General features: G+C 71.7%; 52 protein-coding genes, 1 tRNA gene and 4 pseudogenes (1 of these 57 only partly in view). 32 read left to right on the top strand and 25 right to left on the bottom strand.

From position 1 onward, the window contains the following. From ACFXI4_RS14350 to ACFXI4_RS14335, 4 genes are all read right to left on the bottom strand, one after another. Positions 1-335, bottom strand: the start of a protein-coding gene (locus ACFXI4_RS14350) for a B12-binding domain-containing protein (protein WP_384990316.1). The gene continues 769 nt to the left of window position 1, outside the view; 335 of the gene's 1,104 nt are visible here — the first part of the coding sequence; the start codon lies at positions 333-335; its stop codon lies beyond the left edge, outside the window. Next, a complete protein-coding gene (locus ACFXI4_RS14345; RefSeq protein WP_384990315.1) occupies positions 332-1,990 on the bottom strand; it encodes a PP2C family protein-serine/threonine phosphatase in 1,659 nt (552 codons plus the stop codon). The genes ACFXI4_RS14350 and ACFXI4_RS14345 overlap by 4 nt, the downstream gene beginning before the upstream one ends. A gap of 175 nt (positions 1,991-2,165) precedes the next feature. Further along, positions 2,166-3,374, bottom strand: coding sequence for a phosphatidylserine/phosphatidylglycerophosphate/cardiolipin synthase family protein (locus ACFXI4_RS14340; RefSeq protein ID WP_384990314.1), 1,209 nt, complete (start codon positions 3,372-3,374; stop codon positions 2,166-2,168). A gap of 206 nt (positions 3,375-3,580) precedes the next feature. Continuing rightward, entirely contained in the window at positions 3,581-4,246 is a 666-nt protein-coding gene (locus ACFXI4_RS14335; protein WP_362726575.1) for a hypothetical protein, read from the bottom strand. A 300-nt stretch (positions 4,247-4,546) separates the two neighbouring features. Here ACFXI4_RS14335 and ACFXI4_RS14330 point away from each other — a divergent pair, with 300 nt between their 5' ends. After that, complete coding sequence (locus ACFXI4_RS14330) at positions 4,547-4,687, top strand: hypothetical protein (RefSeq protein WP_384990312.1); 141 nt, start codon at positions 4,547-4,549, stop codon at positions 4,685-4,687. Continuing rightward, complete coding sequence (locus tag ACFXI4_RS14325; RefSeq protein WP_384990311.1) at positions 4,687-5,769, top strand: glycoside hydrolase family 25 protein; 1,083 nt, start codon at positions 4,687-4,689, stop codon at positions 5,767-5,769. The genes ACFXI4_RS14330 and ACFXI4_RS14325 overlap by 1 nt, the downstream gene beginning before the upstream one ends. Before the next feature lie 315 nt (positions 5,770-6,084). On the opposite strand, the gene ACFXI4_RS14320 is transcribed toward ACFXI4_RS14325, so the two are convergent. Continuing rightward, positions 6,085-6,558 carry an ArsI/CadI family heavy metal resistance metalloenzyme gene (locus ACFXI4_RS14320; RefSeq protein ID WP_384990310.1) on the bottom strand — a complete coding sequence of 158 codons (474 nt, stop codon included), beginning with the start codon at positions 6,556-6,558 and terminating at the stop codon, positions 6,085-6,087. Positions 6,559-7,051: 493 nt separating this feature from the next. Further along, the gene (locus ACFXI4_RS14315) at positions 7,052-7,915 is read right to left on the bottom strand and encodes a helix-turn-helix transcriptional regulator (RefSeq protein WP_362726586.1); all 864 of its coding nucleotides are present in this window, start codon (positions 7,913-7,915) and stop codon (positions 7,052-7,054) included. Positions 7,916-8,046: 131 nt separating this feature from the next. Here ACFXI4_RS14315 and ACFXI4_RS14310 point away from each other — a divergent pair, with 131 nt between their 5' ends. Together ACFXI4_RS14310 and ACFXI4_RS14305 are read left to right on the top strand one after the other, a co-directional pair. Beyond that, positions 8,047-8,970: an SDR family NAD(P)-dependent oxidoreductase gene (locus ACFXI4_RS14310; RefSeq protein WP_384990308.1), complete on the top strand. Its 924-nt coding sequence runs from the start codon at positions 8,047-8,049 to the stop codon at positions 8,968-8,970. A gap of 65 nt (positions 8,971-9,035) precedes the next feature. Further along, positions 9,036-9,926 (top strand): NAD(P)-dependent oxidoreductase, encoded by an 891-nt coding sequence (locus tag ACFXI4_RS14305; RefSeq protein ID WP_384990306.1) that lies wholly within the window; start codon positions 9,036-9,038, stop codon positions 9,924-9,926. A gap of 60 nt (positions 9,927-9,986) precedes the next feature. On the opposite strand, the gene ACFXI4_RS14300 is transcribed toward ACFXI4_RS14305, so the two are convergent. Then, positions 9,987-10,949, bottom strand: a complete 963-nt coding sequence (locus ACFXI4_RS14300) for a zinc-binding dehydrogenase (protein WP_384990304.1) — start codon at positions 10,947-10,949, stop codon at positions 9,987-9,989. 77 nt (positions 10,950-11,026) lie between these two features. On the opposite strand from ACFXI4_RS14300, the gene ACFXI4_RS14295 reads away from it, so the two are divergent. Continuing rightward, the gene (locus tag ACFXI4_RS14295) at positions 11,027-11,671 is read left to right on the top strand and encodes a TetR/AcrR family transcriptional regulator (RefSeq protein ID WP_384990303.1); all 645 of its coding nucleotides are present in this window, start codon (positions 11,027-11,029) and stop codon (positions 11,669-11,671) included. 202 nt (positions 11,672-11,873) lie between these two features. Here the strand turns inward: ACFXI4_RS14295 and ACFXI4_RS14290 are convergent, their stop codons facing one another. Continuing rightward, positions 11,874-12,587 carry a VOC family protein gene (locus ACFXI4_RS14290; protein WP_384990301.1) on the bottom strand — a complete coding sequence of 238 codons (714 nt, stop codon included), beginning with the start codon at positions 12,585-12,587 and terminating at the stop codon, positions 11,874-11,876. A gap of 194 nt (positions 12,588-12,781) precedes the next feature. Continuing rightward, the gene (locus ACFXI4_RS14285; protein WP_384990299.1) at positions 12,782-13,417 is read right to left on the bottom strand and encodes a TetR/AcrR family transcriptional regulator; all 636 of its coding nucleotides are present in this window, start codon (positions 13,415-13,417) and stop codon (positions 12,782-12,784) included. A 134-nt stretch (positions 13,418-13,551) separates the two neighbouring features. On the opposite strand from ACFXI4_RS14285, the gene ACFXI4_RS14280 reads away from it, so the two are divergent. From ACFXI4_RS14280 to ACFXI4_RS14265, 4 genes are read left to right on the top strand one after another with little or no spacing between them, the layout of a single operon-like run. Then, positions 13,552-14,697 carry a VOC family protein gene (locus tag ACFXI4_RS14280; protein WP_384990297.1) on the top strand — a complete coding sequence of 382 codons (1,146 nt, stop codon included), beginning with the start codon at positions 13,552-13,554 and terminating at the stop codon, positions 14,695-14,697. Positions 14,698-14,725: 28 nt separating this feature from the next. Next, positions 14,726-15,676 carry a fumarylacetoacetate hydrolase family protein gene (locus tag ACFXI4_RS14275; protein WP_384990295.1) on the top strand — a complete coding sequence of 317 codons (951 nt, stop codon included), beginning with the start codon at positions 14,726-14,728 and terminating at the stop codon, positions 15,674-15,676. 7 nt (positions 15,677-15,683) lie between these two features. Further along, the gene (locus ACFXI4_RS14270; RefSeq protein WP_384990294.1) at positions 15,684-17,270 is read left to right on the top strand and encodes a bifunctional 3-(3-hydroxy-phenyl)propionate/3-hydroxycinnamic acid hydroxylase; all 1,587 of its coding nucleotides are present in this window, start codon (positions 15,684-15,686) and stop codon (positions 17,268-17,270) included. Then, positions 17,267-19,234, top strand: a complete 1,968-nt coding sequence (locus tag ACFXI4_RS14265; RefSeq protein ID WP_384990292.1) for an acetoacetate--CoA ligase — start codon at positions 17,267-17,269, stop codon at positions 19,232-19,234. Before ACFXI4_RS14270 ends, ACFXI4_RS14265 begins: the two co-directional genes overlap by 4 nt. Here the strand turns inward: ACFXI4_RS14265 and ACFXI4_RS14260 are convergent. Then, on the bottom strand, positions 19,152-19,832 hold the full coding sequence (locus ACFXI4_RS14260; protein ID WP_384990290.1) for a MarR family winged helix-turn-helix transcriptional regulator: 681 nt from the start codon (positions 19,830-19,832) through the stop codon (positions 19,152-19,154). The genes ACFXI4_RS14265 and ACFXI4_RS14260 overlap by 83 nt on opposite strands. Before the next feature lie 25 nt (positions 19,833-19,857). On the opposite strand from ACFXI4_RS14260, the gene ACFXI4_RS14255 reads away from it, so the two are divergent. After that, on the top strand, positions 19,858-20,157 hold the full coding sequence (locus tag ACFXI4_RS14255; RefSeq protein WP_384990288.1) for a hypothetical protein: 300 nt from the start codon (positions 19,858-19,860) through the stop codon (positions 20,155-20,157). After that, positions 20,157-20,441, top strand: coding sequence for a hypothetical protein (locus ACFXI4_RS14250; RefSeq protein WP_384990286.1), 285 nt, complete (start codon positions 20,157-20,159; stop codon positions 20,439-20,441). Before ACFXI4_RS14255 ends, ACFXI4_RS14250 begins: the two co-directional genes overlap by 1 nt. Before the next feature lie 114 nt (positions 20,442-20,555). On the opposite strand, the gene ACFXI4_RS14245 is transcribed toward ACFXI4_RS14250, so the two are convergent. Next, entirely contained in the window at positions 20,556-21,434 is an 879-nt protein-coding gene (locus tag ACFXI4_RS14245; RefSeq protein WP_384990285.1) for a CAP domain-containing protein, read from the bottom strand. A 626-nt stretch (positions 21,435-22,060) separates the two neighbouring features. On the opposite strand from ACFXI4_RS14245, the gene ACFXI4_RS14240 reads away from it, so the two are divergent. Further along, on the top strand, positions 22,061-22,807 hold the full coding sequence (locus tag ACFXI4_RS14240) for a phosphotransferase (RefSeq protein WP_384990283.1): 747 nt from the start codon (positions 22,061-22,063) through the stop codon (positions 22,805-22,807). 145 nt (positions 22,808-22,952) lie between these two features. Here the strand turns inward: ACFXI4_RS14240 and ACFXI4_RS14235 are convergent, their stop codons facing one another. Both ACFXI4_RS14235 and ACFXI4_RS14230 read right to left on the bottom strand, forming a co-directional pair. After that, on the bottom strand, positions 22,953-24,020 hold the full coding sequence (locus ACFXI4_RS14235) for a MerR family transcriptional regulator (RefSeq protein ID WP_384990282.1): 1,068 nt from the start codon (positions 24,018-24,020) through the stop codon (positions 22,953-22,955). A gap of 130 nt (positions 24,021-24,150) precedes the next feature. Beyond that, complete coding sequence (locus ACFXI4_RS14230) at positions 24,151-24,528, bottom strand: hypothetical protein (protein WP_384990281.1); 378 nt, start codon at positions 24,526-24,528, stop codon at positions 24,151-24,153. Between the two features lie 204 nt (positions 24,529-24,732). On the opposite strand from ACFXI4_RS14230, the gene ACFXI4_RS14225 reads away from it, so the two are divergent. After that, the gene (locus tag ACFXI4_RS14225) at positions 24,733-26,538 is read left to right on the top strand and encodes a RecQ family ATP-dependent DNA helicase (RefSeq protein ID WP_384990280.1); all 1,806 of its coding nucleotides are present in this window, start codon (positions 24,733-24,735) and stop codon (positions 26,536-26,538) included. Positions 26,539-26,696: 158 nt separating this feature from the next. On the opposite strand, the pseudogene ACFXI4_RS14220 reads toward ACFXI4_RS14225, so the two are convergent. Continuing rightward, positions 26,697-26,992 (bottom strand): annotated as a pseudogene (locus tag ACFXI4_RS14220) (GntR family transcriptional regulator); the annotation flags it as partial. Between the two features lie 15 nt (positions 26,993-27,007). Between ACFXI4_RS14220 and ACFXI4_RS14215 the strand changes: the two are divergent. The 3 genes and pseudogenes from ACFXI4_RS14215 to ACFXI4_RS14205 form a co-directional block, all read left to right on the top strand. Then, positions 27,008-27,274 (top strand): annotated as a pseudogene (locus tag ACFXI4_RS14215) (family 20 glycosylhydrolase); the annotation flags it as partial. Between the two features lie 49 nt (positions 27,275-27,323). Continuing rightward, a pseudogene (locus ACFXI4_RS14210) lies at positions 27,324-27,567 on the top strand (cellulose binding domain-containing protein); the annotation flags it as partial. Between the two features lies 1 nt (position 27,568). After that, complete coding sequence (locus tag ACFXI4_RS14205) at positions 27,569-27,970, top strand: hypothetical protein (RefSeq protein WP_384990334.1); 402 nt, start codon at positions 27,569-27,571, stop codon at positions 27,968-27,970. A 106-nt stretch (positions 27,971-28,076) separates the two neighbouring features. Here the strand turns inward: ACFXI4_RS14205 and murQ are convergent, their stop codons facing one another. Together murQ and ACFXI4_RS14195 are read right to left on the bottom strand one after the other, a co-directional pair. Further along, positions 28,077-28,985, bottom strand: a complete 909-nt coding sequence (murQ, locus tag ACFXI4_RS14200) for an N-acetylmuramic acid 6-phosphate etherase (protein ID WP_384990278.1) — start codon at positions 28,983-28,985, stop codon at positions 28,077-28,079. A gap of 66 nt (positions 28,986-29,051) precedes the next feature. After that, positions 29,052-29,996, bottom strand: coding sequence for a MurR/RpiR family transcriptional regulator (locus ACFXI4_RS14195; protein WP_384990276.1), 945 nt, complete (start codon positions 29,994-29,996; stop codon positions 29,052-29,054). Between the two features lie 214 nt (positions 29,997-30,210). On the opposite strand from ACFXI4_RS14195, the gene ACFXI4_RS14190 reads away from it, so the two are divergent. From ACFXI4_RS14190 to ACFXI4_RS14175, 4 genes are all read left to right on the top strand, one after another. After that, on the top strand, positions 30,211-31,215 hold the full coding sequence (locus ACFXI4_RS14190) for an N-acetylglucosamine kinase (RefSeq protein ID WP_384990274.1): 1,005 nt from the start codon (positions 30,211-30,213) through the stop codon (positions 31,213-31,215). Between the two features lie 8 nt (positions 31,216-31,223). After that, positions 31,224-32,789, top strand: a complete 1,566-nt coding sequence (locus ACFXI4_RS14185) for a sodium:solute symporter (RefSeq protein WP_384990273.1) — start codon at positions 31,224-31,226, stop codon at positions 32,787-32,789. A 133-nt stretch (positions 32,790-32,922) separates the two neighbouring features. Then, on the top strand, positions 32,923-34,140 hold the full coding sequence (locus ACFXI4_RS14180; protein WP_384990272.1) for an anhydro-N-acetylmuramic acid kinase: 1,218 nt from the start codon (positions 32,923-32,925) through the stop codon (positions 34,138-34,140). 41 nt (positions 34,141-34,181) lie between these two features. After that, complete coding sequence (locus ACFXI4_RS14175) at positions 34,182-37,034, top strand: FAD-binding and (Fe-S)-binding domain-containing protein (protein ID WP_384990271.1); 2,853 nt, start codon at positions 34,182-34,184, stop codon at positions 37,032-37,034. Positions 37,035-37,073: 39 nt separating this feature from the next. On the opposite strand, the gene ACFXI4_RS14170 is transcribed toward ACFXI4_RS14175, so the two are convergent. Next, positions 37,074-37,214 (bottom strand): hypothetical protein, encoded by a 141-nt coding sequence (locus ACFXI4_RS14170; RefSeq protein WP_384990270.1) that lies wholly within the window; start codon positions 37,212-37,214, stop codon positions 37,074-37,076. A gap of 109 nt (positions 37,215-37,323) precedes the next feature. After that, a complete protein-coding gene (locus tag ACFXI4_RS14165; protein ID WP_362731006.1) occupies positions 37,324-38,214 on the bottom strand; it encodes an NAD(P)H-binding protein in 891 nt (296 codons plus the stop codon). Positions 38,215-38,347: 133 nt separating this feature from the next. Here ACFXI4_RS14165 and ACFXI4_RS14160 point away from each other — a divergent pair, with 133 nt between their 5' ends. After that, positions 38,348-38,479, top strand: coding sequence for a hypothetical protein (locus tag ACFXI4_RS14160; RefSeq protein WP_384990268.1), 132 nt, complete (start codon positions 38,348-38,350; stop codon positions 38,477-38,479). A 310-nt stretch (positions 38,480-38,789) separates the two neighbouring features. Here ACFXI4_RS14160 and ACFXI4_RS14155 read toward each other — a convergent pair whose 3' ends face one another. Both ACFXI4_RS14155 and ACFXI4_RS14150 read right to left on the bottom strand, forming a co-directional pair. After that, positions 38,790-39,635: an oxidoreductase gene (locus ACFXI4_RS14155; RefSeq protein WP_384990267.1), complete on the bottom strand. Its 846-nt coding sequence runs from the start codon at positions 39,633-39,635 to the stop codon at positions 38,790-38,792. A 15-nt stretch (positions 39,636-39,650) separates the two neighbouring features. Further along, positions 39,651-40,541 (bottom strand): NAD(P)H-binding protein, encoded by an 891-nt coding sequence (locus tag ACFXI4_RS14150; RefSeq protein WP_384990266.1) that lies wholly within the window; start codon positions 40,539-40,541, stop codon positions 39,651-39,653. A gap of 416 nt (positions 40,542-40,957) precedes the next feature. Here ACFXI4_RS14150 and ACFXI4_RS14145 point away from each other — a divergent pair, with 416 nt between their 5' ends. From ACFXI4_RS14145 to ACFXI4_RS14135, 3 genes are all read left to right on the top strand, one after another. Then, positions 40,958-41,254, top strand: coding sequence for a hypothetical protein (locus tag ACFXI4_RS14145; protein ID WP_384990265.1), 297 nt, complete (start codon positions 40,958-40,960; stop codon positions 41,252-41,254). Positions 41,255-41,509: 255 nt separating this feature from the next. Further along, entirely contained in the window at positions 41,510-42,136 is a 627-nt protein-coding gene (locus ACFXI4_RS14140) for a TetR/AcrR family transcriptional regulator (RefSeq protein WP_384990263.1), read from the top strand. 195 nt (positions 42,137-42,331) lie between these two features. After that, positions 42,332-43,318, top strand: coding sequence for an NAD-dependent epimerase/dehydratase family protein (locus ACFXI4_RS14135; RefSeq protein WP_384990261.1), 987 nt, complete (start codon positions 42,332-42,334; stop codon positions 43,316-43,318). Positions 43,319-43,596: 278 nt separating this feature from the next. Here the strand turns inward: ACFXI4_RS14135 and ACFXI4_RS14130 are convergent, their stop codons facing one another. Beyond that, positions 43,597-44,100 (bottom strand): MarR family winged helix-turn-helix transcriptional regulator, encoded by a 504-nt coding sequence (locus tag ACFXI4_RS14130; protein ID WP_384990260.1) that lies wholly within the window; start codon positions 44,098-44,100, stop codon positions 43,597-43,599. Between the two features lie 267 nt (positions 44,101-44,367). Between ACFXI4_RS14130 and ACFXI4_RS14125 the strand changes: the two genes are divergently transcribed. The 5 genes and pseudogenes from ACFXI4_RS14125 (at position 44,368) to ACFXI4_RS14105 (ending at position 47,387) form a co-directional block, all read left to right on the top strand. Next, complete coding sequence (locus ACFXI4_RS14125) at positions 44,368-45,312, top strand: NADP-dependent oxidoreductase (protein WP_384990258.1); 945 nt, start codon at positions 44,368-44,370, stop codon at positions 45,310-45,312. Positions 45,313-45,556: 244 nt separating this feature from the next. After that, a tRNA-Met gene (locus ACFXI4_RS14120) sits at positions 45,557-45,630 on the top strand. A 179-nt stretch (positions 45,631-45,809) separates the two neighbouring features. Next, positions 45,810-46,019, top strand: a pseudogene (locus ACFXI4_RS14115) (SMI1/KNR4 family protein); the annotation flags it as partial. A 577-nt stretch (positions 46,020-46,596) separates the two neighbouring features. Beyond that, complete coding sequence (locus tag ACFXI4_RS14110) at positions 46,597-46,725, top strand: hypothetical protein (protein ID WP_384990332.1); 129 nt, start codon at positions 46,597-46,599, stop codon at positions 46,723-46,725. A 104-nt stretch (positions 46,726-46,829) separates the two neighbouring features. After that, positions 46,830-47,387 carry a hypothetical protein gene (locus ACFXI4_RS14105; RefSeq protein ID WP_384990330.1) on the top strand — a complete coding sequence of 186 codons (558 nt, stop codon included), beginning with the start codon at positions 46,830-46,832 and terminating at the stop codon, positions 47,385-47,387. 131 nt (positions 47,388-47,518) lie between these two features. On the opposite strand, the gene ACFXI4_RS14100 is transcribed toward ACFXI4_RS14105, so the two are convergent. Continuing rightward, positions 47,519-47,845: a hypothetical protein gene (locus ACFXI4_RS14100; RefSeq protein WP_384990256.1), complete on the bottom strand. Its 327-nt coding sequence runs from the start codon at positions 47,843-47,845 to the stop codon at positions 47,519-47,521. A 626-nt stretch (positions 47,846-48,471) separates the two neighbouring features. Between ACFXI4_RS14100 and ACFXI4_RS14095 the strand changes: the two genes are divergently transcribed. Together ACFXI4_RS14095 and ACFXI4_RS14090 are read left to right on the top strand one after the other, a co-directional pair. Beyond that, entirely contained in the window at positions 48,472-49,017 is a 546-nt protein-coding gene (locus tag ACFXI4_RS14095; RefSeq protein ID WP_384990254.1) for a helix-turn-helix domain-containing protein, read from the top strand. Positions 49,018-49,034: 17 nt separating this feature from the next. Continuing rightward, on the top strand, positions 49,035-50,096 hold the full coding sequence (locus ACFXI4_RS14090) for a threonine aldolase family protein (RefSeq protein ID WP_384990252.1): 1,062 nt from the start codon (positions 49,035-49,037) through the stop codon (positions 50,094-50,096). A gap of 164 nt (positions 50,097-50,260) precedes the next feature. Here the strand turns inward: ACFXI4_RS14090 and ACFXI4_RS14085 are convergent, their stop codons facing one another. Further along, positions 50,261-50,491, bottom strand: a complete 231-nt coding sequence (locus ACFXI4_RS14085; RefSeq protein WP_384990250.1) for a hypothetical protein — start codon at positions 50,489-50,491, stop codon at positions 50,261-50,263. A gap of 363 nt (positions 50,492-50,854) precedes the next feature. After that, positions 50,855-52,051 carry an MFS transporter gene (locus tag ACFXI4_RS14080; RefSeq protein WP_384990248.1) on the bottom strand — a complete coding sequence of 399 codons (1,197 nt, stop codon included), beginning with the start codon at positions 52,049-52,051 and terminating at the stop codon, positions 50,855-50,857. Between the two features lie 1,094 nt (positions 52,052-53,145). Here ACFXI4_RS14080 and ACFXI4_RS14075 point away from each other — a divergent pair. Further along, on the top strand, positions 53,146-53,610 hold the full coding sequence (locus ACFXI4_RS14075; protein ID WP_384990246.1) for a hypothetical protein: 465 nt from the start codon (positions 53,146-53,148) through the stop codon (positions 53,608-53,610). Here ACFXI4_RS14075 and ACFXI4_RS14070 read toward each other — a convergent pair. Then, positions 53,600-54,670: a helix-turn-helix domain-containing protein gene (locus ACFXI4_RS14070; RefSeq protein WP_384990244.1), complete on the bottom strand. Its 1,071-nt coding sequence runs from the start codon at positions 54,668-54,670 to the stop codon at positions 53,600-53,602. The genes ACFXI4_RS14075 and ACFXI4_RS14070 overlap by 11 nt on opposite strands. Positions 54,671-54,886: the final 216 nt, after the last annotated feature.

Below are 54,886 nucleotides of genomic sequence, written 5' to 3'. Positions count from 1 at the left end.
CAGGCCACCGTGATCCGGCCCCGGGAGGGTGAGGTGCGGGCGACGGGATGCGCCGCGAGCGCGGCGACGGCCCGTTCGTTGATGGCGGTCGCGGCGTGCTCCTGCGCGACGCTGATCCGGTTGGCCGCCCACTCCTCGCCCACCTGCCCCTGCACGACGGCGATGACGTCCAGCAGCACGCTCTCCGCGTCGACGCCCTCCTCCAGGGCGCGGGTGACGACCTCGGTGGCGGAGTACTCGTCCCGGGCGGAGACGGTGCTCCACAGCTGCTCGGCGAGCAGCTTGAGACGGGCGTTGTCGGGGGAACGGGGCGGGGCGCCGGTGCGGGTCCTCATCCAGTGAATCTGCCCCGGGTGTGCCCGTTCACCGCACTCAGATGATGGCTGCGCGGGGCGGAGATGACGACGACGGCCATGTCGTCGTGACGGCGGTTGCCCAGCCACTGCGCGGCCAGCATCTGTACGTGCTCCGCGATGCCCTCCGAGGGCATGCCCGCGCATCCGGCCAGGGCCTGCTTGAGACGCTCCTCGCCGAACAGGGTGTCGCCCATCGGGCCCCCCTTCGCCTCGGTGATCCCGTCGGTGTAGAGCACGCAGGACTCACCGGGGGCGAGAGCGACCGTGGCGGTGCGGGCATGGACGTGGGGTACGGCGCCGACCAGGGTGCCGCGGGTGTCCACCTCCTCCACCGTGCCGTCCCTGCGGATGATCAGCGGAGCCGGGTGTCCGCCGCTGGTCACCTTCACGTCCACCGCGCTGCCCCGGCGGGCCGCGGAGGCCAGCACCAGGGTCGCGAACCGGGTGTGCTGGGAGTTCAGCAGCGCGGTGTTCAGCAGGTTCAGCATCCGCTGGTGATCGTCCGCCAGCGGCAGCAGCGCGTGCAGCGTATTGCGGATCTTGCCCGTGAGGACGGCGGCCTCCAGGCCCTTGCCGCACACGTCCCCGAGCGTCACCAGGGAGGGCTCGCCCTCGACGGCGGCGGGGTGGACGTCGTAGAAGTCGCCGCCGATGCGTTCCTCGTCCGCGGAGGGGCGGTAGCGGCCGGCGAAGTCGACCCCGGAGATCTGGTGCAAGGCGGGCGGCAGGAGTTCCTGCATCAGCACCTCGGTGATCGCCGTCTGCTCGGCGTACAGGCGGGCCGCCGACATCGCCGCGCCGGAGCGGGCGGCGAAGAGCCGGGCGAAGACCTCCTCCTCCTCGGTGAAGGCGGCGGTCCTCGCCTTCCGCAGCAGCACCAGAGCGCCGGCCGGCACGCCGTGGCCGGGCAGCGGCGTGATCACTATCGAGCCGACCGCACCGAATCCCTCGGGCACCATCCAGGCCGGGGCCGTGGCAGGGTCGATCCACCGGGAGGGGACCGGCGGGAACCCGCGCAGTGCCTCGCCCAGACCGGGCACCTCGTCGGGGTCGACCATCTCGTGGGTCTGGGTGGGGGTGCCGCCGCGCAGGCATGTCACCACCGGCAGTCGGCTGCCGCGCGAGGGCGCGATGGCCAGTGCGGCGTCCGCGAGGCTCTCGGCGGCCAACTGGGCGGTCACGTCCATGCAGCGCCCCAGATTGAGGGAGGAGAGCAGGGTGTTGGACGCCTTCGCCAGGAACGCCGTGCGCTCCCGCTCCACGCGCAGGGCCTCCCGGGCCAGCTGGTGATCGGTGTCGTCCACCAGCCACCAGGCCACCGTGCCGTCGGTACGGACAGTGGGATGGGCCTCGAAGTGACGGCCGTCGATCGCACCGGTCGGCGGCTGCGGGGCGGCGAGGTCAGGCTCCGTGCGCGGGCCCGGGGAGGACAGCGCGTGATGGGCCGCGGCGAGCCACGGCGGGGCCACGTCGGCCAGAGGTGCCCCCGGCTCGGCCCGGGGCAGGAGGGAGGAGGCGACGTCGTTGCGCTGCACGAGCGTGCCACGGGGGTCGGCGACCAGCACGGGGTACGGGGCACTTCCCCAGGGGAAGTCCTGAGCTGCTTCGGCGGTCTGCGCTTGGGTGGAAGCCAAATATCGAGGACCCGCTGCGCGAATCCCTCACCTCACTTACTCGACGGAAACATTGCTCTAAAGCAACCATCCTCCACCGTGGCGCTCCCTGACAAGCGGCCCCTCCCCGTCCTGCGGGCGCGCCTGCCTCCGCCGACACCGCCTGACGGGCAGCCAGGATTCACGGCGGTGCGGCTCACAGGAAGCGCCGGAAGGGGGTGACCGCGGCCTCCTTGGCGCGTTGCAGCACCGGCCGGCGTCTCCATCGCGTCAAGTCGACTTCCGCGCTGCGCAGCACGTCCGCGTCGTAGTCGCGGTCGAGCGCGGTGGTGAACGTCTCGTCCAGGACCGCGAGCATGACCTCCTCGTCATGGTCCATGGACCTTCGGTTGAAGTTGGTGGATCCGATGAGGGAGGCCACCGAGTCCACGGTGATGATCTTGGCGTGCATCATGGTCGGCTGGTACTGACGAAGGCGCACTCCCGCCCGCAGGAGGCGTGTGTAGTGCTGCTGGCCGGCGAGTTGACAGGCACGCTGGTCGGTGTGCGGCCCGGGCAACAGGATCTCGACCCGCACACCGCGCCGCGCCGTTTCGCACAGCAGGTCGATGAAGTAGGTGTCCGGGGCGAAGTAGGCGGTGGCCAGCCGGAAGCGTTCCTCGGCGGAGGTGAGCATGACCCGGATGAGGGTCTGCATGTCCTGCCAGCCGATACTCGCGGAACCGCGGACGACCTGCACCACCGACGAACCGGTCTGCGGGTGCTCCGCGAAGAGGTCACGGTCGTCGAAGAGCTGGTCGTGACACTCCGCCCAGTTCTGCGCGAACGCGGCCGCCACACCGTCCACGGCCGGGCCGCGCACCTGGACGTGGGTGTCGCGCCACTCGGAGGGGTTGCGGGCGTCGCCGCACCATTCCTCCGCGATGCCGACGCCGCCGGTGAAGGCGGTGTGCTCGTCGACGATGAGGGCCTTGCGGTGACAGCGGTGGTTCTGCTTGAACGGCGACAGCCACACGGGTTTGCGGAACCACGCCACCTGTACGCCCGCCGTGCTCATGAGGTCGAGCAGCCGCCCCTCGATCTCCTTGGCGCCGAAACCGTCGAGCAGCAGGCGCACGCGCACCCCCGCGCGGGCGCGTTCGGCCAGCGCGACGGCGAATTCGTGAGCTATGTCACCCCGCCAGTACACGAACGTCATCAGGTCGATGGTGTGCTGAGCCGCACGGATCGCCCCGAGCATGGCGGGGAAGATCTCATCACCGTTGCGCAGGCGTACGAGTTCGTTGCCTTCGGTGGCGGCCACGCCGATCAGCCGCTCCAGGCGGCGGCGCAGGCGCTGCTTGCGCGCCGCGGTGTCGCCGGGCGCGGTGTCCTGAGCCGAAGGCACCGGTACGTCGTCGACCATCACGGCAGATCCCCCCACTGGGCCGGAAAACAGAATGTCACGGGCCTCGGCGCGAGCCCGAACAAGCGGATGCCCGTTCGGCCCGGCCCTACTCCAGCCATCTGCCGGGACGAACGCACCGGGGGCGCACCCGTGGGCGCGACCGGGTGGGCTGCGGTGCCCGGTCCGGGGGCCGGGCACCGCGTCGGTCTCCTGCGCGGGCGGCGTCAGTGATGCAGGGCCGGCAGGCCGGCGGGTGCACGCAGTGCGGCACTGCGGTAGCTGGAGATGCCCACGGCGAGCAGCCAGTAGCTGAGGATCGCGCCCATCAGGGCCGTGGTGCCCCAGCCGTTCGCCGCGTAGAAGTGTGCGGGGTCGTTGCCGAAGAACAGGGACGGTACGAAGACCAGGTTGGCCGTGGCCAGGACGTAGGCCGAGCGGCCTGTCCACCGTGGCAGCAGGCCGGTACGGCACACGCCGTAGCCCAACGTGATCAAGAAGAGCGCGAGCATGAGGCGGCCGATCGCCCCGTAGAGGATGTAGGTGCCGCTGACCGTGACGGTCGGGTCGATCGGGTGGTCGGCGGCGATGACCGCGCCGGCTTCCAGACCGCTGGAGACCAGGGTGATCGTCGCGTAGACAAGTCCGGTGGCGAAGGCCATCGTGCCGACCCACTCGTACCCGGGGTTCACGAGCTTGACCAGTTCGCGGAAGGCCGTCACGAACACGGTCAGGAATGCCAGTGCGACGATTCCGATCAGCAGCCTGGCCAGGACGTTCGAGTCCGGCGGTGGGCCGGAGTAGATGAAGTACAGGGGCACTTCGACGATGAAGGCGGTCGCGGCGGCGATGCCCGTGAGGCCTGTCAGGCGCCTGGCGATGGTTTCGTTCATGGGTCTCCCCCGGGGCGTCCGTTGCTGGGTTCTCCGTCGGCTCGTTGCCGACGACATCCACCTTGTCGCTCTCGGCGACGCTCGTCGCTGGGCCTGAACACCGGACGGGGGGTGGTCCTACCGCCACCTGGTGACCGGGTGCTGGACTCGCGACCGGCCGTACTCGACAACGGTCTGACCACTTCAGGGCGGTCTCCGAAACGCAAGATCCAATCGCGGCACAAATATGCTCTTATCCGCGTGTTCCCGCCGAGAGGGTGTAAGCGTGGTCAATCCACGGCTGAGCACAGGGAGTCGACCATGCCCAAGCCCCGAACCATCTGCCTCCGCGCCCCGCGGCCCGGCCGCGACGCCCTCCGTCACCACGTCCGGTGCGCCTGGGCGGCCGCAGCGGACGCCGTCCCGTCCGAGGCCGTCCGCGCGACGGAAGGCGGTGTGTGATGACTCTGTCCACGTGCCGCGGCATCGATGTCTCCGAGCATCAGGTCCCGCAGGACTGGGCAGCGCACAGACGGGACGGCGTGGCCTTCGGTTTCGCCAAGGCCAGCGAGGGCGAGCACAGCCAGGACAGCCGCTTCGCGCGGCACGTCTCCGGTATCGTCGCCGCTCAACTCCTCCCGGGCTCCTATCACTTCGCCTGGCCCAACCAGGATCCACGGGCCGAGGCGGCGAACTACATCGGCGCCGCCCGGCCCTACGCGGCCGTACAGCCGCTGTACACGCACTGGCTCGATCTGGAGGCCTACCCCGACCGGCGCAACTACGCGGGCCGTTCCGCCGCGCAGATCCGGGCCTGGGTGACGACCTGGACCGCGGCCGTGCGGGCCGCCTTCCCCGAGCAGCGGGTGGGGATCTACACCTCGGGTGACGACCTCGCCGCCGGTCACGTCCCCGACGGCCTGCCGTTGTGGTACCCGGCCTATCCCTGGGGCGCCGCCGACTACCCGCGCGCCGAGACCGCCGCACAGCCCCGGCCGGCCGGGCGGACGCCGCTGCTGTGGCAGTTCACCAGCACCCCGCTGGACCGATCCATCGCCTACCGCTCCGAGGCCGCCCTGCGCGCCTGGGCCGCGGGTACGACGGCGAGCACCATCGAGGAGGACCCCGTGCCCGACGAAGTGAACCTCGGTATCGCCAAGCCCTACGAACTCGCGCCCGGCGCCTGGGACTCGGTCGAGTTCACCACGGAGTGGAACGACACCGCGAACGAGCACGCCGCCGGCGGGAGCGTGTTCGTGCGCGGCGCCTGCCGGTTCACCGGCTCGGTCAGCCTGCGCATCAACGGACTCCCGGTGGGCGAGACCGTCCAGGTCCGCATGTCCGAGTACGAGGGTGAGCGGCACATCGCCGACCACCCGATCGACGAGGCCGTCGGCACCCGCGGCGACACCTTCCATGTCACCCCGCTCACCAAGCACCTGGCGGCCGGCCGCGGCATGCGTGTCCGTCTCTTCAACAACGGTGGCACCCCGGTCACGGTGCAGTCCGCGGTCCTCACCGCGCTCTTTTGGCCGACGACCTGACAAGGGGCGTTGTCAGGGGTGCCTGTCGGTCTGGCCGGTGGAGCGAGACCGGTCGGAGAACCTTCGAGGTCCGCGGTCAAGGGGGGTGGGCCCAAAGGTCCCGGGGAGCCACCTCGGGACCATGGTGCAGGCCGTGGATCCCCACCCCCTCATCCGCGGAGAGGGCCATGGGCACCGGCCCGCTTCCGGCCCGAAGCCACGGAAGAGGCGTTCTGGCACCGGCAAGCCACGGGACCGGGGGCAGTCGGCCGCCGCGTATCCGGTGGGCGAAGCCCTCGGGCGGACCGGGGCCGGCCGGTCAGGCCGTCCGGCTCGCTATCCGCAGGCACATCCGCCGGCTGTGGGCGCGGTCTCCTCCGCGTCCTGGCCGGTGCAGCAGCCGTCGCCCGTCGCGGCCGGGCCGGCGCTCCTGCCGAGGGTGTCCGCGTCGGCCTTGACCACGTAGACCTCCCACGGCTCCTTGCCGGGGCCGTGCACCCACACCTTGTCCTGGAGGGCGTAGCAGCAGGACGTGTCGTTCTCCTCGAAGGTGGCGAGGCCGGCCTCCGTGAGCCGAGTGGTGGCGGCGCCGACCTGGTCGGTGGAATCGACCTCGACGCCGAGGTGGTCGAGCCGGGTCTCCTCGCCGGGGCCGCCCTCGATCAGGACGAGCTTGAGCGGGGGCTCGGTGATGGCGAAGTTGGCGTATCCCTCACGACGCTTGGCCGGTTCGGTGCCGAACAGCTTCGAGTAGAAGGTGATCGACGCCTCCAGGTCGCTGACACGCAGGGCGAGCTGAGCGCGGGACATGGCGGGCTCCCATCGGCTTGCATTGATGTCTGTCAATGCGAGCTTGCGTCCTGGATAGAAGATTGTCAACATAGACGTATGTCGAAGCCGGGGCTTGTGGTTCTCGGACAGAAGGACGAGAACAGCGGCCGGTCTGATCGACTGCGAGCGACGGGGCACCTGGGCCTCCTGCTGGGCGCTGCCCGCCACCCTCGAGCGGCTGGCGCTACCTCGACTGGGACTCCAGGATCCGGCCGGACAGGGCGTCGACGCCGTACGGCGGCCCGCGACGGGATCGAGAAACGCATCCGCGGCCCGGCCGACGGGACCGCTCCCACGGCCGGACCATGAACATCCCGCCCGGCCTGCACATCACGAGCGTGCCGGGCGAAGTCCTGACCACCCACGGACTCGGCACCGACGAGGGCCGCGCTGCCTTCGAGCTTCGATTCCCTGGTGGTGGGCCGGCGGCAGGGAGATGACCCCCGGATCGTCCAGGTGAGGGGAGTGCCGGTCAGGCTGACTGACGCCGTGGGACACGCGCCGTGGCCTGGCCGGAGGCGTTCATGCTGGCGAGCAGGCGCAGCCGCTCTTCGGTGGCGCTGCCGGGCTGCGCGTGGTAGGTGATCAGGGTCTGCCCGTCGGTGCCCGGGAGCAGCAGCTTTTCGTAGTGCAGTTCCAAAGGGCCGGCCTGGGGGTGACGGAGCAGGCTGACGCCGGTGGTCTTGTGCTTGACGTCCTGCCTTGCCCAGAGGGCACGGAACCGTTCGCTGCGCAGGGAGAGTTCGCCGACGATCTCGACCAGGCGCGGGTCCTCGACGTCCGCGCCGGCGACCGAGCGCAGGTAGGGGACGACCCGGGCGGTCATGTCCTCCCAGTCCTCGTGGAGTTCCCGCATCTCCGGTTCCAGGAACGCGGCCAGGATGCCGTTGTGTCCCGGCGCGTTGAACGGCGAGAGGGCGATCGCGAGGCTGTTGGCGGCCAGGACGTCCATGTACTTGCCGTGGACGTACGCCGGGGTCAGCGGCCACGAGTCGATGAGCGTGCGGATGCCGTCGCCGGCCTTCTCCGGCCTGCGGGGCCGTCTGCGGCGCGGGCTCTTGCGGGTGGCGATCTGCAGCAGGTACGCCGTCGCCTCCTCGTCCAGTCGCAGGGCGCGGGCGATGCTGCGCAGGACCTGCTCCGAGGGGTTCCGGTCGCGGCCCTGCTCCAGGCGGTTGTAGTAGTCGGAGCTGATCCCGGCGAGGAAGGCGACCTCCTCGCGCCGCAGGCCGGGGACGCGCCGGTTGGCCGTGTCCCGGGCGTCGTCGGGCTGGACCAGTTCCCTGCGGGCGCGCAGATACCGGCCCAGGGCGTTCGCGTCTCCGGCGGCTGTCATGTTTCCAGCGTACGGACGTGTTCCGGGCTGGTGGGTGGCCCTGCCAGTCCCAGTCCCGTCCCGCCCTGGTGCGGTCCACCGTGCTCGGCGCACTCTGGCGGAGCACTGCGACGACCAGAGGAATGCGTCATATGTCGAAAATGCTCACCACCCCGTTCCACCGCACCAGCACCGCCTCGGAGGTGATCGAAGGAGTCGACCTGTCCGGCAGGCGGGCGATCGTCACGGGAGCCAACTCGGGCATCGGCGTCGAGACCGCCCGCGCCCTGGCGGCCCACGGGGCCGAGGTCACTCTCGCCGTCCGCCGCCCGGCAGCGGGCGAGCAGGCCGCGGCCGATCTGCGCAAGACCACCGGGAACGAGGAGATCCATGTCGCCCGCCTGGACGTGGCCGACCTGGAATCGGTGCGGGCGTTCACCGCCGCCTGGCAGGGCCCGCTGCACATCCTGATCAACAACGCCGGCATCATGATGCCCCCGGAACTGGAGCGGGGCACCGCCGGGCACGAGCAGCAGTTCGCGACCAACTACCTGGGGCACTTCGCCCTGGCTCTCGGCCTGCACCGCGCTCTCGCCGACGGCGACGGGGCACGCCTGGTCTCGGTCTCCTCCGCCGGTCATCTCTACTCGCCCGTGGTCTTCGACGACATCGACTTCCGCTTCCGCCCCTACGACCCGCTCGCCGCCTACGGCCAGTCCAAGACCGCCGAGATCCTCCTCGCCGTCGAGGCGCAGCGCCGCTGGTCCGGCGACGGCATCACGGCAAACGCGCTGCACCCCGGTGCCATCGCCACCAACCTGCAGCGCCACACCGGAGGCCTGCGCACCCCCGAGCCGTACCGCAAGACCGTGGAGCAGGGCGCCGCGACCACCGTGTTCCTCGCCGCATCCCCACTGGTCGAAGGCGTCGGCGGCCGCTACTTCGAGGACGTGAACGAGGCCCCGCTCGTCCCGGCCCGGCCCACCGGACCGGGCGTCCCCGGCGTGGCCCCCTACGCACTGGACCCGGCGAACGCCGAGCGCCTGTGGCAGGTGGCGAGCGAGATCGTCCGCTGAAGGGCCAGGGGCGCGGCTCTCCCGCCTTCACCCGAACCATCATGATCAAAGGAAAGAACATCGCAATGACGACGACGATCAGCAGGGTCGGATTCATCGGTCTCGGTGACCAGGGCGGGCCCATGGCGGAAGCGATCGGCGAGCGAGGCTTCGCGCTGCACGTGTGGGCGCGGCGCCAGGCATCGCTCTCGGCGGTGGAGAGGGTGCCGCACACCGTGCACGGCACCGTGGCGGAGCTGGGGGCGTCCACCGAGCTGATCGGACTGTGCCTGCGCGACGACGCGGACGTCTGGGATGTGCTGGACGGGCACGGGCTGCTGGCCGCCATCACCCCCGGAACGATCATCGTCAACCACGGTACCGGCGACCCCGCCGAGGCGGTCCGACTCGGCGAGCACGTGGCCCAGGCCGGAGGCGTCTACCTCGACGCACCCGTCAGCGGCGGCAGCCCCGGCGCCCGTGCCCGCACCCTGACCACCTTCGCCGGGGGATCCGAGGACGCCTTCGAAATGGCGCGCCCCGTGTTCGACACGTTCAGTGACACCGTCACGCTGATGGGGCCGGTCGGCGGAGGTCAGCTCGCCAAGCTGTTCAACAACGCGCTGACCATCACCAACATGAAGAACGCCGAGGACGTCCTCGGTCTGGCGGCGCAGGCCGGCCTGGACCTCCCCGCGCTGATCGACGTGATCAACGCCAGCAGCGGTGGCAGCGCCGCGCTGCGCTCCCTCGGCCGCGACCTCACCCCGGAGCTGGCCGAACACGTGCACCTGCTGATGGAGAAGGACATGCACCACTTCGCCGACGCCGTGCGCGCCGGCGGCGGAGGTGACCCCTCCGAGGTGCTCCGGCACGGTCTGGCCGGCGCCGCCGGACTGGTCGGTACCGCCCGCATGATCGCCCGTGCCCGGCAGACCGGTGCGCGCGTGGGGGATGCGGCACGGCCCGCGGCCTGATCGGCACCGTGACGGGCAGGGGGAGGGCTCGGCGAGGAGGCCGCTGCCGGGCGGCCCGGCTCAGGGCACCAGGACGACCCGGCCGAAGACGGTGCCCGCGTCCATCTCGCGGTGGGCAAGCACCGCCTCGTCCAGCGGCATCATCGCGTGCACGACCGTGCGCAGGGCCCCGCGCGCGGCATCGGCGAACTGGGACGACCGCACGGCCTGCCGTTCGGGGCGGGGCACGGTGTCGGAGCTGAAGGTGGCGAACGACAGCGACTTGCGGAAGGCGTCCGTCAGCCGCGTACCGAAGTCCGCGGGCGGCTGCCCGCCGACCACCCCGACAGCCACGTACCGCCCGTTGGAGTTCAAACTGTCCAGGAACAGGGGAAGCCGGGGACCGCCCACGACATCGATCACCACGTCGAAGCCCGACGGCGCGTCCGGGCCGCCCTCGCCGGAGCGGTCGAGGACATGGGTCGCGCCCAGATCCCGCAGGCGGGCACCACGCTCCCACGACGAGGTGGTGACGGCGACCGCGCCGGCACCGCCACCGGCCGCGAGCTGGACCGCCGTGATCCCGATGCTGCCCGCCGCACCGCGCACGAGCAGCGTCTCGCCGGGCGCGAAGCGGGCTCGCTCCAGGGCGAAGTGGGCGACCACGCCGGAGCCGCCGAGAGCCACCGCGTCGGCGCCGGTCAGGCCGCCGGGCAGCGCTAGGACGTCCTCGACCGAGGCGACGGCCTGCTCGGCGTACCCGCCGGACAGACCGGTGAACGCCCACACCCGGCGCCCCTTCCACGAGGCGTCCACGCCCTCTCCCACCGCGGTGACGGTTCCCGCCACCTCACTGCCGAGCAGGTGTCCCTCCCGGAAGCCGTATGCGGCGAGTGTTCCGCGCCGGATCACGGCGTCCACACCGCCCACGCCGATCGCTTCGGTGGCGATCCGCACCTGCCCCGCGGCAGGGGCGGGCACGGGGAGGTCGACGACCTCCAGCCCGTCGGGGCTTCCGAACGTCCTGATGACGACGGCTTTCATCTCTGCTCCTCACGTCGGTGGACACCGCCGTCGGACCGTAACGGACGCCCCCGTCCGGTTGGCTAAAGTGAGAAACCATGACCGACGGTTTGCCTCACACGCTGCGCTCCGACGCCCGCGACAACCGGGCCCGCATCCTGGACGCGGCCCGCGCGGTGTTCGGCGAGGAAGGCCTCGGCGCGCCCATGCGCGAGGTCGCCCGGCAGGCAGGTGTCGGCCCCGCCACGCTGTACCGGCACTTCCCGGCCAAGCGGGAACTGATCGCGGAGACCTTCGCCGAGCAGCGGCGAGCCTGCCACGCCGCCGTCCGCGACGCCCTCACGGACACGGACCCGTGGCGCGGATTCCGGAGCCTGGTCGACCGCATCTGCGAACTCCACGCGCACAGCCGGGGGTTCGCCGACTCCTTCATGGCGGCCTTCCCCGAGGCGCTGGATTTCGCCGCCGACCGGGACCGGACGCTGCGCGCGGTCGCCGAACTGGCCCGTCGCGCCCAGGAGACCGGCCGGCTCCGTGCCGGCTTCGTCGTCGACGACCTGATCCTCATGCTCATGGCCCACCGGGGCGTCCAGGAGGCGCCGCCTGCCGCCCGCGTCACGGCCTCCCGTCGCTTTGCCGCCTACGTGATCGAGGCGTTCCGTGCCGCGCCCGGGACGGAAGCGCCCGCGCCCCTGCCGCCGGCGCCACGCCTGCAGCTCGCGCACTCGCCCGGCACGTCGTGAGCCGCCACGCAGGTGGACGTGGAAAGCCCGCGTCCGCGCGGCGTGGCCGCGGGGTCGGGGCCGGCATCATGGCCGCGGCGGACCGTCCGGCGTGCGCCGCACGTCGGACGTGGATCTCGAGTGACGCGCGGCGGGCGACCGTCACCGCAGCTGCCGGCCCGCGCCGCGGCAACCGCCGGCCGTGGCTCCGGCAGGTCGGGCTTCACTGTCCTGTGAGCACGCGGAACGCGTGGCCGTCGGGGTCGGCGAGCAGGACCGCGCCGTCCTCGGCGCGGGCGGGACCGAGACGCTTGGCTCCGAGGGAGAGCAGGCGCTCGGTCTCCGCCTGGTGATCACCGTCAGGCGCGAGGTCGAAGTGCAGGTCCTTGCCGGGGTCCGGCATGAACGGCGGACCGCCCCACGTGATCTTCGTACCGCCGTTCGGTGACTGGACGGCGGTCTCCTCGTCCTGGTCCCAGACCAGCGGCCAGCCCAGCGCCTCTTTCCAGAAGTAGCCCACGGCCCGCGAACCGTCGCAGGCGAGCGCCCCGATGAAACCACAGCCGGCGAGGAAACCGTTGCCGGGTTCGCTGACACAGAACTCGTTGCCCTCGGGGTCGGCGAGCACCACATGCGGGGCGTCCGGTCCCTGGCCGACGTCGACGTGTCGCGCGCCGAGGCCGAGCGCGCGTGCCACGGTCTCCCGCTGGTCCTCCAGTGAGGAACTGGTCAGGTCGAAGTGCAGCCGGTTCCGGCCGACCTTCCGCGTCCGGGTCGGCCGGAACCGCAGACGGTATCCGGCGTCGTTCCCGGACATCAGGGTGACGCCGTAGGAGGAATCGCCGGCCGGCGCCAGGTCCAGGACACCGGACCAGAAGTGCGCGAGACGGTCCGGCTGGTGCGCTTCGAAGGAGAGTGCGTCGAGTCGGCTGGTCATTGCGTCACGCTTCCTCGGTCCGTCGAGCGACAACTGCCGGCAGGGCGCCACGTCAAAGCCCTGGGACGAGGATAGGTACATCTCCGCTGCACGGAAGTGCTGCGTTGCGGCCTATTTGCGGCCGCTGTGAACGGGTGACCGGTGACCACGTACACGCGGGCGGCGCCGGGCACCTGCCGGCGGGCGTCCTTCGGTCAGTCGAGGTCGGGAAGCGGGCGCCGGGCCACCTCGTGGGCGTCGTCCGCCGGGACGCCCAGCATGCGCAGGACCAGCTCGGCGAAACTCACCGCGGCCTCGTCGCCGTCCAGGTCGGGGCGGGCGAACCTCAGCTCCACCAGGGACAGCAGCGTTCCGCCCAGCGCCGACAGCGCGACGGCCGGGTCGACGGCGGTGAAGCGGCCGCAGGACATGCCGCGCTGGAGGTCGCGCATCGCGCGGAAGGCCAGGCCGTTGTCCGAGTGGATGTGGCCGAGGCCGCGGCGGCGCACGATCTGCATCAGCTCCGGGTGGGACACGGTCAGGCGCGCACTGAGCCGGAATCCCGCCGCGACCAGCTCGGCCGGGTCGTCGATTCCCCTCAGGCGCTCGTCGAAGTTCTGGCCGAACTCCTCCAGAGCGTCCACCACGGCCGCTTCGAACAGCTCCGTCTTGGACTCGAAATGGTTGTAGAAGGAGCCGAAGCCGACGTCGGCGCGCTCGGCGATCGCCTGGATGCTGGCGCTGGTGTCCCCCGTCTCCGCGAGGATCTGCCGGGCCGCCCGGACGAGCGCTCGTCGGGTCTCGGCGCGGCGTCGCTCGAATCGGTTGCCGGGCGGAGCTGACGTAGACATGCGCAGAGTCTAACGACAGCGCGATGACCCCCACAGACCTGACGAATCCATCACCTCGTGCGGAGAACTGCTTGACGAGGGAACTGTCACAGTTGATGATTTCCTCACCAAGGCGACGTCGCTCGGAGGGCACCATGTCGGAAACCCGCGTCCACAGGGCTGACGTCAAGACGGCCCACCAGGATCTCCACAGCGAGCGGGGCGCCCTGCGCGGTGAGCACCCCGGCCGGTCCCGGAATCCCCTGATCAAGGTCGTGGACCTGGCCTGGCTGGAATTCGAGAAGCCGGACCTGGACCGCGCCGAGGTCTTCGCCCGGGACTTCGGCTTCCAGATCGCCGCGCGCACCGACCGCGAGCTGTGGCTGCGCGGCACCTTCGCCGGCTCGCCCTGCATGGTGATCCGGCGCGGGCGCACGTCCCGCTTCATCGGCCCGGCGTTTCACGCGCCTGAGCGGGCCGACCTCGACCGGCTGGCCCGCGCCACCGGCACCTGCGTGCGGGACACGGACGTGCCCGGCGGCGGCGCAGCGGTCGACCTGCTCGACCCGTCGGGCTTCCCGGTGCGGGTCGTCGACTGCGACCGGGCACTCTCCGCGCTGCCTGAGCAGCGTCCGCTGCTGCTCAACTCCGGTACGGATCACCGCCGTACGAACGCCACGCAGCGCCCACCGCGCGAGCCGTCGCGAATCCAGCGCCTGGGCCATGTGGTGCTGGAGACCCGACTGTTCGCCCGCGCCCTGGACTGGTACCTGGACACCCTCGGGATGATCGTGTCCGACTTCCTGTTCCTGGACGGCCGGCGCGACCGGGGTCCGACGATGGCGTTCATCCGCTGTGACCGGGGCAGCGTGCCGGCCGATCACCACACCCTCGCCATGCACCTGGGGCCGGGGACGGGTTATGTCCACTCCGCCTACCAGGTGACCGACCTGGACTCGATCGCCGCCGGCGGGGAGTACCTGGCCGAGCGCGGCTACCGGCGCAGCTGGGGCATCGGCCGGCACATCCAGGGCAGCCAGCTCTTCGACTACTGGCGTGACCCCGACCGCCTCATGCTGGAGCACTTCGCCGACGGTGACCTGTTCTCCTGCGACGTCGAACCAGGCTGGGCACCCATGTCCACGAGCGGACTCGCCCAGTGGGGGCCTCCCGCCACCCGTGACTTCCTGGGGGCGGGCCCCTCCCCGCAGCGGATCCGTGACGTGATCGAGGCCCTGCGCGGCGACAACGAGATGGACCTCACGCGCCTCCTGGGTCTGCTCAAGGCAGCCAACTCCTGAACCACCGAACCCTCACAAAGGCACCGACATGAGCACCAACGTCCTGCGCACCGCCGACGGCTGGTGGGTCGTCCGCGGCGACAGCGCCGTCCCCGTCGACACCAAGGCCGCCACCACCGCCGAACTGATCGCCGACCGTAGCGCCGTACGCGAGGCGGCGCTCTCGGACGACGTCGGCACTCCCGTCGACGGCCTGGTCGCCCTCTCGCCGGTCACCACCCCCTGCCGGGTGGTCGCCCAGATGGTCAACTACCGTAGTCACGCGCGCGATTCGGGCTTCACCGGCGACGTCCCGCCCGCCTTCTTCCGCAAGGCGTCCGGCTCGGTCGGCGGACCCGCCGAGGACGTCGTCCGCCCCTCGCACGTGAAGTTCCTCGACTACGAGGTCGAACTAGGCCTCGTCGTCGGCGCGCCCCTGCGCGTGGGCACCGTCGTCGAGGAGCGTGACCTGCCGTCGTACGTGGCCGGTCTGGTGATCACCAACGACATCAGCGCACGCGACGTACAGCTCACCAAGACGCAGTTCTACGAGAGCAAGTCCTACCCGACCTTCACGCCGACCGGCCCCTACCTCGCCCTGCTGGAGCCTGAGGAGTTCGACCGTCTCCTCGATCTGCGGCTGAAGCTGAGCGTCAACGGTGAGCCGCGTCAGGACCGCACCCTCGCCGACATGATCGTCCGGCCGGCACAGGCACTGACCCTGCTGGCCCGGTTCCAGGCCCTGGACCCCGGCGACCTGCTGCTGACCGGCACGCCCGGCGGCACCGCCCTCAAGGCCCCGCCCAGAGCGGTGGAGAAGATCGGTTCGCTGCTGCCGCCCGCCGTCAGGTGGAAGGCGTTCTTCAAGAGCCAGGCCCGCAACCCGCACTACCTGCACAACGGTGACGTGATGACGGCGACGATCTCGACCCCGGACGGTCGGATCGACCTCGGTGAGCAGCGCACGCCCGTCGCGGACGCCGAGCAGGACCCGAGGTGAGCCGCACATGACCGCCGAGCACAACGCGGCAGGCCCACCACCCGTCGTGATCATCGGTGCCGGGCCGGTGGGCGTGACCGCCGCCCTCCTCCTCGCCCGGCGCGGAGTCCGCAGCCTCGTCCTGGAGCGTCACCGGGACGTGTACCCCCTCCCGCGCGCCGTCGCCGCCGACGACGAGGTGTGCCGGATTCTCCAGGCCGCGGGCGTGGAAAGGGAGTTCGCCGCCATCTCCCGTCCCGCCGAGGGACTGCGGCTGCTGGACGCCCGGCACCGGGTGATGGCCGAGTTCCGCCGCACCCGGCACGGCCGTCACGGCTACCCGCAGACCAGCATGTTCGACCAGCCCGAGCTGGAGCGCCTGCTGCGCGACACCCTGGCGCGGCGCCCGGAGTGCGAACTGCGGGGCGGTGCCGAGGTCACCGCCGTCGTCCCCGACCCCGAGGGCCGCGTGCGCGTGACCTACCGCGACGACAGCGGCGAGCACCACCTGTGGGCGGAGGCTGTCCTAGGCTGCGACGGCGCCAACAGCCTCACCCGCGAGGCCATCGGCGCCGTCTGGGAGGACCTGCGCTTCGAGGAGCGCTGGACGGTCGTCGACGTCCGGACGGGGGCCGACGTCCGCTGCTGGGAGGGGGTCGACCAGGTCTGCGACCCGGACTGGCCGGCCACCTTCATGCGCGTCGGTGAGGACCGTTACCGCTGGGAGTTCCGGCTGCGGGACGGGGACAGGCCGGTCCGGGAACTGGTCGCTCCGTGGGTGTCTCCGTCGTACGACGGTGACTTCGAGGTGGTCCGCAAGACGCAGTACACCTTCCGGGCCAGGGTCGCCGACCGGTGGCACGCCGGACGGGTCTTCCTCCTCGGTGACGCTGCCCATCTCACCCCGCCCTTCGTCGGACAGGGGCTGTGCTCGGGCCTGCGAGACGCCTACAACCTCAGCTGGAAGCTGGCCCGCGTCCTGCGGCAGGGAGCGGACGAAGGACTGTTGGGCACGTACGCGAGCGAGCGTAAACCGCACGCACGGCACGTGATCAGGCTCGCGGTTGCCATGGGCTGGGCCATGACCGGCGGCCAGGACGGCGCCGCCGCGCTGCGCCGCAACCTCCTGGCCGCCGCGTGCCGCGTACCCGGCCTGACCGCGGCGGCCGGCCGCGACCTCAGCCCGCCCCTGACCGCCGGCCCCCTGGTACGGCGCCGAACCCGCCGGGGGCTCGTCGGCACACACTGCCCGCAACCCTGGGTGAGCGCCGACGGACGACGCACTCGTCTGGACGACGTGCTCGGCGACACGTTCACCGTCCTGACCGCCACCGAAGCCTGGCCCTCGCTGACCGCGCTCGCCCACGGGCTCGGTGCCGGAGCCGTCGCCGCGACCGACCTGCACGACGGCGGTGCCGTCGCCGCCTGGCTGAACGCCGGCCGGGCGGACGCCGTACTGCTGCGCCCCGACCGCGTGGTCATGGATGTCGTCCCGGCCGGGGGCCGCGACTTCACGGACACCGCGGCCTGGGCGTCCCTGCTGCACACCACGCGCGGCCCCCACCCCCTCCAACGGACCGTCGAGAAAAGCCTGCTGAGGAGCACCGCACAATGACCAGGCCGGACCCTTTCACGACGCCGGATCCGCAGGCAGTCGCCGGCAGTCGCATCATGGACTTCGCCCGTCACGCCGGGCTGGACGGCACCGACTACGCCGCCCTGCACCGCTGGTCGGTCACCGACCTGGACGGTTTCTGGGGCGCGGTCTGGGAGTACTTCGACATCGACGCGGAGACACCGTACGAGCAGGTGCTGGCCGAGGAGAAGATGCCGGGAGCGCGCTGGTTCCCGGGCTCCACCCTGAACTACGCCCACCACGCCCTGCGCCAGGTGCCGGACGACGGCGTGGCGATCCTGGCCCTGGACGAGACCGGCACCGGCTACGAGGTGACCGGGAAGCGGCTGCGCGCCCAGGTCGCCTCGGTGGCCGCGACCCTGCGTGACCTGGGGGTGGGCCAGGGCGACCGGGTGGTCGGCTACCTGCCCAACACCCCCCACACGATCGTCGCGTTCCTCGCCGCGGCGAGTCTCGGCGCGGTGTGGTCGGTGTGCGGGCAGGACTACGCGCCGAACGCCGCCGCCGACCGGTTCGCCCAGCTCGAACCCACCGTGCTCATCGCCGCGGACGGCTACCCGTTCAACGGCACCACGCACGACCGCCGCGCTGCCGCCCTGGAACTCGCCCGCGCACTGCCGACGTTGAAGGCGACGCTGCTGGTGGACCACGTGGGTCTGCCGTGGCCTCCGGGGAACTCCCCTTCGCCGATCATTCCCTGGGAGGACGCCTCCACCCGCACCGAGGAACCCGCCTTCGTGCCGGTGCCGTTCGGCCACCCGCTGTGGGTCGTGTTCTCCTCCGGCACCACCGGCCTGCCCAAGGGCATCGTGCACGGGCACGGAGGCGTCCTGCTGGAACACCTGAAGACCCTCGCGCTCCACTCCGACCTCGGCCCCGGCGACCGCCTGCTCTGGTACACCACCACCCACTGGATGATGTGGAACCTGGTCGCCTCCACCCTGCTGACCGGCGCCACGGCCTGTACCTACGACGGGAGCCCGGCGCCCTCCGCCAAGCCGGACGTGCTGTGGGAGCTGGCCGCGCGGCACCGGGTGACGGTGTTCGGCACCAGCCCCCAGTACCTGCTGGGCATGGCCAAGTTCGGCATCGACCCGTCCGTGCACGACCTGTCGGCGGTCCGCGTGGTCGGCTGCACCGGCTCCGCCCTGCCGGCGTCCGCCTATTCCTGGGTCCGAGACCACGTCGGCGGCCACGCCCTGCTCGCCTCCATCAGCGGCGGCACGGACGTGGTCTCCGGCTTCGCCGGCAGCGCGCCCAACACGCCCGTCTGGGCGGGGGAGTTGTCCGCCCCCCACCTGGGCGTGGCGCTGGCCGCGTACGACACCCAGGGCGCCCCGGTCACCGGTCAGGTCGGCGAACTGGTCGTCACCCGACCCATGCCCTCGATGCCCCTGTACTTCTGGAACGACCCCGGGGGCACCCGCTACCGCGACGCCTACTTCTCCTCCTACCCGGGCGTCTGGCGACACGGCGACTGGATCACGCTCACCGGTCACGGCTCGGTGATCGTCCACGGCCGCTCCGACAGCACCCTGAACCGCAACGGCGTGCGCCTGGGCAGCGCCGACATCCACGACGTCGTCGAACGCCTCCCCGAGATCACCGAGGCGCTGGTCATCGGCGTGGAGGAACCCGACGGCGGCTACTGGATGCCGCTGTTCGTGATCCCCGCGGCCGGGGTGGCCCTGGACGACACCCTCCGTCAGAAGATCAAGGACGCGATCCGCGCCGGCGCCTCGCCCCGGCACGTCCCCGACGAGATCCTGGAGGTACCCGGAATCCCGCACACCCGCACGGGGAAGAAGCTCGAAGTCCCTGTCAAGCGCCTCCTGCAGGGGGCGCCCGTCGAGGAGGTCGTCAACCCCGCCGCCGTCGACGACCCCGAGCTGATCGGCCACTACGCCCGCGTGGGAGCGGAACGCCGGGGCAGGCCGGCATGACGATGTCGCACCCCATCCCCGGCCGCCCCGGCGCAGGGTCCGCGACCGTCTCCGCACCCGCGACTTCCGGCGTGATCGGGAAGGGCTTGACCGCGCCCCGCCTGCCGCCGCGCACGGTGGCGTCCCATGACCTCAGTCGGAGCCGGAGACGAGCTCCGTGAGACGGCCCATCAGGTCGACGAGCCGTGCGCTCGACCGGGCCGAATGCTTCGTACGCCCGGGTCTGGCGCTCGCGCAGTCGGGTCCGGAGCGAGGCGAGCAGTTCCGCTCCCTCGTCGGTGAGACTGACCAGGCCCCGGCGTTCGTCCACCGGGGACCGTCGGCGCCGCACCGTGCCCTTGGACTCCAGCTGCTGGAGCATGCGGGTCGCGGTGGGAACGCTGACGTCCGCCTGGCCGGCAAGGCGGCCGACGGGCAGGTCGGTCGCCGCGGCCAGCGGTTCGGACAGCGCCACCTGGGCCGGCGAGAGCCCGCCGTGCCGCTCGGTCCCCGCGCTGCGGGCCCGTCGCATGGCGACGAAGAGCGCATCCGCCGCCCGCGCGATCTGCTCGGCGTCGATGTCACCGCTCCGCGGGAGCAGCCATACAAAACTTGGCAAGCTAAATATCGGGAAGCGGGCGAAAATGTCCGCTCCGTACCGGATCGACGTCCACCAGCACCTCGTCCCGCCCGCCTACCGGGAGACGACGGACCGGAACGGCGTGACGGCCGGCGGTCGGCCCACGCCCGCCTGGGACGCGGCGCGTGCGATCGCGGCGACGGACCGCCGCTCGATCGCCACCGGCATACTCTCGATCAGCTCACCCGGCACCCACTACGGCGACGACACGCAGGCCCGCGCGGTCGTCCGTGGCGTCATCGAGTACGCGGCGGAGAGGCGGCGTACGCGCTGGACGAACTGCACGCCGACGGTGTGGTCCTGATGTCCAACGTCCGAGAGCGCCAGCTCGGCGACACGGCGTACCAGCCGCTCCGGGCGGAGCTCGACGCCCGCGCCGCCGTGGTCTTCGTCCACCCCGACGCGCCGCCGATACCCATGCTGGAGGCCATGCCCAGCCCCTTGCCGGACTTCCCCTTCGTGCCCGAGGAGTCCGGCTCCTTGCTCGACGCCGTGCTGGACGGCTACGAGGATTTCGCTCCGGGGCAGCTGGACGCGATCAACCACGGCAGTGCGAAGGGCCACTTCCCCCGTCTCGCCGGAGCCTGACCGGCCGGCACCCACCGGGGCCGCCGGCCGGTCGCCCGGACGATCAGGGACAGGGCCGACCGGTTCCGTCTCGGCCCCGCGCTCTGACCAGCCCGGAGAAGACGGTCCCCGCGCTCAGCGGGCCGTGGCGAAGTCCTGGGTCCAGTAGCTGCCGGGCTGTGCCAGACCGACGCCGATCTCCTTGAACGCGCAGTTGAGGATGTTGGCCTTGTGGCCGGGGCTCGCCATCCAGCCCGCCATGACCTGCTCGGGAGAGGCGTAGCCGTAGGCCACGTTCTCGCCGTAGGCGCTCCAGGTGTACCCGGCACTGGTGATCCGGTCTCCAGGGGCGGAGCCGTCGGACCCGGTGTGCGACATGTTCTGGTGACGCGCCATGTCCTCACTGTGCGCCTGCGCGACCTTGGACAGCGTCGTGTTCAGGGTCAGGGCCGAACAACCGACCTTGCCGCGCTCGGCGTTGACGAGTTCCACGACGCGGGCGACGGCCCCGGACGCCGTGGCGGTGGGCTTCGGAGTGCTCGAGGGACTGGGGGCCGTGGACGGGGCCGTGGTGGGCTTCCGGGTGCTGGGCGAGGCGGTGACGCGGGGCTTGGGAGCGGTGGTCCGTGCGGTGTGCGAAGGCGCCGGGGGCTTCCGCTTCGGCGCGGCGGCCTTCCGCTTCGGCGCGGTGGTCTTCCCGGCGCCCGCCGGCGTGTGAGGGGTCCTGGTGGCACTCGCGGAGGCGGTCGGAGCCTTCGTGGCGGCCGGCACGGCCGAGGAGGGCTCGCCGGCCGGGCCGGCGTTCCAGGGGCGGCCCCAGGTCGCGTCGTTCCACCAGCCCTTCTCGTTCCACGCGCGGTCCGCCGCGCTGTTCGCGGCGGCGACGGACCGGTGTCCACCGCCGCCGGGCCAGTCGGTGCACGCCACGGCGGCGGACGGAATGCCCACGGTGCCCACGGCGACGGCAGCGATGACTATCCGCCGGTAATGCGTGTTCTTGCGATGTTTACCCATGTGTAACCCGCTCCTGAGCTGCGGCGGCGTCCTGCTGCGTCCTGCGGATCGTCATTCTTAGGACGCCTTTACAGAGGGCGCAAAGGGCCTCGCTACTAGGCCGCTTCGTAGGATCTCCCGGCCCTTGTCGTGGGAGTGGGCCACCCGGGCCCGGCTTACAGGGGATCCGCGAGATTCTGTCGGCCCGTCAGAACCCCTGCGCGCGTGCACAACAGATGGAGGCGATTCGCAGGCGCGAAGCCACGGGGTCAGGCGCGACGCATTCGCGTGCCAAGACGGACAAATCCCATATGTCGGCAGAGAGGTTTCTACTATCCGGCACGGCTAGATCGCGGTCGGCTGTGACGGATGTCACGAAATACTTCTCTCCGTACCCGCCACCGGCCGCGGAGCCGGGGCCGCGAGCCGTCCCGGGATCCGCGCTTCAGCAGCACAGTGCCCACGAACTGGGCTGATCGCTGGTAGAAGGTGATCCGGTACTTCTCACAGGGCCGGCCGGGATCGGCAAGAGCCATCCGGCGTGTGCCGGTGGAAAGGCATTGGCAGCAGCGGGGCGCGGGCGGCCGCGTGATCGCACGCGATAAATCCGGCGACGTCGGCGATCGTCCCCGGGATACTGGGCGCCCATGGACGAGGTCGAAGTCGTCGTCGCACATTCCGAGCGCGCGACTCTGCGCGTCGGCGACGTGTTCTTGAAGGTGGACGCCGATCAGGCGCGTATCGACGTCGAGGTCGAGGCGATGTCCCTCGCACCGGTCCCGACCCCCGAGGTCCTGTGGCGCAAGCCGCCCGTGCTCGCGCTCGCCGCGCTCCCGGGAAAGACGCTGGGGAGCCTCGGCGGGCCCTCGACCGGGTCACCGGCGGCGTGGGCCGCCGCGGGCGCCGCCATCCGGAAGCTGCACGACGCACCGCTGCCGCCCCTGCCGGTCCGGGCCGGGCGGAGCGTCGTCGCGCTGACGGCGGAACTCGACGACGAGTGCGACGCGCTCGTGACGACCGGCGTGCTGCCCGCCGACCTGGTCACCCGCAACCGCCAGGTGGCCGAGGCCGCGCTCCGGCCGTGGACTGCGGCGTTCACCCACGGCGACCTGCAGATCGCCCACGTCTTCGCCGACGGCGACGAGGTCACGGGCATCATCGACTGGTCCGAGGCGGGCGAGGGCGACGCCCTGTACGACCTGGCCACCTTCACGCTCGGACACGAGGAGCACCTCGACGACGTCATCGCCGGCTACGGAACCGACGTCGACCTCGATGTGATCCGCGGGTGGTGGTCGTTGCGAAGCCTGCTGGTGGTCCGCTGGCTGACCGAGCACGGCTTCGACCCCTTCGCGCCGGGCTGCGAGGTCGACGTGCTCAAGTCCCGGATGTGAGGCTGCGCGGGTCCGGCCGGCGTCGTCCCGTCGGTCGGGTCCCCGTGTCAGGGGCCGGCGGTGCCACAGGCCGGTGGGCTCGCCCGGCGCCCCGGGCCGGCCGCGTCCGACGAAACGGGCGGACCGGATCGGGGCGAGCGGACCGTCAGTCCTCCAGGCGGACCGGCATCAGGATCGAGAAGGTGGTCTCGTCGTCAGGCCGGCGGATCGCGATGGGTGCCGTGGGGGTGCCGAACTCGAGAACCAGCCGGTCCCGGGCCCCGGCGACCAACGCGTCCAGCAGGAACCGGCGGTTGACGGCGACACGGTTCGGATCCCCGTCACCGTCCGCGCACAGGGTCACGGTGCCGCCGTCCTCCACCCGGAGCACGCTGAGGTCGCAGGCTCCGTCCTCTCCGCACCGGACCGGACCGGTCTCCAGGGCCTGCCGGAAGGCCGCCACCTCGACGACGCCACGGCGCCCGGCGTCCCGCGGGAGAAGACGACGGTAGTCGGGGAAGTCGTGGTCGAGGCAGTGACCCGCCGCCTGCCTGTCGCCCGCCTCCAGCGTCACTCGGCCGCCGTCGACGGACAGCCGTACGGGTCCCTCACCGTCCAACAGCGCCCGCATCGCGTCGACGAGCGAGGCGGGCACGATGGACTGCACCCGGCTCCCGTCGTGCCCGGCGGTACGGGCCCGCGCGACAGCCATGCGGTACCGGTCGGTGGCCACGACGTGCAGGCTCCCGCCCTCGATGTCGAACAGGACCCCGCCGAGCATCGGCAGTTCAGGGTCAGTGCTCACCGCGAAACGGACCGAGTCCAGCGCGGCCGCCAGCTCGGGTGCGGCGCCGGACAGCTGGACGGTGGCGGTGCGGAGTGAAGCCATGGCGTTCTCCCGGTGATCGAGTAGTGCTCGGAGTGCGGAGAACTCCCTGCGGGCGTCGGACAGTCCGTCTTCGAGGCGGCACAGGTGCGCCCTGAGCAGATTTCGGACCAGATCGGTGTCCGCGCCGGACCAGCCGGCAAGCACCAGCCTGATGTCCGGCAGCGGCATTCCGGCCCGGCGCAAACGGGCCAGCAGCCGTGCCTCCTCGAGCTGCTCGGCTTCGTACCAGCGATACCCGCTCACCGGATCCACCCACGCCGGGACCAGCACACCGGCACGGTCGTAGAACCGCAGAGCGCTCACGCCCAGGCCGCTGTCGCGGGCCAGCTCGCCAATACTGCGCATGTCGTTCTCCACGTCCCGCACTCTGGGCCCTGTACAAGGTCGAGGGTCAACCCGGCCGGGCAGCGGATCTCGCGGCCACGGAAGACCGGTGCTGCCGGACGGCGGTGGGGTGCGCCGCAAGGGCCGGCGGCTACGCGTGGCGAGGCCGGTCGGTCCGGGTGAAGACGCCGGTGACCGTGTGCCCTGGGACGAGGTGGCGGTCGGTGTGAGGCAGTGGCAACTCCACGAGCCGCCCCTCGTAGAGCATCCACAGACCGAAGCAGTCGTCCTCCTCGTCCTGGACGAGCACCTGCACCGAATACGGGTCGGGCCACGACAGCGACTCCAGATGGGCGAGCAGCCCGTGCCAGTTCAGCCGGGTGAACTCCACGGCCCAGGCATCGAACCACCTTCCGCCGATCGACTCGAAGCACTGATGCCACTCCCGACCCTCATCGGGCCGAGTCAGCGGCTCCATGACCTCGTGCGCGTCCTTGGCGATGACGATGACCTGGGCGAATCTACTCATGGGGCCAGTATTCCGGCTGCCGTCGAGGGATGGTGTGGGCGGGTGCTCACCTCTAGTCCGTCAGCGACCGGCGACTGATCGAGACCAAGCGCCCTCACTCTCCGGCCGCCCGCTCTTCGTCATCACGTGAGGCGATAACCCGGCGAAGCGGGGTAGCCGCCAGTCACGACAAGGCGGTTGGACGCCCACCCTTCAAGGAGAACCATGTTCGCACTCACGTCCCGTCGTCTTCGCGGCACCGCCCGTCGGGTCTTCGGCTGGCAGCAGCTGCGTCCGGCCCAGCTCAGCGCGATGAAGGCCGTGATGAAGGGGCGTGACGTACTCGCCGTCATGCCGACCGGCGCGGGCAAGTCCGCCGTGTACCAGGTGCCCGCGGTCCTGCTCGGCGGTCCGGTCGTGGTCGTCTCGCCGCTGATCGCGCTTCAGCGGGACCAGATGCAAAGCCTCCTCGGATCCGGCGCGCTGCGCGCCGCCGCCATCAACTCCGCTCAGCGCCGAAGCGACAACGAGACGGCGTGGGCCCGGATCAGCGCCTCATCGGTCGACGTGGTCTTCCTCGCCCCCGAGCAACTCGCCAAGGCGGACGTCACCGACCGGCTCGCTGCCGTCCGGCCCCGGCTGCTGGTCGTGGACGAGGCGCACTGCGTCTCGTCCTGGGGGCACGACTTCCGGCCGGACTACCTGCGGCTGCGCCACGCGCGCGAGCGGCTCGGCAACCCGCCGGTGCTCGCCCTGACCGCGAACGCGGCGGCCCCGGTACGCCGGGACATCGCCGAACGGCTCGGCATGAACGACCCGGTGGAGATAGTGGCCGGCTTCGACCGTCCCAACATCCACCTTGACGTGTCGCCCTTTCAGGACGCGGCAGCCAAGGACCGGTTCGTCGTGGAGCGGGCGGCCGTCGAGGAGAAACCGGGAATCGTGTACGCCGGGACGCGGAAGGCCGCGGACGGCTATGCCGAGCAGCTGAACGACCTCGGACTCTCGGCCGCGAGCTACCATGCGGGCCGGTCCGCCGCCGAACGCGGCCGGACCCAGGACCGGTTCGCCTCAGGTGACCTCGACGTGGTCGTCGCGACCTCGGCGTTCGGGATGGGCATCGACAAGGCGAACGTACGGTTCGTGCTGCACGCGTCCGTCCCCGGCTCGCTCGACGCCTACTACCAGGAGATCGGCCGGGCCGGCCGCGACGGGGCACCGGCCAGGGCGATTCTGGCCTACCGCCCGCAGGATCTCGGCCTGCAACGCTTCTTCGCCGCGGGCGCTCCCGACGCCGACGCGCTGCGCCGCGTCGCCGAGCGCCTGCGGGGCGAGGAGGGCGCAGTAAGCGCGACCCGGCTCCGGGCCGACTGCGAACTCGGCGCGACGGCACTGTCCGCCGTGCTGAACCTGCTGGAGGAGGCCGGTGTCGTCCGGACCGGACGAGAGGGCAGCCGCTTCACCGGTACGGCCGAAGCCGGCGGCGCCTGCGCGGAGGACGACGTCGACGCCGCTGTGCGGAGCGCCCTCGCCGTCCACGCCACGCACCGCAAACTCGAGCAGTCCCGGGTCGACATGATGCGCGGCTACTGCGAGACGACCGACTGCCGACGGCGGTTCCTCCTCGGATACTTCGGTGAGTCCGTCCCGGTCCCGTGCGGGGCGTGCGGCAACTGCACAGGGCAGGCGGCCGATCCCGCCGGCGGGCCGGGGCGCGAGCGGTTTGGGGATGCCGGACGGCCGAACAAGGCTGCCGCGGGGCAGCGCCGGTGGAGCCGCGCCGGTACGCGCACGGGCGCCTCCGCGAGTGCCGTCCGGGTGGCGGAGACGGTCGTACGGCCCGCTGCGGACGACCACGCCTACCTGCCGGGCGTCCGCGTGCGCCACGACCGGTGGGGCCAGGGCGAGGTCATGAGCGAGGGCGACGGCAAGATCACCATCCTGTTCGAGTCGGTCGGCTACCGCACCCTGTCGCTGGCTGTGGTGACGGAGAAGCAGTTGCTCGACACATTGCCCGACTCGCCGCGCTGACGCCCGACCTGGGCGGGGTTTGCGCCGAGGGCCTCCTCACGGACCTCGAATCGACAGGACGGCGTCGCGTCGCGGCACGACGGCGCGGCCGTCAGCGATGGTGGGCTGCGGCTACCACGGCGCGGACGTGTCGGGCGCCATGCCCGGTGCGAGGCCTCCGGGTGTACTGCACCGGGGACGGGGGGTGAGTCAAGGGAGAGGCGGGAGACGAGGCGGTAGCGGTCGCCCCGGCAGATGGAGTGGACGTACTCCACGGGGCGGTCGTCGGTGTCGTGGTCAGGCGCTCGAACAGCAGCGCGGGGGAGAGGTGGGGCACCTCCAGGAGCCTGGACTCGGCCTGACTCACGACGGTCGGTTCGATCGTCTGCACGGCCTTGCTCACCTGGACCCCGTGCCGCTCGCGCAGGTGCTCGTACAGGTCGCCGGACTCCAACTCGCCCGCGGTGAGTGCGGGTGCCACATCCGAGCAGTCGTGGCACTCCAGGACGTCCACGGCTACGACCCCACGCCCGGCGGCCTGCCCCCGCAGGCCGCCGCACGCATCCTCGGCATCCAGGCACAACTGTGGACGGAGTACGTCACCACCCCGGACCGCATCGAATACCTCACCTATCCCCGGCTGTGCGCTTTGGCCGACAACGGCTGGAGCGGACCCACCCCCTGGACCGACTTCGCCGCCCGCCTGCGGGCGCACACCGCACGCCTGGACGCCCTCCAGGTCACCAGTCGCCCCTGAGCCGCCCCGCCGCACCCTCCGACAGCCACGCCGATCCGAGAGGAACGCCATGAAACCCCGTACCACCACGCGCAGTTGGCGCGCCGCCGCTGCCGCGGTCGTCGCCTTGGCCACCTGCACCGCCGGTCTCGCCGCCCTGACCGGTACGGCGAACGCCACCGGTGAACCCCTACTACTTCAAGTCCGACTCCAGCAGCGCGACTTACCGCTTCGCCTGCTCCTGGGCGGTCAAGGGCTGCGCCAACATCACGGGAACCTTCGGCACCCTGTCCAATCCCACCGCCACCGCCGACCATGCTCATCGGCAATGGCCCGTACCTGGTCGACCGCGTCGACGGGGGACTGCACCAGACAGGCGTCGTCGCCGCGGTGACCGGAGAGTGGGAGGCCGACTATCGAGCCCGGATACGTGGGCTGCCGGTGCGCACCGCGATGGACGATCTGCACGATGCGCTGTACGGAATCGCCGCTGCCCGCGGACGCCTGCACGCTGTGCGGACACTGCGTCAGAGGGTCCCCGGGTTCTCGCCGGCCGAGGGCATCGAGTACGTGGGCGCGCTGCCGGCCGGTGAGGCACCGGCACGCCTCGTGGCCGTCGCCACCAGGGAACTCGTGGAGCCACTCAACCCGGTCTTCGCGGTGAAGACCATTCTGGGTGACGCGGTGACCCGAGCCGGTGAGCAGCCCGGGGGATGACTGCGGAGCCAGTCGGCACGGCACCCCTGAAGCAGGATCCGCCGCGGGCTACGCAAATCCAGCCCAGGACCCCGACCGCCTGAAGCCTGCCTTTGCTCCGCGCACCTCAGCCGGCGAGGCCGATGGCCGTCCGCGTGTCTCCCTGGGCCGCGTCGAGGCGCCGGGCGGCCTCCTCGGCCGTGGTGCGGGCGAGGAGCATGACGATGGCGGTCTTGGCGTGACCGTCCGCCGCTCGCAGGGCATCCGCGGCGCTGTCGGGGTCGGCGCCGGTGGCCTGGACGACCATCCGGCGGGCGCGGTCGACGAGCTTGTCGTTGCTGGCCTTCACATCGACCATGAGGTTCCCGTAGACCTTGCCCAGGCGGACCATCGACGCGGTCGAGAGCATGTTGCAGACCATCTTCTCGGCGGTGCCGCCCTTGAGGCGGGTCGACCCCGTGAGGATCTCGGGCCCCGTGGGGACCTCGATCGGGATGTCGGCGTACCGGCTGATCACGGCATCGCGATTGCAGGCGACCGACACCGTCACGGCGCCGTTGGCGGCCGCGTGCCGCAGGCCGCCGACGACGTACGGGGTGCGCCCGCTCGCGGCGAGCCCGACGACGGTGTCCCGGTCGTTCACACCGATCTCGTCGAGGTCGGTGACCGCCCTCGCGGGCTCGTCCTCGGCTCCCTCGACCGCCACGATGAAGGCGCCGGGGCCGCCCGAGAGCAGGCCCACCACCTGGTCGGGGGAGGTACCGAAGGTGGGCGGGCATTCGACGGCGTCCAGCAGGCCGATCCGGCCGCTGGTCCCGGCGCCTATGTAGATCAGACGCCCGCCCCGTCGCAGGGATTCGGTGATCGCCTCGACGGCGGTGCCGATCTCCTGGAGCGCGTCACGCACCGCGAGGGCGACGGTCTGGTCCTCGGCGTTCATGACGGAGAGCAGTTCGGTGACCGGCATGCGGTCCAGATCGGCGGTGCGCTCGTTGCGGGTCTCGGTACCGAGTGTGCCGAGTGTGCTGAGGTCCACGGCGCGGTCGTCCTTTCAGGGGTGGTGCTCAAGCTGGTGCTGGTGCTGGGTGGGGGAGGGCGGTGGTCAGTCGCCGGACGGTGTCTGGCGCGGCGGCTGCCGGCGCCTACGGCGCTGGACGGCGCCGTAGGTCTCCTTGAGGGCCACGGTCGTGGCGTCGAAGGAACGCTGGGCGACGCCCACGAACAGGCAGTCGATGACCGCGAGCTGGGCGATGCGGCTGACGGTCGCCCCGGAACGGAAGGGGGTCTCCCGGGCACAGGTCGTCAGCACGAGGTCCGCGTTCGCCGCGAGGGTGGAACGCGGGACGTTGGTGAGGGCGATCGTGGTGGCGCCGCGTTCGGCGGCGGCCTGTAGGGGCTCGACGGTGTCCTCGGTCTCCCCGGAGTGGGAGATGGCGACGGCGACGTCGCCCGGCCCGAGGAGGGCGGCCGCGGTGAGGGCCGCGTGCCGGTCGGTCCAGATGAACGCGATATGGCCGATGCGGTGCAGCTTCTGGTGGAGGTCCTGGCCGACGAACGCGCTGGCACCCACGCCGAAGATGTCGATACGACGTGCTCCCGCCACGGCGTCCACCGCGCGGCCGAGCACCTCGATGTCCAGTTCCGCTCCGGAGTCCTCCAGCGCGCGCACCTCGTTGTAGATGATCTTTCCGACGATGTCGCCCAGGGTGTCGGTGGCGCTGATGTCGGTGCCGGGTGCCGGGCGCTCACCGCCCACGGCGTGCTCATGGGCGGCGGCCGCCGCCAGCGCCAGACGCAGCTGGGGGTAGTTGCCGATGCCTATGGCACGGCAGAAGCGCATCACCGTGGCCACCGAGGTCTCGGCCTGCTTGCCGAGGGCGCTGATGGAGAGCTCCGACGCCTGCGCGGGGTCGGCCAGGACGGCTTCCGCCACCCGCCGCTCCGACGGCGCCAGGGAGGGCAGGGCCGCGCGGATCCGCGCCAGGGTCGCGGCAGGCGAGCTGTCCTCTGCGGGCTGGGCGGTTCTGACGGGTTCCTGGCGGGCCATGGGCCATTCCCTCCTGAGTGGGTGGCGCCACAGTAACCAGGGCGTACGCGGTGCGTCAAAAATTTACGTCCTCAATTGCTTGAAGTTACTTATTGACATACGGATGTCGACCTTCCGATACTCGCTGCACCGCGATCCGCGCCGGTCATCCAGCCCCCGGCTGGCCCGTGACCGTTCGACGCGACGGATCCGTGACGACACGAAGGTGTGCCTGATGACAGCAGCAGTGGCGGTGGACCTGGGCAAGACCGGCTGCCGTGCCGCGCTGTGGGACGACGGCACCGGTTCCGCCCCGGACGTCCACGAGGTGCCCGGGGCTCCCGGGCTCGCCGCCGACCACGGGGTGGAACTGGCCCGTGCCGCCGTGTGTGCCGCCGTTCTTCCGCTTCTGAAGGGGCGGCCGCGGCTCCGGCCGGCGTCGGTCTGCGTCGGCGCCGCGGGAGCGGCCGCCGCTCCGGAGGCCGCCCGGGACCTGGCCGGTCTGCTCCTCGAGGATCTGTCCGCCGACGAAGTGGCCGTCACGAGCGACGCCGTCACCGCTCACGCCGGCGCCCTCGGCGGGCGTACCGGTGTGGTGCTGGCGATCGGCACCGGCTCCGTCGCCGTCGGTATCGGCGTGGACGGCTCGTACGCCCGCGTGGACGGCTGGGGTCCCTGGCTCGGCGACGAGGGCAGCGGCGCCTGGATCGGCGCCGCCGGACTGCGCGCGGCACTGCGCGCCCACGACGGCCGCGGGCCGGACACCGCGCTGCTGGCCGCCGCCGAGGCACGCTTCGGTGACCCCGACCGGCTGCCCTCGGCCCTCGGACGGGACGGAAACCCCGCACGTACCGCCGCGGCCTTCGCCCCGGACGTGGCCCGCGCCGCCGCCGCGGGTGACGCGGTGGCCTCGGCCGTCATCCGGGGCGCCGCCACGGCACTCGGCGAGGCCGTGCTCGCCGCCGCTCACCGGGTCGGCGGCGACGACGTCCTCCCCGTCACGATCACCGGTGGACTCACCGGCCTCGGCGAACCGCTCCTCGGTCCGCTCCGGTCGGCGCTCGCCGGTTCTGCGCGCCCCCTGGAAATGAGGCCCCCGCTCGGGGACCCGCTGGACGGCGCACGCCTGCTGGCACTGGACGCGTCCGCGCCGCACGAACCCCACGTCGCCCGCGTACGGCGGACGACGACCCACCCCCCTGTCCCCTCCGCGCCGGTGACTCCGCCGGCCGATGTTTAGGAGTGAGCGTGCGCCAACTCGACCTCGTGGTGATCGTCGTCTACTTGGTGGCGATCGCCTGGATCGGACTGCGCCTGGCCGGTCGTCAGAAGACCGCGAAGGACTACTTCGTCGGTGAAGGCCACATGCCGTGGTGGACCGTCTCGTTCTCCGTGGTGGCCACCGAGACCAGCGTGCTCACCGTCATCAGCGTGCCCGGCGGGGCGTACAGCGGACAGGGCTTCGGCAACGTCGAACTGGCGCTCGGCTACGTGATCGGACGCGTCGTCGTGGCCACCGTGCTGATACCCCTGTACAAGCGGGGCGGCTTCGTCAGCGCCTACCAGTACCTGGGCAGCAGATTCGGGCTCAGACTGCAGGGCCTGGCCTCGGTGACGTTCGTCTTCACCCGCCTCCTCGCCGAGGGCGTCCGGCTCTTCGCCTCCGCGATCCCGATCAAGCTGCTGCTCGACGAGTTCGGTGTGCACGCCGGTTACCGCGTCATCATCATCGTGCTCACGGTGATCACCGTGATCTACACCTACCTCGGCGGTATCAAGGCGGTCATCTGGACCGACGCCATCCAGATGGCCCTGTACCTGGGCGGTGCGATCCTCGCCATCGCGGTGCTCTCCGGCCACGTGGGCGGCGACGGCTTCTCCAGCGCCCTGCACTCGGGCCACTTCAAGCTCTTCGACACCAACTTCGACCTCGCGCACGTCCTCACCAGCCCCTTCGCCCTGCCGACGGCGATCATCGGCGGTGCGATCTTCGCGATGGCCAGCCACGGTTCCGACCAGCTGATCGTCCAGCGCGTCCTGGCCACCCGCTCGCTGCGCGACGGCCAGAAGGCCATGATCGCCTCCGGTGTCTTCGTCACCCTCCAGTTCGCCGCCTTCTCCCTGGTCGGCGCCCTGCTGTGGTCGTACAACAACGGCAAGGACTTCAAGGCGCTGGGCCTGGCCAGTTCGGACAACCTCTACCCGAACTTCATCCTGCACGGCCTGCCCGTGGTGATCTCGGGCCTGCTCGTGGCCGGCATCCTCGGCGCCGCGATGGGCTCGCTGTCCTCGGCGCTGAACTCCATGTCCAACTCGACGGTCGCCGACATCATCCACAGCTTCTTCCGCACCACGCCCTCCGAGGAGTCGCTGCTGAAGCTCGCCCGGGTGATGACCCTGGTGTGGGCGGTCCTGATGGCGATCTTCGCCTGCGCCTTCAGCACCAGCACCGGCAACGTCTATCTCACCGGCCTGACCATCGCGGGCTACACCTACGGCGCCCTGCTCGGAGCGTTCCTGCTCGGCAGACTCGTCCGGCGGGCCAACGAGATCGACTCCGTCGTGGCCTTCCTGGTGACGATCGGCGTCATGACCTACATCGTGCGCGGTGTGAAGATCGACGTGACCGTGGCCGGTGCCACCCTGCCGACCGCGATCGCCGCCCAGTGGCTGGTACCGATCGGCGTGGTGATCACGCTCGTCGTCGGTGGCGTGATGAGCTTGTTCCACCGCGCCCCCGAGCCGGCCGAACTCCCCGCCGCCGACGGCGAGTCGGGCCCCGAGCGGCTCGCGGTCGCCGCCGGCCAGGAGTGACGGCTCGTCCACCCCACCCGGTGCGGGGCCGTCACCGCGGCCCCGCACCCGCCCCGTTCCGACCTTCCCAGGGAGAATCCATGCCGCAGCAGCCGACCCCGCCCGCGCGGCGGACTGCCCACCGGGAGGCACCGTGCGTGTGATCGGCCTGATGTCGGGCACCTCGTACGACGCCATCGAGGCCGCCGCCGCGGACCTCACCCTGGACGGCGACACCCTGCTGCTGCGACCTCTCGGACACCTCTCCGCCCCCTACCCGGACGACCTGCGGGCCCTGATCGCGGCCACGCTGCCGCCGGCCACCACGACCATGCGGTCCGTCTGCGCGCTGGACACCGCTGTCGGCCAGGCGTTCGCGGCCGCCGCCGGCCGCGCCCTGCGCGAACTCTGCGACGGCACCGCCGACCTCGTCGTCTCGCACGGCCAGACCATGTACCACTGGGTCGAGGACGGCAGCGTCCGCGGCACGCTCCAGCTCGGCCAGCCCGCCTGGATCGCCGAGTCCACCGGCCTGCCGGTCGTCTCCGACCTGCGCAGCAGGGACGTCGCCGCGGGCGGCCAGGGAGCTCCGCTGGTCGGCATGACCGACACCCTGCTGCTGCGCGGCCTCCCCGGTACGCCGGCCGCGCTCAACCTCGGCGGCATCGCCAACGTCACCGTCCTCGCGCCGGGCGCCGAGCCGCTCGCCTTCGACACCGGCCCCGCCAACGCCCTGCTGGACGCGGCGGTACGGCACTTCACCGACGGGGCGGCCGACTACGACGAGGACGGTCGCAGGGCCGCCGCCGGCCGGACCGGGCCGGAGCTCCTGCGTGCCCTGCTGGACGACCCCTACTACCGCAGGCCCGCCCCGAAGAGCACCGGCAAGGAGCACTTCCACCTGCCGTATCTCCTGCGGGCGCTGGAGACCGTACCCACACCCGATCCCGACGACGTACTGGCCACCCTGACCCGGCTCACCGCCGTCACCGTGGCCGACGCCTGCCGTGCCCACGGAGTGACCGAACTCGTCGTCTCCGGCGGCGGCGCCCGCAACCCCGTGCTGATGCGCATGATCGCCGAAGAACTTCCCGGCGTCACCCTGCGCGCCAGCGACGAACTGGGCCTGCCGTCCGACGCCAAGGAGGCGCTGGCCTTCGCGGTACTGGGCTTCCTCACGCTCCACGGCCTGCCGGGCGCACTGCCGTCGGGCACCGGGGCGCGCCGGGCCACGCTGCTCGGCAGTGTCACCCCGGGCCTGGCACCGTTGCGTCTGCCCGAACCGGTGTCGCGGCCGCCGCGCCTGATGCGGATCACCGGATCCGCCGCCTGTGCCGCAGTCTCCGCGGCCTCCACCCCGCCCGCCCGCTGACACCGCACCCGCTGACACCGCAGGAGCGAGGACCAGGACCCATGAGCCCCACCGCCGTCACACCCCCTGCCGCCGACAGGTCCGCGGACCTGGCCGAACTCCTGGCCGCGTGCGTCAGCGACCCGGCCCGCGTGAGCACCGAGGTACCGCGCCGGGTCGCCGCGGCCCACGACGCGTCGCCGTACCTGTTCACACCGCAGGCAGTCGTGCGCGCCGCGTCCGCCGCCGAGGTCGGCGCCCTGATGGCGGGGGCCCGCAGGGCAGGACTGCCGCTGACGCTGCGCTCGGGCGGCACCAGCCTGGCGGGGCAGGCGGGTGGCGACGGCATCCTCGTGGACGTCCGCAGCCACTGGCGCTCCGCGACGGTCCTCGACGACGGGCTGCGGATCCGGCTGCAACCAGGACTGACGGTGCGTCAGGCGAATGCGCGGCTGACCCGGTACGGGCGCCGGCTCGGCCCCGACCCGGCGAGCGAGTCCGCCTGCACGATCGGGGGCCTGGTCGCCAACAACTCCAGCGGCATGAACTGCGGCACCCAGGACAACGCCTACCGGACGATGGAGTCGATCCAGTTCGTCCTGCCCTCCGGCACCGTGGTCGACACCGCGGCCCCGGACGCGGACCAGGCGCTGCGCGCCCGCGAACCGGAACTCCACGCCGGGCTGCTCCGGCTGCGCGACCGGATCCGCGACTCCGCCGCCTCACGGGCCACCGTCGAGCGGCTGTTCGCGATGAAGAACACCATGGGCTACGGCCTCAACTCCTTCCTGGACCACAGCGATCCGGCCGACATGCTCGCCCATCTGATGATCGGCAGCGAGGGCACCCTCGGCTTCGTCGGCGAGGCCGTCTTCCGCACCGTCCCGCTCCTGCCGCACACCGCGACCGGGCTGCTGGTGCTGCCCGGCCTCGCCGAGGCCACCGACGCGCTGCCCGCACTGCTGGCCGTAGGCGCCCGGACCGCCGAACTCCTCGACGCCGCCTCGCTGCGCGTGGCGCAGCAGGCACCCGACCCGGTGGACGAGGTGCGCGGGCTGCGTGTCGAGCGGCACGCCGCCCTCCTGGTCGAGTTCGCCGAGGACAACGCCGAGGCGCTGGCGGCACGGGTCGCCGCGGCCCGACCGGTCCTGGACCGCCTGCCCGCGGTCACCGGTACCTCGCTGGTGCGCGACCCGCGCGTCCGGGCCCGGCTCTGGCATCTGCGCAAGGGCCTCTACACGGCTGTCGCCGGGGCCCGCCGTCCCGGCACGACCGCGCTGCTGGAGGACATCGCGGTACCGATGGAACGCCTGACCCGTACCTGCGAGGGTCTCATCGGTCTCTTCGACCGGCACGGCTACCAGGACGCGGTGATCTTCGGCCACGCCCGCGACGGCAACCTGCACTTCATGCTGACCCAGGACTTCGACTCCGTCCAGGAGACCGAGCGCTACGCCCGGTTCACCGACGCCATGGTCGACCTCGTCCTGGACGCGGGCGGAACGCTCAAGGCCGAGCACGGCACCGGCCGGGCCATGGCCCCCTTCGTCCGCCGCCAGTACGGCGACGAACTGTACGACGTCATGCGGGAGTTGAAGCAGCTGTGCGACCCGCACGGCGTACTCAGCCCGGGCGTGCTCCTGGCGGACGACCCGGCCGCACACCTGCACAGCCTCAAGAGCGTCCCCGAGGTCGACCCCGCCGTCGACGCATGCGTGGAATGCGGCTACTGCGAGCCCGTCTGCCCCACCGCCGACGCCACCACGACACCCCGGCAGCGCATCGCCCTGCAGCGCGAGATCGCCCTGGCCACCGCCGCCGGTGACGACGAACGCCGCCGGGCACTGGAAGCCGACTACACCTACGCGGCCGTCGACAGCTGTGCCGCCGACAGCCTGTGCGTCACCGCCTGCCCGGTCACGATCGACACCGGCGCCGTCATGAAGCGACTGCGCGCCGACCGGCACAGCGCCACCGCGCAGCGCGCCGGGAACGCGACGGCCCGGCACTGGGGAACCGCGGTCAAGGGCGTACGGGCGGCGCTCAACACCGCGCACGTGCTGCCCGCTCCCGCCCTGCGCGCCGCCACCGGCGCGGTACGCCGGCTCGGCACGGGGGAGCTGGTGCCCGCGTGGGCCGACGACATCCCGCGTGGCGGTCCGGCCCGCCCCGCGCCCCGGCGGCCTGCCGAGCCGCAGGCGGTGTTCTTCGCCGCCTGCATCGGCAGCGTCTTCGCCCCCGAGGGCACCGCCGGCGGTGTGTCCGCCGCGTTCCTGCGCCTGTGTGAACGCGCCGGCGTCCAGGTCACCGTGCCAGGCGAACTGGCCGGGCTGTGCTGCGGCACGCCCTGGCAGTCCAAGGGCTACACCGACGGGCACCGCACCATGGCGGCCCGCACGCTGGAGGCGCTGTGGCAGGCCAGCGACCACGGCCGGCTGCCGGTGGTGTGCGACGCCTCCTCCTGTACGCACGGCCTGGAACAGCTGCCGGACAGCCTCCCGGAGCCCGACCGGGTCCGATTCGCCGCCCTGCGCTTCGTCGACAGCGTCGTCTTCGCCGCCGAGCACCTGCTGCCCGCCCTGCCCGAGCCCCGCCGTATGAGCAGCCTCGCCCTGCACCCCACCTGCTCCACCGTCCACCTGGGCATCGACGGCGCCCTGCGTTCCGTGGCCGCTGCCGTCAGCGACGACGTCACCGTGCCCGACAACTGGGGCTGCTGCGCCTTCGCCGGGGACCGCGGCCTGCTGCACCCGGAGATCACCGCGAGGGCCACCGCCGCCCAGGCCGCCGAGATAAAGGCCGGCACGTACGACGGGTACGCCTCCTGCAACCGCACCTGCGAGATGGGGATGACCCGCGCCACCGGTCACCCCTACCGGCATGTGCTCGAACTGCTGGACGAGGCGACCGCCTGAGGCGGTCCTGCCCGGGCACCGCGCTCCAGGGGCTGGGCGTCAGTCGTCGTCGGCCGCTTCGGCCAGATCCGCGGCCTCCTGGACGGGAGGCGGCGGCGGGAACAGGCGGTCCTCCAGTATGGGCAGCCCGAACAGCAGGAGCAGCGGAACCAGTGGGGCGAGCAGAGCAATCAAGATCACGACGCCTCCCCGAAAGCTGGCGGTCATGGCCTTTCCTTGGCCGCGTGCCGGCCATGTCCATCGTGCGGCCGAACGGGGTACGCCGCACCTCGGGACGGAGTCACGCGAGTCAGGCCACGCCACGTGCCGTGTGGGGTGACGGCCACCACGCCGCGTTCGGCACCGGCGTGGCCGGCCGTCCGGTGAGCCGGGGGACGACGTCGGTGACCACGGAGACCTCATCGCGTTCGATCGCCTGGTACCACGAGATCCAGGTCTCGATCTGTTCGCCGCTCATGCCACGCCGCCAGCGCCGGGCGAAGGCTTCCTCGAAGGTCTCCGACTCGAAGCGGTACGGCCGACCGGTGGCGGCGGCGATCCGTGCCACGCATTCGTCGAGGGTCAGCGCCTCGGGTCCGGTGATCTCCAGGATCGCGCCGTCGTACTCGGAACGAGGACCGTCGTCGAGCGCGACGGCGGTGATCACGTCGGCGATGTCCTCATGGGTGACGAACGCGGCGCGTCCGGTGCGCGCGGGGCCGCTCACGACGAACTCCTCGTCGGCGAGGGCCGCCGGTGTCGACGTGTAGATGCCCGCCCGCAGCACGGTGTGGCGGATCCCGGCGCCGGCCAGGAACTGTTCGGTGGTCCACTGGTCCCGCGCGTTGGTGTAGGTGGCGATGGGGGAGGCGCCGACCAGGGACACGTACAGGACCCGGTCGACGCCGACCGCGGCCGCTGCCTCGACCGCCATGGCGTGCTCCTCGAGACGACGCCCCGTGCGGTGTCCGGAGACCAGGACGAGGGTCGACGCTCCCACCAGGGCCGTGCGCATGGCGGCGGCATCGCCGTAGGCGGCCGGACCCCGTCGCTGCGCACCCGGCAGGTCGGGCATCCGGTCCGGCCTGCGCCCTACGAGCAGCAGGGGAACGCCACGACCGGCGAGGCGGGGCGCGATCCGGCCACCCAGCGCCCCGGTCACTCCGGTGACCGCCACGGTGGCGTGCTTCTTCTCCGGCATGGGGTTTCCCCTCGTCCGGGGCCGGCGTCGGTCGGGACGGTCGCGCTGACGATCACGTCTGGCACGCCTGGCGGGGGAGTGACACCCTGTCTCCTCCGGCCGTGCGACGGCCCGCTGGTCCACCACTACGAGAATGCCCCGGGCCGCCCTGAGCCGCGAGGCGGCCGGTTCGCAAGAGGCGGACGACCTGGTCGTCTCCGTCCGCAGCCGGCTCTTCGGCCAGCAATACCCGGACTTCCACAGCACCAGAAACGAAGCTCGCTGACACCTGACTCATGGCATGGGCGTACTCGCCGGCTGCGTCGAGTGCGACGTCGAAGTCCCTGAGGTCCCGCTCCTCCTGCTGCCGCCGGTCGCCGCCGTTGACCCAGTAGTAATCCCCGCCTCCAGAACGAGCACCGTGACGGCGATCGCGACCATGGCGTCACCGAACGCGACCACCCGGGCAGGGTCACGCTCGTCACCGAAGGGCGCCCAGCCTTCCGGGTGTGCCGGGGGGCGGGCGTGATTCGGATGCCCCGTCGGCTTCATCATCCGCTGATCAGGCGTCAGAGACGAAACGTCCTGGTCACGTCCTAGTCGTGATCGGTGGCGAGGGCGACGTGCCGCCAGGCGTCCATCTCCTTGCGGAAGGTGTCCAGCTTGTCGTCGAAGGCGTGCAGGGTGTCGGTGCCGAGCGGGAGGCGCAGGGGCGGTTCGGGGGTGGCGGCCAGTTCGACGATGGCGCGCGCGGCCTTGGCCGGGTCACCGGGCTGGGCGTGGTTCAGGCTCGCGGCGGTCGTACGCATCGCCCCGGCGGTGGGCGCGTAGTCGTCGATCGTGTCAGGGCCGGTGTGCAGGCTGGCGGGGTCGAGGAAGTCGGTCCGGAAGAAGCCCGGTTCGACGAGTGTCACGTGGATGCCGAGGGGGGCCAGTTCGGTGTGGAGGGTCTCGGTGAAGCCTTCGACGGCGAACTTCGTGGAGGCGTAGATGCCCCAGCCGGGCGCGGTGGCGAAGCCCACGATGGAGCTGATGTTGATCACGTGGCCGGCGCGCTGGCGGCGCAGTACCGGCAGTGCGGCGCGCTGGACGGCGAGCGGGCCGAACACGTTGGTCTCGTAGACCGCGCGGACCGCGGCGTCGTCGGACTCCTCGACGGCGGCGAGCAGTCCGGTGCCGGCGTTGTTGACCAGGACGTCGATCCGGCCGAACCGGTCGACCGCCGCGTCGACGGCCGCCTGGATGCTCTGCGGGTCGGTCACGTCCAGCGCCACGGTGAGCAGCGCGTCGTCGACGGACGGGAAGTCGACGGCCGGGAACCGCTCGCGGACGGTTTCGGCGTTCCTGGCGGTCGCGACCACCTGGTGGCCCGCGGCGAGGGCGGCACGGGCGATCTCCAGGCCGAAGCCGCGGGAGGATCCCGTGATGAACCAAACGCTCATTGTCTTCTCCAGTGTTCAGACGGTGTGCGGGTCGAAGGCCGCGCGGTTGTGGTCGATGAAGCCCTCGACGTCGAGGGGGTCGCTGCCGCCGATCGTCTTCACCAGGTCGTTGGTGCCGGCGAAAACGCCGTTGCGGTAGTCGACGGCCACGGCGAGCAGGTGCTGGATGAGGTGCTCGGGTGCGCCGCGCCCGCGCAGGATGGCGGCGAATTCGTCGAGTTCGATGGGCACGTAGCTGACGTCACGGTCCAGTGCGCGCGACATCTTCTCGGCGATCTCGTAGTGGTTGAGCTCCTCCGCGCCGTACAGGGGGTAGATCTGGCCGGCGTGCGGGGCGGGGTTCTCCAGGATGGCGGCGATCACCTTGGCCTGGTCGCTCTCCGCGATGGGGGCGTGGCGTCCGTCGGAGAACGGCAGGCGCAGTTCGCCGGTTCCGTCGGCCCAGGTGTCGATCAGCCACTGGGCGAAGAAGGTCGGGCGGATGTGGGTGACCGGGACCGGGAAGTGGTCCAGGACGCGCTCGGCGACCCAGTGCTGGCGCGCCGCGTTGCTGGCGGTGTCGCGGCGGGCGGAGATCTGCGACATGTTCACGATCGCCCGGACGCCGTTCTCCTCGGCCGCCTGGGCCACGTTCGCGGTGGCGTCCATCAGGCCGGGGCGGATCGGATAGGTGAAGTACAGGGCGTCGATCCCCTTGGCCGCCCGGGCCACGGAGTCCAGGTCCAGGACGTCGCCTTGCACGACGTCGGCGCCGAGGGAGGCGAGCCGCTCGGCGCGCTCGTCAAGGCCGCGCACGAGTGCGCGGACGCGGTGTCCTCGCTGGAGCAGGAGTTCGGTGGTGCGGCCGCCGGTCTTGCCGGTGGCTCCGATCACGAGAAGATTGCGTTCCATGAGGGTGATCTTCATTTCTCGAGGGGAGTTCGGCCGAACTCCAGGGTCTGTCCGCCGCGCGGAGGCCGCGGGTGAGGGGGGAACGGGAGCGGTGGTGCGCTGCCCGTCCTCCCAGGGCTCTGTGGGCGCTTGCGCGCCGCCCCCGCGTGGCTGCCGCCGTGTGGTCAGGGTGGGTGGTGGTTCAGGGGGTGCGGTTCAGGGTCTTTGGCGGGCCGGAGGGCGAGCAGCGCTGCGGTCACGGCGATTCCGGCGCCGGCCTGGACCGACCGGGCATGGTCGAACCCGGTAGTCATGGCGTGGGGGGAGGGCGACGAGGAGGGCCACGCCCACGAAGCGGCTCCGGAGGGGGGCCGCGCTCAAGGCGAAGGCGATCGAGGCCAGGGGCGCCGGGGCGTTGGAGACCCCCGCCCGCCCCAGCACTGCTGCCGGCCGTGAGCCTGCTGGTGTTCGCCACCGCCCAGGAGCCCGGGTGGGACTGGACGGACGTCCGCACCCCGGCTCTGTTCGCGGCAGCGGCCGTGGCCGCCGCCGCGGTCCTCGAACGCACCCTGCACGCCAGGGCGCCGGTGACCGAGAGGCAGGTGTTCGCCGGCAGGCCGTTCACCGCCGCCGTGGCCCTGTTCCTGTTCTCCGCCGGCCTCGCCGTCGTCCTCCTCAGGACCGCTCTGTTCACGCAGGAGGTCTGGCACTTCAGCCTCCTGCGGAGATCCACCGCCGGTCCGGGGTGACGAGCAGGCCCCCGACAGGCGGACCCGCCGAAGCCGCGATCGCGCCCACGCCGGCCCGCGGACCGGCCACCAGGGTGTGCTGGCGTCCGGGGAAGCTCGGCTGGAGCAGGCCGAGCGACCGTCCGCGGTGCAGCCTGTGTGGACATCCCGTCCGCCTCTCCGGAGAAATGGGCTTGGCAACCCTTTTTAGCTTGACTCCAGGGAACCTCCCAAGGAATGGGTTGTCAAGCCCCTTTTTGTTGTACGGTGGTCGTCATGACCACCACCAGCGAGGCGTCGGGTCAGAAGCTGACCGCCAAGGGACTGGCCACCCGCGAACGCATCGTCAGGGCGGCCGCCGAGCTGATCTACGAACACGGCGCGCAGAACACCAGCAACGAGCAGATCCGGGAGGCCGCCGGGGTCAGCGGCTCGCAGCTCACGCGCCACTTCCCCACCAAGGAGTCCCTGGTCCGCGCGGTGCTCGCCTGGCAGGCCGACAACATCGTCGCCCACCACCAGGCACCCGAACTGGGCGAGCTGGACAGCTTCGCCGCCCTGCACCGATGGGCCGACTCCTACATCGCCTCGCAGGACATGCTGCGCGGCGGCTGCACGTTCGGCTCCCTGGCCGCCGAGATCGTCAAGAACGAGGCCTCCCACCGGGACGCGGTGGCCGACGGGTTCGAGAGGTGGCAGGCACTGTTCAGGCGGGGCCTGAACAAGATGCGTGAGCGCGGCGAACTGCGGCCGGAGGCCGACCCGGCCGCGCTCGCCCACCTGCTCGCCGCCGCGTTCCAGGGCGGAGCGCTGCTGGACCAGGCGGCCGGCGAGTCCACACCCCTGCGCGACGCGCTGTACGGAGCCCTCGCCTACATCGAGTCGTTCGCCGCGGAACGCTGACCGTCCAGCGGGTACGACCACGCAGCCGCGCGGCGGACCTGATCCGGCGGTCGGCGGCGAAGCGCGCGACAAGGGGTCCCGGGCGGATCTCCGGCCGGCCGGACCTGCCCGCCCTTCTCCGAAGCCATACGGCTGGCCCTCTGCTGTCAGCGAATCCGCCTGGCCGGGCGGTGGTCCGGGTGCTTGTGTGTCGGCATGGAGATCCTGGTTCTGGGCGGAACGGCATGGGTGGCCAGGGAGCTGTCGAGGCAGGCGATCGAACGCGGGCACCGGGTGACCTGCCTCGCGCGTGGCGAGAGCGGAGAAGTCGCGGACGGAGCGGTACTGGTCGCCGCCGACCGGTGCGACCCGTCCGCCTACGAGCCCCTGCTCGACCGTGTGTGGGACGCGGTCGTCGAGGTGTCATGGCAACCGGGATTCGTCCGTGGGGCGCTCGACGCGCTGGGCGGCAAGGCCGGGCACTGGGCGTACGTCTCGTCCGGCAACGCCTACGCCTCCCACGCCACGCCGGGGGCGGACGAGTCGGCGGCCCTGCTCGCCCCGACCGACCGGAGCGAGGCCGACCGAGAGTTGTACGGCGAGGCGAAGGTCGCCTGCGAGCAGGCGTCGACGGCCGCTGTGGGCGACCGCCTCCTCATCGCACGAGCCGGGCTCATCGGCGGGCCGGGCGATCACAGCGGGCGCTCCGGCTACTGGGCCGCCCGCGCCGCACGCGATCCGCGAGGACCGATGCTGGTCCCCGGCACACCGGCCGTGCCCACCCAGGTGATCGACGTGCGGGACCTCACCTCCTGGCTGCTCGACTCCGCGGAGACGGGGGTCACCGGCACGTACAACGCCGTCGGCCCGGTCGTTCCGTTCGGGGAGTGGATCGACCTTTCCCGCGCGGCGGGCGGTCACACCGGTCCGGTGGTCACCGCCGAACCGGCGTGGCTGCTCGCCAACGGCGTGGCCCAGTACATGGGGTCCGAGTCGCTGGCGATGTGGCTGGTCGAGCCGGGCTGGGAAGGGTGGTCGGCCCGGGACGGGTCTTCGGCGCGCGCTGCCGGACTGCGCCACCGGCCCCGGGCGCAGGTGCTCGCCGACACGCTGCGCTGGGAACGCGAGCAGGGGCTGGACCGGGAAAGGCGCGCAGGCCTCAGCGCGCGGCGCGAGCGCGAGTTGCTCGACGCCCTCGGCTGACGACCGGGTGCTGGACCGGTCTCGCGTACCTGAGCATCGGCACTGGCGCACGCCGTATCGCCCGGTCGGTGCGGGTCTTCACGGTGAGCGGGGTGACGAGGAGACGTTCGTCGAGCCGGGGAAGCACTGCCGGATCAAGGCCGTACGCCTGGTGGGCCTCGATGCCCGGCATGGCGCTGCCCTCGCCGAGCGCCCGCCTCACGTCGTTGCCCCACCGCGGACATCGCGTCTACCGCGAACGCGGCAGTGTGGATGCCCCCTGACCACCGGCCTGGTCCCTACTCCTTGTCTTTGCGGCGGCGAGGCCCCGCCGAGCGTGGTGGCGTCGAGCGCATGTGGTCGCGCACCGGCGCCAGCAGGCGGGCGAGGGTCTCGACGTCGTCGCGGGAGAGCGGTTCGAACAGCAGACCGCTGACCACCTCGATGTGGCCGGGCAGTACCCGTGCGAGCAGTGCGCGCCCGGCATCGGTGATGGTGACCGTGATGCTCCGCTCGTCGTCCGCGGAAGGAGCGCGCACGACCAGGCCCGCCTTCTCGAGCGAAGCTGCCTGGTAGGTCAGGCCGCTGCGGCTGTAGACGACGCCGTCCGCCAGGTCGGTCATGCGGTGACTGCCCGTCGGCGAGTCACCGAGCCGGGCCAGCAGCTGGAACTGTACGTAGCTGAGATCGCCGGCCTCGCGCAGCTGCTGTTCGACCGCGTGCCGGAGCAGGCTGGTCACCTCGATGAGGTCGAAGTAGGCGCCGAGCTGCACGGGGTCGAGCGAAGGCGGCGAATCATGCATGGCCGGAGTCTACTGCTTCGAATTCGAAGAGTGTGGTACGCCGCCGTCCGAGCCGTCACGGGCGCCCGGTGTGACGCCAGGAACCCGGTGCCGGGACGAGCCCCTGCGCGTGGGGCCCGGTACCTGTGGCCACTGCCGGGCTCATGGCGCCGACGAGGGTGGACCGGAGGCGACAGAGGATGCTTGCTTCGAATTCGAAGTAGCAGTAGCGTGTTCCCAGTTGCTTCGAGTTCGAAGCAATTACCCTGACGTGAAAGCGGGACTCTGATGAAGGCAGTGCGTTTCCACGAGTACGGCGACCCCGACGTCCTGCGCTTCGAGGACGTCGAACAGCCCGCCCCCGGAGCCGGAGAGGTCCGCATCCGCGTCGCCGGGACGTCGTTCAACTCCGTGGACGGCAACATCCGCGGCGGCTTCATGCGCGGCCCCATCCCGGTGGTGCTGCCGCACACCCCCGGTATCGACGTCGCCGGCACGGTCGACGCGCTCGGTGAGGGCGTGTACGGCGTCGAGGTCGGTGACGACGTTGTCGCCTTCCTGCCGATGGACGGCGACGGAGCCGCCGCGGAGTACGTTCTGGCCCCGGCCGAGATCCTGGCCCCGGCGCCGAAGAGCGTCCCGCTGGCCGACGCCGCCGCGCTGCCGGTGGTGGGCCTGACCGCGTACCAGGCGCTGTTCGACCACGGCAAGCTGGCGGCCGGGCAGCGCGTGCTGATCAACGGCGCCGGCGGTGCGGTCGGCGGCTATGCCGTGCAGCTGGCCAAGAACGCCGGTGCCCACGTCATCGCCACAGCCAGCCACCGCAGCGGCGATGCGGTCAGGGCGGCCGGCGCCGACGAGGTCATCGACCACACCACCACCAGCGTGACCACCGCGGTGACCGAGCCGGTCGACATCGCGCTCAACCTCGCACCGGTCGACCCGGCCGAGCTGGCCGCGTTGGCCACTCTGGTCTGTTCCGGCGGGGTCGTCGTGAACACCACGGTGTGGATGCCCGCCCCCGGCGACGAGGAGCGCGGCGTGCGGGGCATCGACCTGTTCGTCCGCAGCGATGCCGGGCAACTGGCACAGTTGGTGGAATTGATCGACCGCGGCGAGCTGCGCGTCGACGTCGCCGAGCGGGTGCCGCTGGCCGAGCTGGCGTCGCTGCACGCACGAGCCGCCGAGGGCGCGGTGCACGGCAAGGTCGTCGTCGTCCCGTCCGCCGGCTGACGCCGATCCCTCACCGGAGGAAGCGGCCACGGCACTCGGTCCGGATGCCGACATCGCTGTCGTGGGGGGGGGCGGCCCCCCCCCCCCCGCCCCGCGGCCCAGAAAGGCCGGCCGCGCGCGAGGCCCCGGCCACGCGGCCCGGAGGCCCAAACCGTTGGGGGGCCGCCCCCCCCGGGGCCGCCACGACAGCGAACCTGTAATTCCCGGCGACGCTGTTCCGCATCGCGTAGGATGGGGTCATCGACGCGGGGTGGAGCAGCTCGGTAGCTCGCTGGGCTCATAACCCAGAGGTCGCTGGTTCAAATCCGGCTCCCGCTACGACAGTTCGGCCCCCTCGGCGCAAGCCGAGGGGGCCGAACGTACGTCAAGCCGACTCCGAGGCGCGGCCGTCGGCCTCGGCGGCCGCACGCGCACTGAGCGCACGCTCTTCACAGCTGCAGCAGGCTCACCACGCTATGGTCGTCTCGAACTTTCGTCCCACCTGAGAAGACGTACCGGTGAACGCCAGGATCAGCCGGATCCACACCAAACTCGCCGCGCTGCCGGAGACGGAGAAGGCCGTCCTCGGCCCCCCGCTCACCGAAGCACAGCTCTCGGAGTTCGAGGAGAGCCACGGCATCCGACTGCCCGAGGAATTCCGCCGGTTCCTCACCCGGATCGGCCACGGGGGATACGGTCCCCCCCACGGCCTGCTGCCGATGGAGCAGTGGGTCGGCCGGCAGACCGGCGTGGGACCGCTCGACGAGTCGTTCCCGATCGTCCCCGACCTGGACATTCCGCAAGGGCCCGCTGACCGAGACGAGTTCACGGGCACGTTCCCCGGCACCATCACGGTCGTCCACCGGGGCTGCAGCGACTTCACGCTGCTTGTCGTCACAGGCCCTGGGCGCGGGCGCCTGGTCGAGGTCAACGTCGAGGTCAACAGGGAGGGGTTCTTCGCCCCCCGTTTTCACACCGACTCCGACTTCCTGTCCTGGTACGAGCGGTGGCTCGACTTCGTCCTGACCGGGCACCGGGACCTCACCTGGTTCGCCGATCAAATGTCCGGCGACGAGGTCCGGCTTGCGGCCACGCTCCTGGAAGACGGACTCGCGACCAGACGGAGAGCCGCCGCCTGCACGTTCATCACTCACCCGGAGCCGGGCACTGACCACCGAGACTCATCCAGCCGTCCGGGAAGCGATTCTCCGTGCCCTGGCCGCCCAGGGGGAACCCGGCCGAAATCTGCTCGCCTCGGCACTCGCCGATCCGGTCCCCGGCATCCGCTCCCTCGCGGCCATCCTGATGACGACGCGCACGCCGGAAGGGTGGGGGCTGCCCGCCCCGCGACGAGAGATCCTCGGCCGTCACCTGGCCGACGAGACGGACGAGGCGGTACGCGACGCCATCGAGAGAGCGCTCAACATGACGTGACGCCGCGCCCAGGTCTGCGACGGACGTCAGCGGCACAGCGAAAACGGGTCCGGCCGGTGCTGGGCGGAGCCTGGATGTCAGCCTCGGCCGGTAGCGTCTGCGAGGTGACCGACGACGCTGCTGTCTGGAACCGGCCGGCCGCTCTGCTGCCGGAGGCCGGAGCCCGGGAAGTCAACGACTGCTGGGACATCGGAGAGCAGGAGGCTGGGCTCGGCCTGCTCGTCTCCGGCCTCCTCGGCCACCAGGTGCCGATCAGTGGGACCGTCAGGGCCCAGATCTCCGTACTCGCAGAGACCTGGGGTGAGCGGGAGGCACTCACGCCTCGTATCCTCCAGTGCGCTGACGAGGGCATACCGGGCCCCGTGAAGCTGACCGAAGGCGACGCGAGCAGTGTCCCCGAGGCCGTGAGCGCGGTTGAACCGGACATGGCCGGCCTCGTTCTCGTCCCCTGGATCACCTGCACGCGATGCGGCCGGGTCCTGATGCGCGCCCATGCCCGGGAAAGCTGGGGAGACCTCTCCTGTCTGGCCCGGCATTACGTCATCACCATGCCGAACCGGATCACTGTCGTGCGGCTGTGCCCTGCCGACGCCGCCGACGTGGCCTTCGCGTTCCTTCGGCGGACGTGTTCGGACGCATCGGGAGAACCAGTGGCTCCGTGACGGATGCGAAGGCGAGTCGATGGCACGGTCGACGGTCGGACGGGGGACCCGTCACATGAAGCCTCCCGCGCCGCAGGCGCCCGATCCCTCATGGAAGCCCCGGGGGCGCCTGCGGCAGACGGGCATCTGCCCTACATTCCCCGCCTCTGCCGGCCCTCAAGTTCCCGCCTGGCGGCGAGCGCCTTCGCCAGTACCTTGGCTCGGTACGGATTCGCGGTACCCAGGGCCGAGGCCACCGCGACGGCCTCGTCCAACAGTGCCAGCCGCTGCTCGGGCAGCTCCTGCACCAGAGGTGAGAGGCTTGCCTCTACCAGAACGTACGCGAGCTTCGACCCGTACACCTCCGGTTGGACCTGCGTGAGCAGGCGGTAGATCCGCAGGCCCTCGGTGCCGCGTACCACCCGCCGGTTGGCACTGAGCAACTGGACCCTCGCCCGCATGACGATGTCCTGATCCATCGTTCCCCCTCCGTTCCTCACTCCCGCCTGCACCCGTCCCACGACGGGACAGCACGACGAACGTGTCGGCACCCGAGAGGGGATGCCGACACAGACGTCGGAGAGTGGATGACGACGAGTGTGCGGGCAGGCGACCACCCCGGACAAGCCTGAGCGGACGTGCGCTCGGTCCTACCGCAAACCGCGTCCGAGCAGGCATGATGGACCTGACACTCACTCAAGCCCGCAGCCGGCGCGGCGCGACCGCCGGGGGTGCTGCGGAAGGCGGCTGCGGTGTTGCCGGGCCGGGCGAGGCCCGGCCCGCTCTGGGCGGTTGGGTTTCCGCGGTTGTCAGTCGTCGATCTCGTACCGCCGATCGTCCGGAAGCACCGCAGAGCCTCCGGGCTGCCGTCGTCGAGGACTGCCGGGATCGCCGCCCTGACCTGGTCGTCCGTCAGTTGTCCGCCCCGAACCCAGTCAGACCCGCAGCCCTCGCGGTGGCCGGCGGACGAAGCAGGTCGGGTCGCTCGTTCGGTAAAGTGAACGCTGGGTTCAATGGATCGGCGCGTACGTTATAGTGAACGTATGGTTCATTCATGCACTGACGGGGATCACCGATGACACCCCCGCCACCTGCCCGCCCTCCGGTGAGCAGTACCTCCGCCGCCGTCGGGGCGAAGATCCGGCTGCGCCGCCAGCAGCGAGGGATGAGCGCGGCGGAGATGGCCCGGCGTGCCGGGCTGAGCAAGGCCACGCTCTCGCAGCTGGAGGCGGGCCGGGGCAACCCGACGATCGACACGCTGGACGCGATCGCGATCGCCCTGCGGATTCCGATCGCGGACCTGTTGGCACGGGACGCGGACACCGGGCCGGTCTACCGGCCGGGTACGGACGCCGAGCCCGGCGAGGTCACCCGCGAACTGCTGCGCCGGATCAGCAGCGGCAACAGCCTGGAGATCTGGCGCCTGCGGATCCGGCCCGAGACCGAGCTGGCCGGCGTGCCCCACGCCACCGGCACGATCGAGCACCTGATCATCTCCAGCGGGTCCGTGACCGCCGGCCCCGTCGACGCCCCGCAAGACCTCGGACCAGGCGACATGCTCGCCTTCGCCGGCGACGCCCCGCACTTCTACCGCACCGGTGCCGAGGCCGTGGACATCACCGTCGTCTTCGCCTCACCCCTCAGCACCTGACCCACGAGGACCCTCACATGAGCACCGCTCCCCTCACCACCCCCTCCGGCCTCTCCTTCAGCAGCGACAACATGGCCGGCGCCTCCCCACGGATAGCCCAGGCCGTCGCCGACGCCGCCCTCGGGCAGGTCCTCCCGTACGGTAACGACCCCTTCACCGCCCGCGCCCGCAACAAGCTCGCCGAAGTCTTCGAACGCGAGGTCGGCGTCTTCCCCGTCTCCACCGGATCCGCCGCCAACGGTCTGGCCCTGGCCGCCCTCACCCCGCCTTGGGGCAGCGTCCTGGCCCACCGCGACAGCCACATCCACCACGACGAATGCGGCGCTCCCGAATTCTTCACCGGCGGTGCCAAGCTGGTCGGCCTGGCCGGTGACGACAGCAAGCTCGACCCCGACGCCCTGCGGACGGCGGTCGGTCGCCGCGCCGGCGACGTGCACAGCATGCAGCCCTCGGTGATGAGCATCAGTCAGGCCACCGAGAGCGGCAGTGTCTACAGCGTCGCCGAGATCCGCGAGCTGTCCGCCATCGCCAAGGAAGCGGGCCTGCGCACGCACATGGACGGTGCCCGGTTCGCCAACGCCCTCGTTCGCCTCGGTGTCACCCCGGCCGAGATGACCTGGAAAGCCGGCATCGACGTCCTGTCCTTCGGCGCCACCAAGAACGGCGCGATGACCGCCGACGCCATCGTCTCCTTCGACCCGGCCCTCGCCGACGAACTCGCCTTCCGCACCAAGCGTGGCGGCCAGCTCACCTCCAAGATGCGCTTCCAGACCGCCCAGCTCGATGCCTACCTCACCGACGACCTGTGGCTGCACAACGCCCGCCGGGCCAATGCCATGGCCACCCGTCTCGGCGACGGCCTCAAGGCCATCCCCGGCATCGGGCTCCTGGCCACCCCGCAGGCCAACATCCTCTTCTGCCGCCTCCCCGCGCACGTCACCGAGGGGCTCCTCGCCGAGGGCTACGCCTTCTACCACGACCGCTGGGAAGAAGGCATCGTCCGCTTCGTCACCGCCTTCTCCCACACCACCGAGGACATCGACCAGCTCCTCGACGCCGTCCGCCGCCACAGCGTCTGAACCCTGGGGTCTCCCGCAGGCGTATCGGAGAACCTGGTCGGCTCGTCGCCGTCCTACAGCCCTCGTCCCGAGCCCCGTGACAGGCACGAGGGCGGTGAGCGAGCGCCCTCAGCCGTTGACCGGATCGAACTCCTCCCATGGGCCGATGGCGGTGCGGTCGGCGATCAGGGGAGCGGCACCGGCGTTCTCGGCGGTGACGTAGCCGCCGTTGGCGTGCGCCTTGAGGAAACGACGGAGCCGGTGCCGGGCGTGCCGCCGCCGTCGATGCCGATCTGCGCGGCACCCAGATGCCTGGCGGTGGTCGCGGGGGAGCAGGAGACCTGTGCGTAGGGCAGCGCGGTGGTGGGGGCCGCGACCGGCTCCACCAGGTAGGACTGGCCGGATACGGCCGGCACGTTGAAGGTGCCGGCGCTGGTGGAGCCAGGCTGCCGCCCCGCACCTGCACGCTCACCCTGGTGTTGCCCCGCACCGCGACGGTGCCGCTGACGTCCCAGCCCGTCGGCCACGCCGGTGCGATCCGCAGGGTGCCGTCGTAGTCCTGCACGAGTGCCTCGTCGAGCGCGGCGGCCACTCCGGAGATCTGCTCGATGCAACCCTCGGTGCCCACGGAACTACCCAGATCGGCAAGGTCGTTGATGTGCACCTGATGAGGTCGTGCATCGCACCGGGGTCGTCTATGTAAGGTCGGGCGAAGTGCGGGGCGGCGGTCGGCGCGACGCAGTCGCACGCCTCCTGCCGGTGGCTGCCCTCGGACCGTGTCAGGTTCGTTCGTCATCCGCCTCCGGCGACCCCTTCAGGCCGCCGAGCGCAAGGACCGTCATGGTCACCGCCGCCCCCGCCGCCACGCCGAATCCGCCCTGCGCACCGCCCGCGTCGACCACCTGTCCCGCGACCGCCGTGGCGGCTGCCGACCCTGCGGCGCTTGCGGAGTTGCCCCAGGTGAACGCCTGGGTGAGGACGGCGCGCGGGACCGCCGACCGAGTGAGGAGCGTGGTCAGGATCAGCAGGACCGGCACGGCGAGACCGGTCAGGGCGAGGGTCGCGCTGACCGCGACAGGCGTGTCGAGGACCGTGAGCGGGAGGGTGGCCAGGGAGAGACCGGCGGCGGCAGCGGCTTGGTGGCGCTGGGGGGAGCCGCTGTGGCGCCATGCTCCGTACGCCCAACCGCCGATCAGACTGGTGCAGTTGGAGGCGAAGTAGAGCGGCGCGGCCGCGCCTGGTGTGCCGCGTCCTACGGCGTATGCGGTGACGGACACCTGCATCGCGCCGAAGAACACTCCGAGTGCGAGGCCGAGCGCGACCTGCCGCAGGAACGCGGGGCGGAACAGCGCCCGTTGGGCACGCCGGCCCTCCGCGCGGCCGGTGAGGGGCGGCATGGTGCGGCGGTTCGCGGACAGGGCGAACCCGCCGCCGACGACCAGCACGGCGGCGAGCAGCGTTCCGGCATCCGGATGGCCCGCCGCGCCCAGGACGCTCACCAGAACCGGGCCGGTCAGGTAGGACACGCCGTTGGCGAGGGCTTCCAGGGCGAAAGCGGTGGGCAGCGCCGCAGCCCGTTCGCCGGACAGCAGGGCGGACCAGCGGGCGGCGGACAGGGCAGAGAGCTGAGGCAGGGTTGCCCCGACCAGCATCCCGGCGGCGAGGTCCGGAACGGCGCCGGCGAGCAGCAGTGCCACGGCTCCGGCATGCGCGCCCAGCGCGCACGGAAGCACACGCGCTTGCCCGAACCGGTCGACGAGGCGTCCGATCTGGGGCCCGGCTACGGCGTCCGCGATGGCGAATCCGCCGGTGACGAGACCCGCGGCGGCATACGACCCGGTGCGTGCGTGCACCAGCCAGACGATGCCGATGCCCGTCATGGCGATGCCCAGACGTCCGACAGAAGAGGGAAGGAAGAAGGCCACGGCACCCGAAGTGCGCAGCAAGGTGCGGTAGTTCGCCGATGCCGAAGGCACGACGCATCCCTTTCGCCGCCCGGCGGGACGCGCCGAACGGGGCGTCGGCGTCCGGAGGTGCCGACCCGTGGCTGCGCCTGAAGCCGTCCAGTGGTGGCGTGGAGCGGGGACGCGCACCCCACGCCGACTCCGTCACCGGGCAGATGTCATACGGTGGTTGAAGATCTCCTCGAGCATAGAGGAACCGTGCACGGAAACGAACCAGGAGAGGCACTCTTCGGTCGTCCGGCTGTCGGACGCCCGTCCGGGCCCGTGCGGGGATGCGGAGGCCGATGACCGCGTGTCCGGGGCCTGGGAGCTGTGGTGGAAGGACGAGGACGCCTGGGGGCCTCCGGGGAAGGAACTGCGGGACCTGGAACGCCAGGTCGCCGAGGAGAACGCCCGGATCCCCGACGGGCGGTACCGCACCCTGGTCTTCCTCGCCCCCCTGAGTCTGCAGAAGGGTGTCTACGACGACCCCCCGCTCGGCCTGCAGATCCTGCGCGGCGCGATCGCCCAGCAGCATCGGCTGAACGCCGGCGTCCGCCAGAACAAGATGCCCATCCGCCTGCTCATCGCCAACACCGGCCGGTACTTCCAGTACGGCGCGCGCAACCGCACGGCGCCGAAGGACCCGGACATCGCACAGATGATCATCCGTCGGCAGCGCGCGGACCACATCGCCGCGGTCATAGGCATCACCCAGAGCCGCCCCGAGTCGCTGAAGGCGGTCCAGGAACTCGACCGGGCCGGCATTCCCGTCATCGCCAACGGCGTGTCCGGCAGCATCATGGTCGGACCCCGGTCCCCGCAGCGGTACTTCCAGACATCCGCACCCAACACACGCCTGGGACCCGTCTTCGCCGACTTCATCCGCCACTCGCCGGAGATCCACCGCCTCACCGGTGACAGGCCTCGCGCCGTCGTCTACGACCCGACGGACACCTCCTTCAGCACCGACCTGAGGAACGTCTTCGTGCGCGCCCACCGGACGTACGGCGGCATCGACGAGGTCACCTACAGCGAGAAACCCGGAGCCACCACACCGGACACCATGAGCCCCCCATCGACTTCCGGCTCCGCCCCGCGCGGACGGCACGGGCCTACCCCCGTACATGACGCTCTTCTACGAGACGGCGAACGCCCCCACGTCGGACCCCCGGGATCCGTACGCCCAGTTCACGCAGGACTTCGCAGGTGTCTTCGGGCACCTGAGCGCCGACGCCGACGCGGCCGGCGGGTTCGACACCGTCGGCATCGTCTCCAAGGTCATCCAGAACCTGCTGCCGGCCTCCACGGACGTCCAGCCCAACGACATCTACCTGTGGCTCACCGCCCACGGCGTGTCCCGGTACCCGGGCGCTTCGGGGGTGCCGCAACCGGACGGCAGGAACAAGTACCCGCCCGACAAGGCGGTCTGCATCCGCGAGCTCCGCCAACCGGACGGCGCCACCACCACGTTGCTCAGCTGCGGCATCCTGCCCGGCCGGCAGAACCGCGCGACGTGGGGCACCGCGCCGGACACCTTCCCGTGTCCCCGCCAGGGCACGGGATCACCGTCCGGCGGCGTCACGACGTGACGGCCGTACGGCCCGGCCCGTGAGCGTGCCGTGTGCCCGGTGCCGGGCCGGGAGCGCGCCGGTCCAGCCAGCCCTGCTCCGCCGCGAGGAGACCGATCTGGAAACGCGTCTTCGCACCGAGTGCCGTTCCCGCGTCGCTGACGTGCTTCTGGACGGTGCGGCGGCTGATTCCCAGCGCCCGCGCGATCGCGTCGTCCTTCATGCCGGTCGCCATCAACCCGAGGATCTCCCGGGTCCGTTCGTCGACCGGTACGGCGGCAGGTCGCCGGGGCGGCGCCGTCCGGGCGTGCCCGGCGTTCAGGGACGCGGGGACCGCCTGGTCCCACACCATCTCGAAGAGCGCGGCCAGCGACGCCACCAGCGCGAAGGAATGGACCACCAGCGATCCCGCCGCCGGCCGTTCGGAACGCACCGGCAGCAGTGCCGAGGTCCGGTCGAACACCACCAGTTTCGTCGGCAGGAAGGACGCGAGGCGCAACTCCCCGCCACCGGCCGTGCCGCGTGACGCGGTGTCCAGCGACACCGCGTCGGTGAATCCCTCCGTCTCGTACACGGAGCGAAGACGCACCCCCGGACCGACCTCCGGCACCGGTGCGGACGTCCGGTCGGCCGTGACGTAGGGGGGCTTCGCCAGGTGCAGGACCTCGACGGAGCTGGCCCGCAACAGCTGCGCGTAGCGTCCGGCCACCTCCTCACCCTGTTGCAGGACCTCCACCAGGTGCGCGGACCGCGGGGCGGAGGCCGCCTCGTACGCCGCGTAGAGGCGTTCCGCCAGATCCTCTGCCCGGGCCAGTTCGGTGCGACGGCGTGCCAGCAGTGCCCCGAGCGAGGACCGCGGCGGACCGGCCGTCCAGCGGGCGGGCTGTCCGGCGCTCCGCTGCACCAGTGAGACCTCCTCCAGCCGGCGCAGCGCCTGCTCGGCCTTGGCCGTGGACACCCCCGCCACATGCGCCACCGATGCGGTGTCGGCCGGCGGCGACCCCATCAGGTGCTCCAGCAACTGCCCCTCGAACCGGTCCAGTCCGATAGACCCCCAGGGACTGTCCGACGTGACGTCCATACGGTGTGACACTCCTGTGCGCCAAAAAGCGGTACGAGCCCAGGCCGGACAACCCGACCGGCCGGACTCGATGGTAGTTCCGGAGCGGATCACCGCGGGCGGTGGGGGGGGGGGGGGGGGCCGCCCCCCCCCCCCCCCCGCACCGCCCGCGCGACGACCCCCGCGCCCCCCCCCCAACACCCACCCCCCTGACGACCAGCGGGCGAAACACCCACG

It is taken from the genome of Streptomyces sp. NPDC059224 (assembly GCF_042754285.1).
Taxonomy (GTDB): domain Bacteria; phylum Actinomycetota; class Actinomycetes; order Streptomycetales; family Streptomycetaceae; genus Streptomyces.
The sequence above is the reverse complement of the archived record's forward strand: the minus strand, read 5'-3'. Positions and strand labels throughout refer to the sequence as shown.

What these genes read in the sequence shown, in the direction of transcription:
- ACFXI4_RS14275 (WP_384990295.1), top strand. Translation starts at nt 14,726, where the DNA reads ATGAGCACCAACGTCCTGCGCACCGCCGACGGCTGGTGGGTCGTCCGC.
- ACFXI4_RS14300 (WP_384990304.1), bottom strand. Translation starts at nt 10,949, where the DNA reads ATGAAAGCCGTCGTCATCAGGACGTTCGGAAGCCCCGACGGGCTGGAG.
- ACFXI4_RS14265 (WP_384990292.1), top strand. Translation starts at nt 17,267, where the DNA reads ATGACCAGGCCGGACCCTTTCACGACGCCGGATCCGCAGGCAGTCGCC.
- ACFXI4_RS14310 (WP_384990308.1), top strand. Translation starts at nt 8,047, where the DNA reads ATGTCGAAAATGCTCACCACCCCGTTCCACCGCACCAGCACCGCCTCG.
- ACFXI4_RS14160 (WP_384990268.1), top strand. Translation starts at nt 38,348, where the DNA reads ATGCCCCGGGCCGCCCTGAGCCGCGAGGCGGCCGGTTCGCAAGAGGCG.
- ACFXI4_RS14165 (WP_362731006.1), bottom strand. Translation starts at nt 38,214, where the DNA reads ATGCCGGAGAAGAAGCACGCCACCGTGGCGGTCACCGGAGTGACCGGG.
- ACFXI4_RS14175 (WP_384990271.1), top strand. Translation starts at nt 34,182, where the DNA reads ATGAGCCCCACCGCCGTCACACCCCCTGCCGCCGACAGGTCCGCGGAC.
- ACFXI4_RS14305 (WP_384990306.1), top strand. Translation starts at nt 9,036, where the DNA reads ATGACGACGACGATCAGCAGGGTCGGATTCATCGGTCTCGGTGACCAG.
- ACFXI4_RS14280 (WP_384990297.1), top strand. Translation starts at nt 13,552, where the DNA reads ATGTCGGAAACCCGCGTCCACAGGGCTGACGTCAAGACGGCCCACCAG.
- ACFXI4_RS14270 (WP_384990294.1), top strand. Translation starts at nt 15,684, where the DNA reads ATGACCGCCGAGCACAACGCGGCAGGCCCACCACCCGTCGTGATCATC.
- ACFXI4_RS14195 (WP_384990276.1), bottom strand. Translation starts at nt 29,996, where the DNA reads ATGGCCCGCCAGGAACCCGTCAGAACCGCCCAGCCCGCAGAGGACAGC.
- ACFXI4_RS14335 (WP_362726575.1), bottom strand. Translation starts at nt 4,246, where the DNA reads ATGAACGAAACCATCGCCAGGCGCCTGACAGGCCTCACGGGCATCGCC.
- ACFXI4_RS14235 (WP_384990282.1), bottom strand. Translation starts at nt 24,020, where the DNA reads ATGCGCAGTATTGGCGAGCTGGCCCGCGACAGCGGCCTGGGCGTGAGC.
- ACFXI4_RS14230 (WP_384990281.1), bottom strand. Translation starts at nt 24,528, where the DNA reads ATGAGTAGATTCGCCCAGGTCATCGTCATCGCCAAGGACGCGCACGAG.
- ACFXI4_RS14320 (WP_384990310.1), bottom strand. Translation starts at nt 6,558, where the DNA reads ATGTCCCGCGCTCAGCTCGCCCTGCGTGTCAGCGACCTGGAGGCGTCG.
- ACFXI4_RS14140 (WP_384990263.1), top strand. Translation starts at nt 41,510, where the DNA reads ATGACCACCACCAGCGAGGCGTCGGGTCAGAAGCTGACCGCCAAGGGA.
- ACFXI4_RS14125 (WP_384990258.1), top strand. Translation starts at nt 44,368, where the DNA reads ATGAAGGCAGTGCGTTTCCACGAGTACGGCGACCCCGACGTCCTGCGC.
- ACFXI4_RS14090 (WP_384990252.1), top strand. Translation starts at nt 49,035, where the DNA reads ATGAGCACCGCTCCCCTCACCACCCCCTCCGGCCTCTCCTTCAGCAGC.
- ACFXI4_RS14245 (WP_384990285.1), bottom strand. Translation starts at nt 21,434, where the DNA reads ATGGGTAAACATCGCAAGAACACGCATTACCGGCGGATAGTCATCGCT.
- ACFXI4_RS14110 (WP_384990332.1), top strand. Translation starts at nt 46,597, where the DNA reads ATGACGACGCGCACGCCGGAAGGGTGGGGGCTGCCCGCCCCGCGACGA.
- ACFXI4_RS14325 (WP_384990311.1), top strand. Translation starts at nt 4,687, where the DNA reads ATGACTCTGTCCACGTGCCGCGGCATCGATGTCTCCGAGCATCAGGTC.
- ACFXI4_RS14070 (WP_384990244.1), bottom strand. Translation starts at nt 54,670, where the DNA reads ATGGACGTCACGTCGGACAGTCCCTGGGGGTCTATCGGACTGGACCGG.
- ACFXI4_RS14330 (WP_384990312.1), top strand. Translation starts at nt 4,547, where the DNA reads ATGCCCAAGCCCCGAACCATCTGCCTCCGCGCCCCGCGGCCCGGCCGC.
- ACFXI4_RS14075 (WP_384990246.1), top strand. Translation starts at nt 53,146, where the DNA reads ATGACGCTCTTCTACGAGACGGCGAACGCCCCCACGTCGGACCCCCGG.
- ACFXI4_RS14295 (WP_384990303.1), top strand. Translation starts at nt 11,027, where the DNA reads ATGACCGACGGTTTGCCTCACACGCTGCGCTCCGACGCCCGCGACAAC.
- ACFXI4_RS14190 (WP_384990274.1), top strand. Translation starts at nt 30,211, where the DNA reads ATGACAGCAGCAGTGGCGGTGGACCTGGGCAAGACCGGCTGCCGTGCC.
- ACFXI4_RS14250 (WP_384990286.1), top strand. Translation starts at nt 20,157, where the DNA reads ATGTCCAACGTCCGAGAGCGCCAGCTCGGCGACACGGCGTACCAGCCG.
- ACFXI4_RS14240 (WP_384990283.1), top strand. Translation starts at nt 22,061, where the DNA reads ATGGACGAGGTCGAAGTCGTCGTCGCACATTCCGAGCGCGCGACTCTG.
- ACFXI4_RS14155 (WP_384990267.1), bottom strand. Translation starts at nt 39,635, where the DNA reads ATGAGCGTTTGGTTCATCACGGGATCCTCCCGCGGCTTCGGCCTGGAG.
- ACFXI4_RS14315 (WP_362726586.1), bottom strand. Translation starts at nt 7,915, where the DNA reads ATGACAGCCGCCGGAGACGCGAACGCCCTGGGCCGGTATCTGCGCGCC.
- ACFXI4_RS14100 (WP_384990256.1), bottom strand. Translation starts at nt 47,845, where the DNA reads ATGGATCAGGACATCGTCATGCGGGCGAGGGTCCAGTTGCTCAGTGCC.
- ACFXI4_RS14150 (WP_384990266.1), bottom strand. Translation starts at nt 40,541, where the DNA reads ATGAAGATCACCCTCATGGAACGCAATCTTCTCGTGATCGGAGCCACC.
- ACFXI4_RS14290 (WP_384990301.1), bottom strand. Translation starts at nt 12,587, where the DNA reads ATGACCAGCCGACTCGACGCACTCTCCTTCGAAGCGCACCAGCCGGAC.
- ACFXI4_RS14205 (WP_384990334.1), top strand. Translation starts at nt 27,569, where the DNA reads ATGCTCATCGGCAATGGCCCGTACCTGGTCGACCGCGTCGACGGGGGA.
- ACFXI4_RS14285 (WP_384990299.1), bottom strand. Translation starts at nt 13,417, where the DNA reads ATGTCTACGTCAGCTCCGCCCGGCAACCGATTCGAGCGACGCCGCGCC.
- ACFXI4_RS14135 (WP_384990261.1), top strand. Translation starts at nt 42,332, where the DNA reads ATGGAGATCCTGGTTCTGGGCGGAACGGCATGGGTGGCCAGGGAGCTG.
- ACFXI4_RS14255 (WP_384990288.1), top strand. Translation starts at nt 19,858, where the DNA reads ATGTCCGCTCCGTACCGGATCGACGTCCACCAGCACCTCGTCCCGCCC.
- ACFXI4_RS14130 (WP_384990260.1), bottom strand. Translation starts at nt 44,100, where the DNA reads ATGCATGATTCGCCGCCTTCGCTCGACCCCGTGCAGCTCGGCGCCTAC.
- ACFXI4_RS14225 (WP_384990280.1), top strand. Translation starts at nt 24,733, where the DNA reads ATGTTCGCACTCACGTCCCGTCGTCTTCGCGGCACCGCCCGTCGGGTC.
- ACFXI4_RS14340 (WP_384990314.1), bottom strand. Translation starts at nt 3,374, where the DNA reads ATGGTCGACGACGTACCGGTGCCTTCGGCTCAGGACACCGCGCCCGGC.